The sequence below is a fragment of the Microbacterium sp. WHRI 7836 genome, assembly GCF_040223885.2.
Classification (GTDB): domain Bacteria; phylum Actinomycetota; class Actinomycetes; order Actinomycetales; family Microbacteriaceae; genus Microbacterium; species Microbacterium oxydans.
The window spans coordinates 1-55,222 of the sequence record NZ_CP168171.1 but is presented as its reverse complement, the minus strand read 5'-3'; the positions used below and the strand labels follow the sequence as shown (position 1 = coordinate 55,222).

The following is a 55,222-nucleotide window of genomic DNA, read 5'->3' as shown; positions in this document are numbered from 1 at the left end:
GTGTTCCGCTGAAACCCCGGGTGGGCGCATCGCGCAAAACTCGCCGATGCGCCCACCGGGTCGAGTCCGCTCAGCCCTTCGCGCCCTTGCGGGGCTTGATGAACTCGGCCGGCGCGTTCTTCTCGCGCTTCGCGGCTCGCTTCTCCTTGAGTGTGAGCTGCGGTGCCTTCTTGGTCTTTCCGGACATGGTGTCTCGCTTCCCCTTCAGTGGCTGGCGTAACCTCCGACCATAGTGAGAATCCAGGGGAAGTCAAATTTCCTTTTGACCGGGAAATTTCCATCACTGACCGCCAGTGCGGCCCAGTCCTTCGAGAACCGCATAGGTTCCGAGCACCGGCGCCGCACCCGGCTCTGCGCCGTCGTCGAGGAGAAGGAGGACGTAGCCCGACTCCTGCGCCGCCCGCCCCCATCCCCGTGGCAGGTCGCTGATGCGATCGGCGAGGAGGGTCGGCCCAACACCGAAACCGTGAAGGTCACGCACCATCAGACTCCGGTCGCCTTGGAAAGCGACGCCGACACGATCGAACGCCCCGAGCGGCCCATCGAGAGGTGGCTCGAGGAGGCTCCATCCGCGCTCACGCAGATGCTCCGTCATACGCTCCGGATCCCCGTCGCCCATCCGGAAGCGCATCGCAGCGATCGCGACCCCGACTCCATCCAGAACGAGGAAGGTGCATTCCGATCTCGGAATGGAAGCATGCTGCCGCCGTGCACGTCGCACCGCGGCGATGCCGACGACGACAACAAAGGCCCCGAACGCTCCCGGAAAACCGCCCGACAGGAAGCCGAGCGCGACGCCGAGCGCGGCGAGTGCGTGCGCCGCGCTCGGACGCCAGCGGTCAGCCTTCTCGGGAGTCGGCATTCCCGCTGTCCACGGCCTCGTGCTCGGATCGTTCATCAACGGTCTTCTCCGGCTCCCCGTAGTGCCCGTGCCCCGCGTCGACCGCGTCTATATCTGCCTGCGTGAGCGGCACCAGACGGTCTTCGAAGAACCAACGGGATACGGCCGAGCGCACGTTCTCAGTCCACGGGATGCGACCCTTCGCGTTCGGACGCACCACGAGCGGCTCGTAGGTGTCGACGTCGATGAGCTTCCAGCGGTCGTACTTGTCGACAGGCTGGTGGACCTCGATGAACTCGCCGCCGGGGAGGCGGACGATGCGGCCCGACTCGTAACCGTGCAGGACGATCTCGCGGTCCTTCTTCTGCAGCGCGATGCAGATGCGCTTGGTGATGAAGTAGCCGAGGATCGGTCCGAGGAAGAGCAGCGCCTGCAGCGTGTGGATGACGCCTTCCATCGTGAGCATGAAGTGCGTCGCGATGAGGTCGGACGATGCAGCGGCCCACAGCACGGCGTAGAAGATGACGCCGGCGACGCCGATCGCGGTGCGGGTGGCCGCGTTGCGGGGGCGCTGTGCGATGTGGTGCTCGCGCTTGTCGCCGGTGACCCACGCCTCGATGAACGGGTAGATCGCGACCGTGACGATGAACAAGCCCATGATGACGACCGGGACGATGATGCCGAACGACCAGGTGCGATCGAACATCACGACATCCCAGTTGGGGGGTGCGAGCCGAAGCGCACCGTCGGCGAACCCGATGTACCAGTCCGGCTGCGTGCCGGCCGAGATCGGCGAGGGGTCGTAGGGACCGTAGATCCAGAACGGCAAGATCTGGAAGAACGTGCCGAGCACCACGATCACCCCGAACACGATGAAGAAGAAGCCACTCATCTTCGCCGCGTAGACCGGCATCATCGGGTAGCCCACGACGTTGTCGTTCGTGCGGCCGGGGCCGGCGAACTGCGTGTGCTTGTTGATGATCATGAGCATCAGGTGCACCACGATCAAGGCGATCACCAGCATCGGAAGGATGAGGATGTGCAGCGTGTAGAGACGGCCGATGATGTCGGTCCCCGGGAACTCGCCGCCGAACAGCATGAAGGAGGTCCAGGTGCCGATCAGGGGGAGGCCCTTGATCATGCCGTCGATGATGCGCAGTCCGTTGCCGGAGAGAAGATCGTCAGGGAGCGAGTAGCCCGTGAAGCCCTCCGCCATCGCGAGGATGAACAACACGAATCCGATCACCCAGTTGAGCTCGCGCGGCTTGCGGAATGCGCCCGTGAAGAACACTCGGAGCATGTGAAGACCGATGCCTGCCACGAAGACGAGCGCTGCCCAGTGGTGGATCTGCCGCACCAGGAGTCCTCCGCGGATGTCGAACGAGATGCGCAGCGCCGAGTCGAAGGCCGCCGTCATCTCCATCCCGCGCATCGGTGCGTAGGCGCCGGTGTAGTGGGTCGGCACCATCGACGCCTGGAAGAAGAACGTGAGGAACGTGCCGGAGATGAACACCACGACGAACGCCCACAGGGCGATCTCGCCGAGCATGAACGACCAGTGGTCGGGGAAGACCTTTCGGCTCAGCTCCTTCAGGAGTCCGGAGACGCTGGTGCGCTCGTCGAGGTAGTTCGATGCGGCACCGACGAAGCGTCCGCCCAGAGGCGGCTCCTTCTTCTGCGCGGTCTGATCCAGAGTCGGAGACTCACGTGACATGATTCGGTCCTCTTCGGTGGTAGCGGGCCAGGGAGCTCTGAGGCTGCGCATGCAGGAACGCGCGCGACCGATCGGTAGCGCGAGACGTCCGCCGACGGGCGCGACGAAGAGGCGTCCACGGGGGACGGCGAGCGGGATTCAGGGTGGTTCCACACGCACCTGGCAACACGGGACGACCTTCTGGTCAGTCTTGTCGCTGTGCGGGTACTGCGCCCTCGTCCGCCGGTTCAGGAACGAACCTGCCGCCAAGCTATCAGACAACGGACGGCTCCACGGGATCGGCCATCGTCGTACCGTGTTTGCTACCCTGGAGAGGACACGACGGCGGGGGACGACCTCCGACGGTGAGACAGACCGGGGACGACCCCGACAGGAGTCTCCCGTGAACCACCCATCCGCCTGGCCGGTTTGGATCGCATCCCGCGAACCCCGTACCGCCCGCGCCACACTCGTGCTGTGCAGCGCTTCGTTCGCGATGGTCAGCGCTGCGGCCCTCAGCGTCGGCCCGCAGGGGATCTGGCTCGAACTACTCCTCTCGACGGGATTCCTCGCGTGGGCGACCGCGCAATGGGTATGCGTAGAGCGCCGTCGACGTCGCGAATCGGCGTTCCGCCGCGACGTGGAGCGCTACATCCGCATGCTCTCCGAGTCCTCCGCTCCGGAGTGACAGATCGCCGTCGTTCGCGAGGCCACCGCCGCGACCGACCGCGTACCATCAGATGCAGTGCGCTGACTCAGCGCCGCGGCCGGGACGACCCGGTCGTGTTCATCATTCGGGGACGGCCCCACCCGAAGGAGTCCGGCGATGTCACGCACGGAACTGAAGACGTTGATCGGCCCGACGGATATCGTCCGCGTCGTCCTGGGATGGGGAGCCTTCGCCGCCCTCCTTCTCCTCCACCCGGTACTGGAGCCTCCCGTGCCCACCCCGGTGCTCGTCATCGCGCTCGCGGTCATCATCGCGGTGATCCTCGTCTGCGCGTTCGGCGTCGTGAAGCAGGCGGAAGCCCTCGCGCATCGCCTCGGAGACCCCTACGGCTCGCTGGTCCTCACGCTCTCGATCGTCATGATCGAGGTGATCCTGATCTCGGCCGTCATGCTCGGACCAGGCGAGCATGCGACCATCGCCCGCGACTCGGTCATGGCCGTCGCGATGATCATCCTCAACCTCGTGATCGGGCTCGCCCTCCTCGTCGGCGGACTCCGCCACCGCGGCATGGCCCACAACCGCACCGGCACCTCCGCGTACCTGTCCATGCTGGTCGTGCTCGTCGCGCTCGCCTTCGGCCTCCCCGCTCTGATCGGCACGGACGGGTCCTACACGGTGGCGCAGGAGATCCCGATCATCGTGCTCACCCTCGCGCTCTACGCGTTCTTCCTCTATCGGCAGATGGGCGCGCAGGCGGGCGATTTCACCGAAGTCGACCCGCGCCTGCTGCAGAGTCCGCAGCGCCAGGAGAACACGGAGGAGCACAGCGGGATCCGTGAGGTTCTCGCCGAGCATCGCACGGAGGTCCTCGTGCGGCTCGCCCTGCTGGTGGTCACCGTCATCCCGATCGTGCTCCTGTCCCACGACATGGCGGCACTGCTCGACGACGGGCTGGGCCGCCTCGGCGCTCCGGTCGCCCTCGCCGGCGTGCTCATCGCGGGCATCGTGTTCCTTCCCGAGTCGATCACCGCGGTCCGCGCCGCTCTGGGCGGAGAAGCTCAGCGCGTCACCAACCTCTGCCACGGTGCGCTCGTCTCGACGGTCGGACTCACGATCCCCGCCGTGCTGATCATCGGCATGTTCACCGGCCAGACGGTCGTGCTCGCGGAGTCTCCGGCGAACCTCTTGATGCTCGGCGTCACACTGCTGCTGTCGGTGACGACCTTCGCCGCGAAGCGCGTGACGGCGATGCACGGCGCCGCACACCTGGTGACCTTCGGGGTCTACCTCGTGGTCCTCTTCCGCTGACCTCCGAAGCGGAGTGCCCCGGAGTCACGTTCCGGGAGCCGCGCCGTCCAGGCGCAGAGGGGTCAGCGGCGCGGCACTGCAGACGGCGACGCGCCCTGGCCCCGGCTCGCACAACGGCTCGTTGAGGTACTCGAACTCACCGTGTGTGACGGTACGCACGCAAGTACCGCACACTCCGACACGGCATTCACTCGGCCAGTCGAGACCCGCACTCTCGGCGGCGTTCAACAGGCTTCCCGCCGCGGGCTCCCACACGAAGGAGCCCGCAGCCGAATCGACGCGCAACGGGACGTCGGCGCGAGGCACGCGCGGCGGCCCCCACTCCGAACTCGCCGGAGAGGAGAAGAGGTCGACGTGGACGCGCTCAGGAGCGAACCCCGACTGCACGAGCAGGGCGCGCATGGCGGCAGCGAAAGTCGGCGGACCGCATACCGAGGCATCCGCTTGCTCGAGATCCAGGTCGGCCACGATGGACGCCAGGGCCGTGGCATCGATCAGCCCCTCGATGGCCGTGAAACCCTCGCAGCTCTCCGGCGCCGGCGTGTCGGTGACATGGAGCTGTGCCGTAGCGTCCGTGAGCTCGGCGACCGCCCTGCATGCCTCCGCCCACAACGGCAGGGACGTCGAACTACGCGCGCTGTGCACGACTCGTATGCGTCCTGCTCCGCGTCGCGCGACGCGCGAGCGCAGCAGAGCCACGCTGGGAGTGATACCGATTCCTCCGCTGACCAGCAGGAGATCTCTCGATGCATCGTCGCCCCCGACGCCGTGGGGCCCCGAGACGAGTATCGTCTCGCCGACCTCACGGACATCGTGCAGCATCGTCGAAACGCGCCCGTCCCGCTTCACGCTGATGCGGAACCGCCCCGGTGCGGTTCCGGAGATCGTGTACGACCGCCAGTTGGGAGTCGGAGCGTCCGGAAGGTGCACCCGCACGTGGGTTCCCGGAGGAGCGGTCGTGAGCAGGTCGAGGGGGTCCGAAAGCCAGAGGCTGACGACGTCGTCGGACTCGTGCTCTCTGGCCAGCACCCGGGCAGCGCGCGGCCACCCGGACTTGCCCTCCAGACGTGCGACGGCGCCGGGCTCCTCGCGGACCGCGTCACCCACACGCACGGTGCCTCCGCCGATGACCCGAGCGTAGACGCCGCAGAATGCGTAGCCGTAGCGGCTGGCCAGCAGCGCGGGCACATTGAGGTCGGACACCCCTTCGACCGGGCGGATGGTGGTGGCGCGACAGCGGTCGGTCGGCTGGAACACCTCGAGCTCGGCCTCCCCGACGCGGATGCGCGCTCCCACGAGCTCGAACTCCTCGAACGGGGCCAGCCCGGTGAGGTAGAGGTTGGCCCGGAAGCGGCGACGATCGACGGGAACACCGGTCTCCCTCTCCAGCTCCTCGAGGGTCGCGAGGTTGATGATCGACAGATGCGCGTCCTCCCAATCCCAGAGTCCATCGGAGGCGGCCTCGACCAGGCGGGGCTCGCCATGATCCGCTCCGAGGGTTCGACGCAGGAGGTCGTCGATGGCGGCCGAATCGAACGCCCCGACCTCGCCGGCGAGCGACGACCCTCGCTTTCCTCGCGCCATACCCTCCGCTGTCTCGACGACCAGGGCGGGGGAGTCGGAGCCGTCCTCGACGAGGCCGAGTGAGATGCGGGCGAGGTGCTCGTGGCGGGCGAGGTGGAAGAAGTGCTCGCGAGAGAGCCATCCCATGGAGCTCGGAGTCGAGTCGCGGCGGGCTATCGCGAATGCCCGGTCCCCGCGCAGACCACGACCGGGATCGAGACGAACGGGGTCGCGTGCCGGCACGCCGGAGAGTCCCTTCACCGGATAGCGCACGATGCTGTCGATGGAACCTCGGCTCCTGGTCATGAACGTCCCTTTCCCCTGCTCTGACGATCGATCATCATCATCGGCTCTCGGATCGTCCCCACCCCTCGGTATTCCGGCATTGGATCTCGCGGTCGTCTCCGCTCGCGAGTGCACGGATCCGTGCCGACGTCTTCCGGCCGTGATATTTTTGGCATAGGCCAAAAATATCATCACGCCGGAATCGGCACAGGAGGGAGCACTATGTCCACGAAGATCGCCATCAACGGCTTCGGTCGCATCGGACGGAACTACTTTCGAGCCCTGCTCGCGAAGCAATCGGATCTCGAGGTGGTCGCCGTCAACGACCTCACCGACACGCGCACGCTCGCGCACCTGCTCAAGTACGACGCGGCGAACGGCACCCTGGCCGGACCCGTGCAGCATGATGAGGCGCACCTCTTCGTCAACGGACAGGCGATCCGCGTGTTCTCGGAGCGCGATCCGCTCCGCCTGCCCTGGGCCGAGCTCGGTGTCGACATCGTGATCGAGTCCACCGGGCTCTTCACGAAGGCGGAACTCGCCGCGAAGCACGTGGAGGCAGGAGCCCGGAAGGTGATCATCTCGGCCCCGGCCACCGGTGACGACGGAACCTTCGTCCTGGGCGTGAACGAACACACCTACGATCCCGAACGGCACCACATCATCTCGAACGCCTCCTGCACGACGAACTGCCTCGCCCCTGTGGCCAAGGTGTTCCACGAAGCGTTCGGGATCGAGGCCGGACTGATGACGACCGTGCACGCGTACACCGCCGACCAGAACCTTCAGGACGGCCCGCACTCCGACCTGCGGCGCGCGCGCGCAGCCGGTGTCAACATCGTGCCGACCAGCACCGGGGCAGCCAAGGCGATCGGCCGTGTCATCCCCGAGTTGGAGGGCAAGCTCGACGGCTTCGCGCTGCGGGTGCCGGTGCTCACGGGATCCATCACCGACCTCACGGTCACCGCCTCGCGGCCCGTGACTGTGGATGAGGTGAAGGCCGCGTACCGCGCCGCCGCCGAAGGCCCGCTCAAAGGGATCCTCCGTTACACCGAGGACGAGATCGTCTCCGCCGACATCGTCGCCGACCCGCACTCGTCGATCCTCGACGCCGGACTCATCCGGGTCATCGGCGATCAGGTGAAGGTCTCGGCCTGGTACGACAACGAGTGGGGGTACTCGAACCGCCTGGCAGACCTCACCGAGTATGTCGCCGAGCGGCTGCCGGCACGCGAGGAGGACGCGCGTGCCTGAGTCGACCATCGACACGGCGGCGTTCACCCTCGACGTGTCGGAATGGGTGAACAGCGCTCCGGTCAGCCCGGAATCGCTCCACGGACGGGTGGTGGTGGTCGAGGCCTTCCAGATGCTGTGTCCCGGATGCGTGAGCCACGGACTTCCCCTCGCTCAGCGCCTCCACGGCATGTTCGACCGCAGCGAGCTCGTGGTCCTGGGGCTTCACACCGTGTTCGAGCATCACGAGGTCATGGGAAGGGAGGCGCTCGAGGTGTTCCTGTCGGAGTACCGTATCGAGTTCCCCGTGGCGATCGACCGCCCGATCGACGGTCAGGCCATCCCCGCCACCATGCAGCACTACGGCCTCAGAGGAACGCCGTCGATGATGATCGTCGACAGGGAGGGGCGCGTGCGGCAGATCGCGTTCGGCGCCGTGGACGAGCTGGCGCTCGGGACGTATCTGGGGCGACTCCTCGCCGAGCAGACTCCATACTCCGCCCCGTCGATCTCCGGCGGGGCGGAGCGGACCGGGGAGTCCTGCGACGTCGACGGTTCGTGCACCTGACGCCCGGGGCTAGCTCACGGCACCTCGCCGACGACGGATCAGGACCGCTCCCGCGAGGAGCAGCAGCACCCCGATACCGGCCAGCAGCGACGCGGAGGCTCCGTCCACCCCTGTCGTCGGGAGCCCGCCGCCACCGTCCGGTAGCGGGCCGGGGGGCACGACCGGGTCGGGGGGCAGGATCGGGTACACATTGGTGATGGACGCCGTCTGGGTCGTCGGCGGCTCTGCGTCCGCCACCGAGGGTGTCGTGATCGTCACGGTCTGACCGTCTCCGAGTCGGGACTGCTCGCCGTGGGCTCCGACGTCTCCGACCTCCGAGACCACACAGGTCGAGCCCAGTGGCAGAGCGTCGAGCCGCCCCTTCAGCTGGCTCTGCTCCGAGACGGTGATGATCCCGTCGGCGGGGAGCGCCAAGGGAACTCCCGCGACCGAGCATTCGAGTCGGAAGTCGAAGGTGGTGGGCGCCCGCCCTGTGTCGCCGACCACGACCTTCTGCACCGCGAGATCGCCGTCCTGCAGCAGGACCCCGGCCTGCACAGGGGCCACCGAGTACTCCCGGCCCCCGGCGTCGGTCCCCACGGCGCCCATCTGGTTCCATGCGATGCCGCCCGCGTCGGGGACGGCGATCGGGGCGAGGTCGGGGTAGGTGGTGGACTCGGGCACGTTCTGCGTCTCGTAGTGCAAAGACAGCACGTCGCCGGGGCCGAACGAACCGGTGGCGGTACCCGTGAAGTCGATCATGACGCGGATGCCGGTGACGTCCTCCCACGCTCCGCCGTAGGAGTCGGCCGGAGTCCAGGTTGCCGTGGTGTCGCAGAGCAGGTCGTCGAACCACGCAGAGGTGGGTCCGGTGCCCACACACGGGGAAGCGGAGGTGGTGACGTCGAGAGTGAACACCGCACCGCTGGGCAGCACGTTCGCGGTGAGCGAGTCGGGCAGGAGCACCGGCGCGTAGGTGCTGTTGCGCGCCGTGCCGGTCGCGAGCAGACGATCACCGATCCTCGGCAGGGGATCCACGATCGACACGGTCGGGAACCCGACGGTGCCCCCGTTCACGACGGACAGCCGCCAGTCGTCGGTCGCACCCACGGCCGTGTACGCGGCGCAGGGGGTGCGCGTGTACCCATCGGGGTCGAGCGGGCAGGCAGCGTCCGGATTGTTCAGGTTGACCTGCCCATCGACCAGATCGCCGTCGATCTCACCCTTGACGTACTTGTATGCGGCGAGCGCGCCACCGGGCGATGGCTGCACGTAGTTCGTCGTCCCGCACTGGTCGGCGGCGAGATCCGGAACCGTGCCCTCGCCGTTGCCGGAGGCATTGGTGCAGGAGTCGAGGTCCTCAGCGGTGGTGACGACGAAGCTGTTGGTCGTGAACTGATCGAGAGCGAGCCCCGGAGCCAGCACCAGGTTCACCGTGATCGTGAAGACCTCGCCGGGAGACATGCGGTCACCGCCCTCGGGCCAGGTGAACGTCACGTTCTTGCCCGTGTCGTCGATCAGAGCCGACACGTCGGTGGAGAGCGTTCCTCCCGCAGAGGTCTGATAGGTGGGCGGTGAGAAGTCCCAGTCGAGGTACTCCGGCAGCTGATCGGTGAGCTGGTCGATCGTGACGAAGCCCGTTCCCGTGTTGGTGAACTGCAGCGTCCAGGGCAGGCTCGCGCCGATGGACACCACATGACTCGTTCCCGGCTGCGACTTCACGACGTCGAGCTGGTGGGTCCCCGGGTCGATGGCGAGCTCGGCGTCGCCTTGGTCTTCTGCCGCAGGGTAGAGGCCGTCGAGTCTCGCGCTCTCCGCGGTCGCCGCGTTCGGGACGGTGGCGGGCAGCACCAGGGGCGAACCGTCTCGCTGCGTGGTGAGCACCACGACGTCGAAGGAGAGCTGAGCAGTCCAGTCGTCCGGTGGCGCGTTGCGGGAGAACACGTCGCCCGCGGCGTTGCGGAACACAGCCCTCACCCCGACCACCGTCGCCGGATCGATTCCGGCGGGGAAAGCGGCCGTCGCAGCGAAGACTCCCTCCGCCCAGGTCGTCCCGACGAGGACGTCGATGCGCACCTGATCGGCGCCGGCGGGGAGGACCACGCTCAGTGCCGGATCGGGGGCGAGGCGCACGGTGTTCCAGAAGTCGGCGTCCGCATCGGTGATCGTGACCTGCTGCGTGGCGGCCGTCGAGACGCCGTCCGTCGCATCGAGCGTCACGGTGACCGGGTTCGCCAACTCGGTCTCGAGGATCGCGTCCGGGGTGATGCTCTTCGCGAGAGTCACATCGAGGAGCGCACCGATCAACTCGACCGTGTCCCTGGCCGTGTCGTTGGGCCTGGACGCAGAGCCGGAGGGGGTGAGCACCGGATCATAGGACTGGGCGATCACGTCATTGGCGACAGCGCCCGGCTCCACGAGCTGGCCGGCATCCGAGCGCTCGTACTGTCGCACGCGCGTCTCGATCTGCACCTCGAGAGCCTCTCCGGCACGGATGCTTCCACCGTCGGTCTCGGGGTCGATGCCGTGGAAGACGACACTGACACCGACCACGGTCGCGAGGTCGGCTTCGGCGAGCGCTGACGCTGCCGTGACGGACATCGTGCGCGTGCTCAGGGTGCCGTCGGCGCGATCCCACAGCGTGACGGTGGAGGTCGCCGGGTCGACCTGATCGGCAGGGTAGCTGAACGCGAGCGACAGCACGTCGAGCCGTTCGTAGGGGTTTGTCCCCGCGTCGTAGTCGGCTCCGTCGAAGGGGTCATCCGCCCAGGCATCGGCTGCGCTCACACACTGGTCCGCCGCTCCGGGCGTGCACGGGATCGGATCGGTCACGCGCACGTACGATGCGCGGGCTGTGCTGTCGTTCCTGGCGGCGATGTCGAACATCACGGTCGGATAGTTCGCGGGGTCCACATCAGCCGACTCCGGGATCGTCACGGTCGCCGGCGTGACGGTCTTGTCGACGGACACGAGCGGCGGCTGATCGATCAGCGTGATGTTGTCGCGCTCCGTGTCGCTGCCGTTCCCTGCCGCCGAGGTCCAATCCCCGCGCAGCGTGTTCCACACGACTCCGGGGTCGGCGTCGTTGAAGGTCTGGTCGGCGCTCACCCAGCGGTCGGCGGTGGCACTGTCGTCACGAACGACGTTGCGCAGCTCCCACGTGAGGAATGTCGGTCGGTACTGTCCGACGGCGGAGGTGGCGAGCCCGGAGCCGGGTTCCGGCCTGGTCGGGTCGGAGCTGGCGGTGCGGGCGGCGTCATCCGGACGGTAGACGAGCCGCACACCGGTGGTTCCGGCGGTCTGCTCCGGGGTGAGGGTGTAGCCGATGAACCCGTCCGCTCCCATCCACGAACCGCCGGGCGCAGAGATGGGTGTCCACGCGCCGTCGACGAACAGCCAGACCTCGGTGATGTCGTCCCAGGCCAGCAGCGGATCGTCGGCGAGGGTGACGGGGTCGATGCTCAGCAGATCGAACGCCTGGAAGACAGTCGTCGCCGCGCCGGCGGGATCGGTGTCCGGGGCGGTCGCGGGATCCGTCAGGTTGAGGACGTCGATCCCCGGGGTCCCCGTCCGCCACTCGTTGCGGGTGGACACGATGGCGCCGGACTGCGCATCGACGAAGTCGACGTCGGTGGTCTTGTCTCCGGTCTCGACCCAGCGCTTCTCGGCGTCGACTCCCGCGCCCTCGCCGGTCGCCGGCGTCTGAACGCCGATCGTGTCCTGATCGGTGACCACGGCGCTGTCGATGCCGTCGGGGAGGCCGTCGACATCGCCGTGGCTCTGCGCCGTGGCCTCGTTCTCGTACACGGTGGGTCGCTGCGCCGACTGCTCGTCTTCGGGATCGTCACGCGGGTCGGTGGGGCCCGATCCGTCGCGCAGGTCCGTCCGCGCCTCGAAGACGAGGTTCGGCTCGACGCTGAAGCCCTGGGCGAAGCCGTCCGGATTGTCGAACGTGAAGCGGACGCCGGTGACGTCTGCGGGCGTGTCCGGAGGTGTGAGGGCGGCTGCGAACTCCGCGCGGCTCATCTGGAACGTCTGCGCCGTCGCTCCGGTGCTCACCGTGGCGAGCGTGACCCAAGTGCCGTCCGGGCGCTGGTACTCGGCGGTCGCCGTGGTGTTCGGCGGCACCTGTGTCGGGGCGATGCCCACGAGGTCGAACGCGTTCCAGAAGTCGTCGACCTGGTCTTCACGCCAGGTGTCTTCGACGACGATCTGCGTCGGATCGACCTGCGCCACACCTGTCGCCGTCGTGGCGGTCAGACTTGCGACGACGCTGTTCCCCGGCTCGACCGCACCCCTCGGGCTGATCCGCTTGTCGAGCGCGACATCGATCTGCGGGAAGTAGACCGCGATGTCGGCGGAGGCGGAGTCATCTGCCGTTCCCACGTCGTTCGTAGCCGTGACGTCGATCGTGTTCGTGCGCTGATGGGTCGGCGCCTCGGTACTCACCAACGAGAGGGAAGGGTCGATCGCGACGTCGATCGTGGCGGCCGCGTTCGCGGGGATCTCCCCCGTGAACTCGATGACGAACCCGGTGACGGTCCCCGACGGCGGAGCCGGAGACGCGGAGTCGGCGAACGGCACAGGCGCCTGGGCGACTCCGTCGATGTACCAGGTGATGGTTCCCGCTGTCGCTCCCGCGGGATAGTCGACGCCGGACGGGAATCCGCCGAACACCATGTCCGCGTCGAAGAAGCCCAGATCCGAGATGGTGAGGCTGTCCACGGGACCGTTCGAGGTGTTGGTCGCCGTGAGCTCGGCGGTCGCCTCGCCCCCTGCCGCGAGCTCGGCGGGGGTGATCGTCTTGCCCGCGAGCACCCCGATCGTCAGCGGTCCGATCTCGTAGGGCGCGGTGGCGTCGTCGCTCGCCGTCGCTCCGCCCGGGGCGTTGACGGTCGAGGTGATGCTGTTGGTGACGGAGTCGCCGGTCGCGAGCGTGCTGCCGTCGTTGCGATCCGTGGCGCGTTGACCGACGGAGAACGCTGTGGACGCGGTCGCATCGGAGCCGATCGTGCCGCCCGAGTACGTCAGCCGGATGCCCCCGACGTCTGCCGGGGCGACACCGGTGGGAAGAGCCGGGGTGGCCCCTGGCGTGCCCGCCTGCCAGCTCCATGTGCCGGATCCCTCGTCGTAGACATAGGCGTCGACCTGCACGGCTGTCGCTGCCGGAGGCAGGGTCGTCGCCCCGAATCCCTGGAAGTCGACGACGCGGAACGGGTTGTCGGACGCCAGCGTCGTCGCGCCGTCGGCTGCCGTCGTCGGCTCCTGGATGACGAGCGTCTCCGCACCGATGTTCGACTGGTTCTGCGCGCCGAGCGTGATCTCCGACGTCTCGCCCGGATCGAATTGCTGGGACGCGGGCGTCCAGCTCTTGCTCGCCTCGACCCCGATGACGGTGTCGACCGTGACGACCGCATCCGCGGAGTCCGTGATCGTCGCCGGCAGGTCGCCTGGACCGTTGTCCCAGTCGGCCGATGCCGTGTTCGTGACGGTGTCGCCGTTGTGCTGCCAGTCCGCGGGCAGATCGAGGGGTGCCCGGAGCACCACGCTGAGTTTGAGGGTTCCGCCCGCTTCCAGCCCGATGCCGCCATCGACCGGCTGCTGGAAGACCACGCGGACGGTGCAGTCGTCGCTGACCTCGACGGGGACGCCGTTCTCCTCGACGCACCCCGTGGTGGTCGCGGTGAGCGGCAGGTCAGACGGCGTATAGGAGGATCCGACGAACTGGAACCCCGCGAACTCCTCCGGGAGCGTGTCGGTGAGCACGACGTTGAGACAGTCGACGTCGTCGCAGACCAGGTCGACCGTGTAGGTGAACTCATCTCCAGGGCCGAGGGTGTCCTGCGTATCCAGCCCGTCGACGCGCTTGTCGATGCGGAGCGAGGACTCGGCCGCCTGGGCTGCGAGGGGAACGACGAGGCCCGCGCCGACCAGGGCGAAGACCGCGACGAGGGAGAGGAGGAATTTCCGCAGTCGACCCTCAATGGGCTGTGACGTCGTCGACATGGTGCTCGTTTCGTGGGGAAGCCACAAGGGCAACGAAGGAGTGCAGGCCGCCGACAGGTCGATGGATCAGTGATGAGGCCGGGTCGGAGACCACGTGTTCATGTTCTGGCGAGTATAGGAGCGCGAGTCCGCGTCGTTCTAGGGGGATTCTTCTGGTCCTCACCCTGCCGGGGTGAGGACGAGAGGCCACGGAAGCCAATAGTTGCCGCACGCAACTGAGCTGTTACCATTGAGACATGGCTGTCCACGACGAGCTCGATGACATCCGTGACGCGCTGGTCCGAGTGGTCGCGGAGTGGACGCAGAGCGAACTGCAGGTGCGGATCGCCGAGAGCGTCGACGACTCCCTCGACGCTCTCGAGGTGCGGGCCCTGTATCTGGTCGGCATGAGCGGAGGCTCCCTCGGATTCGGCCGCCTGGCCGATCGGGCCGCACTGTCACGTCCCACCACCTCGAAGCTGGTCTCGCGCATGTCGGCTCGAGGATTCTTCGACCGGATCCGATCAGGACGCACGGTCGATGTACGGCTGACGGATGCCGGCCAGGTGGCGTATGCGCGCCTCGTCGACGCCGGGCAGCAGATGGTCGGCGGAGCTCTCGCAGGGTGGTCCGTGCAGGAGATCACCCAGTTCCAGGCTCACCTCAGCCGATTCGTCGCCGCCCTCCCCGGGGCGACGCTCGCGACCACATCCCGGTCGTCCGATCTCGTCCCATCACCCCTGGAGGAAAAATGACCCGCACGTATGTCATCACCGGCGCCGCATCCGGTATCGGCGCCGCCACCGCCGAGTTGCTGCGCACGCAGGGACACTCCGTCATCGGCGTCGATCTGGCCGGAGTGGAGGTCACGGGCGACCTGTCGACGCCCGCAGGCCGCCTCGCCGCCGCGGACGCGGTGATCGCGGCTGCCGACGGAGGCATCGACGCGGTCATCGCATGCGCCGGGATTTCGGCGCCCATCGCCAAGACCATGGCCATCAACTACTTCGGCGTGACCGAGTTCCTGACCGCACTGCTGCCGAGCCTGAGCCTGGCGGACCAGCCTCGTGCCGCGGTGGTCTCCTCGATGGCCTCGTTGCAGCCCGTCTCGGCTGATCTCGTCGATGCAGCACTGAGCGGCGACGAGAACCGCGCGCTCGAGATCGGGGACCAGCTCGCCGCCACGGCGGAGGGCGGGTTCCTGAACTACTCCTCGAGCAAGCGCGCACTGTCGCGGTGGGTCCGCCGCGCGTCCGTCTCGGAGGAATGGGCCGGCGCCGGCATCCCCCTGAACGCCGTCGCACCGGGAACCGTCATCACGGCGATGACCGCCGGATTGCTCGCGAGCCCTGAGGGACTGGCGCAGGTCGACGCCGCCGTGCCGATGCCGCTGAACTACCACCAGCCCGCATCCTCGATCGCCGAGCTGCTCGTGTGGCTGACGAGCCCGGCCAACACCCACATGGCGGGCCAGACCATCTACTGCGACGGCGGCGCCGATGCCGTGCTGCGCGGCGACGACATCTGGTCCTGGAACGACGCACCGCGCGACTGATCCCTGCCAGACGAGAAGGCCCGATCCGGTTCACGGATCGGGCCTTCTCGTCGTATCCATCACGCGGCGTCCCCCGCGGTTATTTTGAATGACTAAAAATAACGTGATACTGTCGGAGGGAACCGGACGGCCAGATCGTCTTTCCCTTCATCGACATCCGACAGCTCTTCGGGAAGGCACCTGGCCGCAGGACGAGCATGCCGTCCATCGGGGGCGCATCGCCCCAGGGTGGCTTCGGCGCGCCCGCGCACAGGACCGAGCGCGCCCGCATCCGACGGCGCCCGGCGAGACGAGAGGAAGCACTGATGAAGGAGACCCGAGACCGCTGGAAGCCGAACCCGGTGTTCAGCTCGATGCCGCATTCGATGGGCCGAGGCTCCCGCGAAGACATCGTCTGGGAGGCTCTCGACCGGGTCAACGGCAAGCCCGCCCCCACGATGGGAACGATGCAGGCCGCGATGGGGAACGAGGCCCAGATCCGCATCGTCCATGACACGATCCGCGCCTATCTCGACGCGCACGGTCTCGACGACACCAGCGAGCTCGGTGTCCGCGCCGGAGACGTCGCATGAGGGGGAGGGCTGGCAAGGCCGACCTGACGATGCGGATCCGCCCGACCGAGCTGTGCCGCACTCCACCCGAAACACTGAACGGGGACCAGTTCATCGCCCGACTCGGGTCCGTCGGTCTCGGCAGCACCTCCTATGTGGTCGGACATCGCGACCCGCACGCCCCGGATTGGATCGTGCTCGACTACGCCACCGGCGCACACGAAAGGGTGTGGAGACACACGGGCGGCGATGCGGCAGGCGTGCTCACCTACGTACTGGTCGACGACGACTCCTCGAAGGGGTACGTCTCGGCTGCCTGACGATCGCTGTCCGAGGGTCATCCGCCGAACACGACCACCGCTCCGGGCCGAGCACGCGCGGCCCGGAGCGCCACGGCGGCCAGGGCTCCGGTGGCGAGGATGCGCGTCAAGATCAGCACATTGGAGACCGTGATCATCGCGTTCTGGTCGGATACGCCGCCCGACATGACGGCGACCTCCATCAGCGAGCCCAGCACCACCGCGGCGAGCGCGATCGCCGGGATGAGCCTCCAGGGTGTCACCAGCGTGCTGCGCAGGACTCCGGCGACGATCGTCCCCGACAGCGCCAGCTCCACGAGGGCGTTCACGTAGATCGGCACGGCGGAGCTGAAGTCGAACGACGCCGTCAGCAGTAACGGGCCGACGGGCAGCCAGCCCGCGAGAAGAAAGAGGGAGACGACCGCAGCCCTCGGCAACCGCGGGGTGTCGTCACGGCGCGCAGCTCCGATCCCGGCGGCGACGAGCGCGAGGCTGAAGGCGAGGGTGGCCGCTGTCGACATCCCGACGAGAGCTTCGACATCGAGGGACCCGGGAAGACTGCGGAAAGCTGCCAGCAGAGCTGAGACGACGAACAGCCCGCCGGATGCCAGCCACCAGGGCGACCACCGCGATGACACGCCCTCGACCGTCACCCCCGAGGTCTCAGATCCACTCATCGCTCACCACTTCATCGTCGGGGACAGGTCCTGCACCCACCCTGTCAGATGCCGCGGGGAGCCCGCGAGTCGAGCGATCGGCCCAACCGCGTGGCAACCTGGATGAGGCACCGTCCGACCCCGAGCCGAGAGCGTCACGACCTTCGATGGATATCCGCATCACGCATGTCGACCCGCAGAACACCGCGCTGCTGAACCAGTGGAACGGCATCCTCAGCGGCGGATACGCGGCCGGACGCCGGAAGGTGTGGTCTCGCAGCGATGAGGCGACGCGTCGGCAGTTCCAGAACCCGCATCCGACCCGCAGGTCAGTGCTGTTGCTCGCGGAGATCGGCGGAGTGCCGGTGGGTGCCGCAGAGGCCCACGTGCACCCCGGAGATCCGGCCGACGTCGAGATCGCCGTTCTCGATCGCTTCCGTCGCCGCGGGATCGCCCGCGCCCTGCTCCGCGCTGTCCGCGACGCCGTGCGCGGCACCGCCACACTCGTGCGCACCGAGACGTACTCCGAAGCGGGGGTCTCGTTCGCGCAGTCGGAGGGGCTGCGGGTCGGTATGCGCGAGAGCCGGCAGGTGGTCGACCTGCCTCTGCCAGCGGGAACGCTCGAAAGCCTGCCCGCTGCGCACCCGGATATCGAGGTCGTCTCGTGGGTCGGCGCGTGTCCGGACGAGCTGCTCGCCGACTGGGCGCGGCTTCGCACAGACATGTCGGACGACGCGCCGATGGGCGACCTCACCCGAACTGCAGCAGCTGCCGACGTCGCAGCGGTTCGCCGGAACGAGCAGCGCATGTCGCAGCAGGGCTATGCGCTCGTGCGGAGCGTCGCACGAATCGAGGGGAACGCCGTCGGCTACACGGAGATCCTGCTCTCCCGGCCCGACCCGACGATCGTGCTGCAGGACGACACCTTCGTCGAGGAGCGGGTGCGAGGTCGCGGCATCGGGCGGGCCCTGAAGGTCGCCAATCTACGACTGCTCATGACCCTCCCGGAGAGCTCGGCGTCACGATTCCTGCAGACCTACACGGCGCCGACGAATGCGCCGATGCTCGCCCTCAACCGATCGGTCGGCTTCACCGAGGTCGACGTCCTCACGGTTCTCGAAGGTCCGCTGGGCTGACGACTCGCTCCCGCATGCCGGGTCGATTCTCCGCGTGGTTCCGGTGCCCTCGGTCAGGCGACGGTGTCGGCCTCGGCATCGGCATCGGCATCGGCATCGGTGTCGTCGGGGAGGGACCCCATGCTCGTGGAGGACGTCGTAGAGGGGGCGAGTGAAGCGCAGGCCGCGAGTTCGAGCGCCGAGGTGCTGAGTCCGACGGCGGCGAGCGCGAGAGCGAAGCGAGGACTGGGGGTGCGTGAGGTCACGGGATGCCTTCCCTGAGGACGGGAACTTCCATCTTCGCGCCGACGACGGCGTACGGCATCCGCCGAAGGTAGGGACGATGTCGTCCTGCAGACGGATGTTTCACGACCCACCCCTCGGAACCACCTCGGACCCCCGCCCGGATAAGGGCAGGGGTCCGAGCGCTACGCAACCTACCGGCGCACCAGTTCCGCGCTCACCGGCTTCGGGATGAACATCGAGAACACCAGGGCGCCGACGAGGACGACGGCCCCGGTGATCAGCGCCGCGACATACCCGCCCGCCGGCACCTCGCTCGAGGCGAAGGAGGTCTGCGCCGCATAGATGACGACGAAGCTCAGCCCGGCGCCGAGATTGATGGCGCCGGTGTTCAGGCCGGGGAGTGAACCGGGGCGATCCTTCGGCGAGAGCACGACACCCAGACCGTTGAGCATGATGTTGCCGATTCCCGCGTAGGTGATCCCGACCGCGATCGAGAGGAGGAGCAGCACGAATCGCGATGAGGTCTCCACGTTGGCGACCATGAGTCCGAGCACGAGCACGGTTCCGCCCAGCCCGATGCGCAGCATCGTGCGGTATCCGACCGTGGCTGCGAGCCGACCGCTGAGCGGACCCATGAGGAGCCCGGCGAGGGCGTAGGGCATCAGGATCCACAGCGACACCTCCTCCGCACTCATCGAGAGGTTCATCGCGGTGTCCTGCGCGAGTGCGGGGACCACGCCGTTCATGATCGCGAAGATCCCCGACAGGGTCAGGAGCGAGGTCGCGCTCAGTGCCCAGGTAGCCCTCTGCTTCAGCTGGGGGATCGACACGAGCGGATCCGCGATCCGTCCCTCGAGCTTCCAGAAGGCGGCGAAGGATGCAACCGCGACGATGCCGAGGACGACGACGAGCAGCAGGTCCGCGCCGGCGAGCTTGCCGAGCTCGTTGAGCGCGACGAGCATCGATCCCACCGAGACGACGAGCAGCAGCGACCCCCACCAGTCCATGCGGGGACGGTCATCGGCCATGGTCTCCGGGGCGAGCAGGCGCACGGTCAGGGCGGCGACGATCGCCACACCCGCCATGGTCCAGAAGATCGACGCGAAGCCGTGGTTCGTCGCCAGATATCCGCCGAGCAGAGCGTCACCTCCGGCGATCCCTCCGTTGACGGCGGTGACGACACCGAGGAGGGTGCCGTACGCCTTCGGATCCTTCACCGCGGCTCGCAGCATGATCAGGCAGAGCGGAACGACCGGTCCCGACACGCCCTGGATCAGCCGGCCGACGAACAGCATCGGGACGTTCGTGGCCAGCGCCGCCACGACGCAGCCCACGGCCATCACCACGAGCATGCCGACGAGAACCCGTCGACGTCCGATCAGATCACCCAGGCGGGGGAGGAACAGGGTGAACAGCGCGGCAGCTGTGAAGAACACCGTCTGGGTCGCGGCGATCTCGGTGGAGGTGGCGTCGAGTTCGCGCTCCATCGTCACCAGCGCGGGGCTCAGCATGCTGGCGTTGAGCTGGAACGCGAGGCAGGCGGCGAGGAGGGCGATCATCAGCGCCACCACGTTCGTCCGGGTGCGAACAGCTTCTGTGTGGTTGGTCATTGCTCACTTCTTCGTGTCTGGTGGGGGGCTTGTCGGTGGTTGATCAGGGGCTGATCGCGTGCGTAATCCTTTACGCACGCCATATCTTTGACTGATGGTGTCGACGGCGGCACCGATGGGGGGTCGGGTCGTGGTGAAGAAGGCGTCGGTCACGCTGCACGAGGTGGCGGCAGCCGCCGGGGTGTCCATCGCGACCGTCTCGCGGGCCCTCAACGGGAAGGACCGCGTCTCCGGCCGCACCGCCGAGCACGTGGCCGAGGTCGCCGAGCGTCTCGGCTATCGCGTCAATCTCATCGGTCGCGGACTGCGGGCGGGCAGCGGTGCCACGATCGGCGTCGTGGTCCCGGTGATCAGCAACCCTTTCTACGGCGAGCTCATCCACCGCCTCGAAGACCATCTGCAGCGCCGCGGCTTCGATCTCGTCATCGCCGACTCGCACGGTGAGGTCGAACGCGAACGCGACCGTCTCCGCATGCTGGTCGAACGTCGCGTCGAGGGGATCTTCGTCGTGCCGTCCGATGCCGAGCTCTCGTACGACGCCGTCGCGGACACCGCCCGCAGAGTGCCGCTGGTGCAGCTCGACCGCCGCGTGATCGACCTGTCCGCCGACTTCGTTGGAGTGGACAACGACGCCGGCATCGATCTCGCCGTCGACCACGTCACCTCCCGCGGAGCGCGTCGGGTCGTGCTCGTCTCGGGCAACGACGTCACCTCGGTGGGCCGTGAGCGACGGGCCGCGTTCGAGGCCACGGTCCGCACCCGGTCGCTGTCCCGCGAGGACAACATCTTCGGCGAGTACCTGCTCGCCTTCGGAGAGCGGGCCGCGGAAGAGCTGCTCGCCCGCGGGCCTCTTCCCGACGCGATCATCGCCGGAGACGACCTCGTCGCAGCCGGCGCCATCGCGGCGTTGAAGCGCGCGGGCAGGAGCGTTCCCTCCGATGTGCAGGTGACGGGCTTCGACGGGACGATGCTCGCCGACGTCTGCGAACCGCGGCTGACGACCGTCGTGCAGCCGTTCGACGGGCTCGCCCAGGAGGCGACCGAGGCCCTGGTGCGACGGATGGAAGACCCCGAGGCCCCGTACGTGCTCCGTCGCCTCGCGCCGAGTCTGCGCGTGGCCGAGTCGACGACGCCCGCCGCTACGCACTGAACCTCATGCCAGCGCGCCGACGGCGTCGGTGACCAGGTTCCAGAACTTCGGCACGTCGAGGGTGATCGCGACGTCGGTGTTCGGCTCCTTGCCGAGCATGTCGTGGAGATCGACGCAGGTCGCACCGGCTGTGAACTCGCCCGTGGTCTCGATGTCCACATGGCAGCGCTGCACGGAGGCGACGGCGCGGTCGATCGCGATGGCCACGGTGATGGGGTCGTGCAGAGGGCCCTCGGGCATGCCCTCCGCCTTCTCGTAGGTGCTGCAGAAGAACCGGAGCAGCTCGACCCCGAAGGCTGCGGTGTCGTTGCCGACCGCACCGATGCGCTGGATGACCTCTTCGGTGATGAGGGCCTGGTGGGAGATGTTGAGCCCGACCATCGTCAGCGGCAGTCCGGAGGCGAACACGACGGCTGCGGCTTCGGGGTCGGCCCAGGCATTGAACTCCGGGTACGCGCCCACGTTGCCGCGCCCGGTCGAGCCGCCCATCCAGATGATCTCCTTGATCTGCGACGTGACCTCGGGGCGCTGCTGCAGCAGGAGCGCGATGTTCGTCAGCGGACCGGTCGGGATCAGCGTGATCGGCTCCGACGAAGCGGCGAGCGTGTCGGCGAGGAAGTCGACGGCGTGGCGGGGGTCGAGCGGCACCGTGGGTTCGGGGAGCACCGGACCGCCCAGCGCGTTCTCGCCGTGGATCCACGCCCCGGGGGTCAGTTCACGCGTGAGGGGCTTGTCGGCACCGGCGGCGACCGGCACGTTCGTGACCCCGGCGACCGTGAGGGCGATCCGTGCGTTGCGGGTCGTGTGCTCGAGGTAGCCGTTGCCGCCGACGGTCGTCACACCGCGCAGGTCGATGGCGTCGTTTCCGGCCGCGAGCCAGATCGCGAAGACGTCGTCGTGGCCCGGATCGCAGTCGAGAAGGACGGGAGTGGTCATGGTGCTCCTTTGCAGATGTTCGTGCGTAAACGTTTACACTTTCTTGCAGGAACGTCAAGTCGGGTGCACACCGGCGTCGTTGCCTGCCCCGTCCCGCGATCCGAAAGCCGCCGCCATGATCACTCCTGTCTCTCCCTCACTCGTCGTCGTCGGCAGCGCGAACGTCGACGTCACCGCGTTCGTCGATCGCCTCCCCACCGCAGGTGAGACCGTCGCCGGCGGAAGGCTGTCCCGAGACCTGGGAGGGAAGGGCGCGAATCAGGCCGTCGCCGCCGCCAAGCTCGGCGGGAGAGTCCGCATGATCGGCGCCGTCGGGGATGACGCCGACGGGGCCTGGACCCGAGACGAGATGGATCGGGCCGGGGTGGACACCACCGACCTCCGCACCGTCGATGCCCCGACCGGAACGGCACTGATCGTCGTGGATTCCGACGCCGAGAACCAGATCGCGGTGTGCCCGGGAGCGAATGATCGGGTGAGTCTCGACGGCGTGACCTTCCGAGAGGAGGAGGCGGTGCTCATGCAACTGGAGATCGCGCTCAGCATCGTCGAAGAGGTCGCCGCAACGGCGCCCGGCTTCATCGCCGTCAACGCCGCTCCCGCCCAGCCGCTACCCGAAGCGCTGCTGAGTCGCGTCGATCTGTTCATCGTGAACGAGACCGAGCGCGAGCTCATGCCCGAGCTCGCCGAGGCCGAACTCGTCGCGGTCACCTACGGCGCGGCCGGCGCCGCCCTGTATCGCCGTGGCGAGGAGATCACCCGGGCTGACGGCATCCCCGCCGAGGCCGTGAACACGGTCGGCGCGGGGGATGCGTTCTGCGCGGCACTCGTGCTCGCGCTGCGCGCAGGGCACGCGCCTGCCGACGCTCTCGAAGCCGCGTGCGCCGTGGGGTCTGCGGCCGTGTCGCACCTCTCATCGCAGCCGCCGTTCGAGCACCTGAGTCGGTACCTGCCGGTGCGGTGACGGGAGAAGGCTCCGACGCGCTACTCCCAGACCGTGATGGTCACGTCGACGGAGTTCGCGTCGTAGCGAAGCACCTGGATCGCTGCGTACCGATCAGATTGGAGCCGGACGCACGTCGTGGGTGCCTCCAGCTGGTGGGGGTCGAGGGACGACCCGCGCGACCACCCGGTCGCCGCGGCACACGTCGCGTAGTCCGCGTTACCCGAACCCAAGACCACGGTGGAGGCGCCGTACCCCAGGACCAACCTGTCACCGCTGTAAGAAAGAGTGTCCGAGTAGACGAAGTCCGCGGCACCGAAGTTCGGGAGCGCCGAGTTCAAGTCGAGCGTGTCCCCCCGCTTGGCGAGCGTCAGAGTGGCCGTCGCACGGATGTCGTGAACGTCTTCCGGCGCGACCGTGTACGGCAACGCCGCGCGGAGCTCCCTGTTCTCATCGCGCAGTTCTGCGATCGCTTCCTGCCGGACCTCGAGTTTCGCGTTCGCGGAATCCAGTTCCTGCTCGAGTTCATCGATCTTCTGATCGCGGGCCGTGATGGTCCCATCCCGATCCACGACAGTGTTCAGCAGCGGGATCACCACCGCCGCGAAGCCGATGATCGAGGCGGCGAGCGTGATGAGCGCGGCTCGCCATCCCATCAAAGAAGTGCGGTACTCGCTGCGTTTCATGACCAGACACTAGCGGTCGATTCGCGCCGCACCACCACCGTCATCGACGACCCGAAGCATGCGGAAAGAAGAAGGCCCGGCTTCCTCGAAAGGAACCGGGCCATCTTGAACTGTGCGCGAGGGGGGACTTGAACCCCCACGTCCTTACGGACACTGGCACCTGAAGCCAGCGCGTCTACCATTCCGCCACTCGCGCGAGTGGTCTCGTTCCGAAGAACTCAACTTCCCAAAGATATCATGCGTTTTCGGGCTCGTTGCACACTCGACGGGGGTCTTCGGCGGCGTTCCCCCAGGACACCTGGCTACGATGTCCCTACCAGCCGGCATGCCAGAGGAGCCCAGTGGGACTACTTGACAGCTTTGAGAAAGGTCTCGAGCGCGCAGTGAACAGCGCGTTCGCCAAGACCTTCCGCAGCGGCATCCAGCCCGTGGAGATCGCTTCGGCGCTGCGGCGTGAAGCCGACACGAAGGCCGCTGTCGTGAGCCGCGACCGCATCATCGCGCCCAACAGCTACATCGTTCGCCTCAGCGACGACGATGCGGAGCGGATGCGCGGGCTCGGTGGCGCTCTCACCGATGAGCTGCATGCCCTCCTCACCAAGCACGCCACGTCGCAGGGGTACAGCTTCGCCGGCCCGCTCTCGATCACCCTCGAGGCCGACGAGAAGGTCGCCACCGGCACGGTGCGCGTCAGCTCCGGAACGGTCGAGGGCCGCGTCAGCTGGCAGGCCGTGGTCGACGTCGACGGCCGCCGCCACTCGATCTCGCGCGCTCGCACGGTGATCGGACGCGGTTCGGATGCCGACATCACGATCGCCGACGCCGGTTCGAGCCGCAAGCACGTCGAGATCCTGTGGGACGGCGAGCGCGCCATGATGCGCGACCTGGGATCCACCAACGGCACGAAGGTGAATGGCCAGAAGCTGCGCGAAGCCGCGCTCCCCACCGACACCACGATCACGATCGGACGCACCGACCTGGTGTTCCGCATCGTCCCCGTGGCCACCCCCTCGCGGCCGACGTCCCGAGGCGACGACGCCACCCGAGCGTTCGGAGCCCTCGGGTGAGTGAACTGATCCTCCTTCTGCTCCGCATCGGGTTCCTTCTCCTGATGTGGTTCTTCGTGTTCGGGGTGGTGTACTCGCTCCGAGCAGACCTGTTCGGAGTGCGCGTGCGCAAGCTGCCCGCCGAGGCGACCGCCGGAGCCCCCGCACAGGCGGCTGCGCCCGCGGCACCCGTCGCGAAGCCGGCTTCCGCCCGCCCCTCCACGGGCCCGGCGACGGTCGCGACAGCCAAGCGGCTCGTGATCACCTCCGGCCCGAAGGCAGGCCTGGAGCTGCCGCTCAGCGCCGACTCCCTCACGATCGGCCGCTCCAGCGAATCCGCTCTCGTGATCCGCGACGACTACACGTCCAGCCACCATGCGCGCCTGATGCTGCGCGGCGACGCCTGGGCGATCCAGGACCTCGACTCCACCAACGGCACCTTCGTCGCAGGCCAGCGCGTCTCCGGCTCGCCGGTCGCCCTCTCGCTCGGCACCCCCATCAAGGTGGGCGCCACGACCTTCGAGCTGCGAGCCTGACGCCGGCATGGTCTTCGAGGGCTCGAGCGTCGCGATCTCCCACACCGGGAAGGTCCGCTCCAACAACCAGGATTCCGGCTACTCCGGAGCGAACCTCTTCGTCGTCGCCGACGGCATGGGCGGTCACGCCGGCGGTGACGTCGCATCCAGCATCGCGATCCAGCGCCTCGAGCCGCTCGATCAGGCGTATGCGACGACGGAAGACGCACAGGCCTCGCTGCAGGCGGCGGCGACCACGGCCGCGGGCGACCTCATCCGTGCCGCGAAGGACCGTCCAGAGCTGGCGGGTCTCGGCACCACCCTCAGCGCGATCATCATGGTCGACGAGTACGCGGTCATCGGCCACATCGGCGACTCGCGCATCTACCTCTATCGCGACGATGCCCTGACGCAGATCACCGCCGACCACACGTTCGTGCAGCGTCTGGTCGACTCGGGCCGCATCACCCCGGAGGAGGCGCGCTACCACCCGCGCCGATCCGTGCTGATGCGTGTGCTCAGCGACATGGACTCCGACCCCGAGCTCGACATGTTCGTCATGCACACGCAGCCCGGCGACCGCTGGCTGCTCTGCTCCGACGGACTCTCCGGCGTGGTCGACGAGCCGCACATCCTCAAGGCCATGCAGCTCGGTCTCGCCCCCGGACGTACGGCCGACATCCTGCTCAAGCAGGCACTCGACGGCGGCGCGCCCGACAACGTCACGATGGTCCTGGTCGACGTCGGCGGACAGCACCCGATCCATTCGGGAACCCCCACGATCGTCGGCTCAGCGTCGAACCCCGACGGCGTGTACGTTCCTCCCGTGCGGGCTCCCCGCGGCAACTGGCTGCACCCGGTGCGACAGGCCGCGAACGAGCCCAGCCACTTCGAGCCGGCGCCCGAGTACCTCGAGGAGCTCATCGAAGAGGACCGTCGTCGCGCCAAGCGCCGGCGCCTCGGGTGGATCGCCGGCGCTCTCGTGGTGATCGTGATGCTCGGCGTCGCGGCCTTCGCTGCCTACAGCTGGACCCAGACCCGGTACTTCATCGGCGCCGATGAGGACAGCGTCGTGATCTTCCAGGGCGTGCAGCAGAACATCGGTCCGATCACGCTGTCCACCCCGATCCAGGACACCGACATCCTCCTCGCGAACCTACCTCCGTATCAGCGGGCATCGGTCGAGCGCACGATCACCGCGCGCTCGCTGTCCGACGCGATGGCGATCGTGGACCGGCTCAAGGCGGGTGCCGACGCGAACACGATCGAGCAGACGCCGCTGCCCACGCCCATGCCGACCCCTGTCGAGACTCCGGCCGGGGGTGACGGATGACCACCGACGTCACAGCCGACACCAGCGTCATCAAGGCCCTCAAGCGCATCCGCATGCCCCAGAGCCAGCGCAACCGCGAGTTCTGGCTGCTGCTCTTCGCGTGTGCGATCAGCGGTGCCGCGCTCACGCTCGTCCAGCTGGGCGCGCTCGGGGTGATCGACCCGATGATCCTGGCGATCGGCGGTGGCCTCGCCGCCCTCGCGTTCGCGCTGCACATCGTGTTGCGCTTCGTGGCATCCGACGCCGACCCGTTCGTCGTACCGATCGCGACCCTGCTCACCGGACTCGGCATCGCGATGATCTACCGCATCGACATCGCCTTCAAGAACACCGGCTGGAACGCCTACTCGACCAAGCAGCTCGCGTGGACCGCCATCTCGCTGGCCGGTGCGATCGTGGTCGTGATCCTGCTGCGCAACTACCGGATCCTCTTCCGATACACCTACATCTTCGGACTCGCCGGAATCCTGCTCCTGCTGCTGCCCTTCGTCCCCGGGCTGCGCATCCCCGACGCGAACGCTGCGGTGTGGGTGTCGCTCGGCGGCGCCTTCGCCTTCCAGCCGGGCGAGCTCGCCAAGATCTGCCTGGCCATCTTCTTCGCGGGATACCTCGTGCGCACCCGTGAGAGCCTGACGTCGGTCGGCAAGCGGGTCCTTGGCATCACCTGGCCACGCATGCGCGAGCTCGGACCCGTGCTGGTCGTCTGGCTGATCTCGCTCGGGATCATCGTCTTCCAGCGCGACCTCGGAACCGGAACCCTGATCTTCGGGATGTTCGTCGCGATGCTCTACGTCGCGACGGGGAAGACCAGCTGGGTGCTCATCGGCCTGACCCTCGTGGTCGCCGGCGTCGCGCTCGCGACGCAGATCCTCAGCTACGTGCAGGGTCGCTTCATCAACTGGCTCTTCCTCTTCGACGCCAACCAGGTCGACCCGGACGGCGCCGGGTACCAGCCCATGCAAGGGCTCTTCGGCCTCGCCCGCGGCGGTCTGATGGGCACGGGTTGGGGCCAGGGACGCCCCGAGGTCACTCCGCTGGCCCACAGCGACTACATCATCACGAGCCTCGGCGAAGAACTCGGGCTGATCGGACTGTTCGCGATCCTCTGCCTCTACATGGTGTTCGTCAGCCGCGGCATGCGCATCGGCCTCGCCGGTCAGGACGACTTCGGCAAGCTGCTCGCGACGGGTCTCTCGTTCACGATCGCCCTGCAGGTGTTCATCATGGTCGGGGGTGTCACGCGCCTCATCCCGCTGACCGGCCTGACCACGCCGTTCCTCGCGGCGGGTGGATCCTCCCTCGTGGCCAACTGGCTCATCGTGGCTCTGCTGCTGCGCATCTCCGACGGTGTGCGGCGCCAACCCCGGGTGGTGATCGGCTGACATGACGAAGGAACTCCGCCGCCTCAGCATCATCATGCTGTTCATGTTCATCGCGCTGTTCGCCGCGACCAGTTGGATCCAGGTCGTCGAAGCGGATGCGCTGGCCCAGAACAGCAACAACAAGCGCACCCGGCTCGACAGCTATGAGATCCAGCGCGGATCGATCATCGTCGACGGCGTCGCGATCGCGAGCTCGGTGCCGAGTGATGACCGCTACCAGTTCCAGCGCACCTACGCGGATGCTCCCATCTGGGAGCCGGTAACGGGATACTTCAACCCGGCTCTGGGCTCGAGCACGGGCATCGAGAAGGCCATGAACGCCGAGCTATCCGGCACGGGGTCGAATGCCTTCCTCGGCGAGGTCGAGCGCATCCTCTCAGGCCAACCGCAGCGCGGGTACAGCGTCGAGCTCTCACTGAACACCGCGGCGCAGCGAGCGGCCTACGAGGCCCTCGGCGGCCTCAAGGGTGCTGTCGTGGCGATGGATCCGAAGACCGGACGGATCCTGGCCATGGTCTCCACGCCCGGCTTCGACACGAACCTGATGGCCACGCACGATGCCGATGCCGCGAACGCCACCTACGACCAGCTCGTCGCCGACGCCAACAAGCCGCTGTCCAACCGCGCCATCGCCGGCGACCTGAATCCTCCCGGTTCCACGTTCAAGGTCGTGGTCGCCGCTGCGGCCTATGCGAGCGGCAAGTGGACCCCGGAGTCGACGCTGCCCAACCCGGCCGTCTACACCCTTCCCGGGTCGTCCAACCGCGTCTCCAACGCGTGGGGCGGCACCTGCGGCCCCGGAGAGACCGTCACGATCGCCGAGGCGATCCGCCTCAGCTGCAACATCCCCATGGCCGAGCTCGCGGTCGAACTCGGCGACGACGCGATCCGCGAGATGGCCGACAAGCTCGGGTTCAATCGATCGTTCGACACGCCCCTGACGTCGACACCCTCCAGCTACCCGCGGGCCCTCGACGACGCACAGACCGCTCTGACCGGTTTCGGCCAGGGAAAGGTCACCGCCACTCCGCTGCAGATGGCCATGGTCTCCGCCGGACTCGCGAACGACGGTGTCGTGATGAATCCGCGGATGGTCGACGCCGTGATCGGCAACGACCTCTCGGTCATCAAGGCGTTCCAGGACAGCGAGTTCGGACGTGCGATGGAGGCCGATGTGGCGAACGACGTGACCGCCGCGATGGTCGCGAGCGTCGCAACGGGAGCGGCCCAGGGTGCAAGAATAGACGGGATCGACGTGGCCGGTAAGACGGGCACCGCAGAGAACGGAAACAGGCCGCATACGTTGTGGTTCACCGGCTTCGCGCCGGCGAACGATCCAGCGGTCGCAGTAGCGGTCGTCGTCGAAGACGGCGGCGGACAGGGACAATCAGGCAGCGGCGACACCATCGCCGCTCCGATTGCGAAGAAGGTCATAGAGGCGGTGCTGGGCAGATGAGGCCGACGCAGGGTGTGTCGTTCGGTGGTCGTTACGAGCTGCAGTCGCGTATCGCGATCGGTGGCATGGGCGAGGTGTGGGAAGCGACGGATCACGTCATCGGACGTACCGTCGCGATCAAGATCCTCAAGGACGAGTACATGGGGGACCCCGGGTTCCTCGAGCGCTTCCGAGCCGAGGCTCGGCACGCCGCACTCGTCAACCATGAGGGCATCGCCAGTGTCTTCGACTATGGCGAGGAGAACGGCAGCGCCTACCTCGTCATGGAGCTGGTGCCCGGCGAGGCTCTCTCGACCGTGCTCGAGCGCGATGGAGCACTCAGCGCCGACAAGACCCTCGACATCGTCGCCCAGACCGCGTCCGCTCTGCAGGCCGCTCACGCGGCGGGTCTCGTGCACCGCGACATCAAGCCGGGAAACCTGCTGATCACGCCCGACGGCCGCGTCAAGATCACCGATTTCGGCATCGCCCGTATCGCCGACCAGGTACCGCTCACCGCGACCGGCCAGGTCATGGGCACGGTGCAGTACCTGTCGCCCGAGCAGGCGTCCGGTCACCCGGCCTCCCCCGCCACCGACACCTACTCGCTCGGCATCGTCGCCTACGAATGCCTGGCGGGCAAGCGTCCGTTCACGGGTGAGTCGCAGGTGGCCATCGCCATGGCGCAGATCAACGAGCAGCCCCCGCCGCTGCCCCCGACCGTGCCGATCCCCGTCCAGAACCTCGTCATGGCCATGATCGCCAAGAAGCCCAGCGATCGCCCCTCGTCTTCTGCGACGGTGGCGCGCGCGGCTCAGGCTCTTCGCCGAGGCGACCTCAACTCCGCGGCCATCGCCGTGCCCGCGATCGCGACCGGCGGCATCGCAGGCGGAGACGACGCGACACGGATCCTGACGGCATCGGGAGACGACGGCACCACGCGCATCCTTCCCACCACGGCTCAGCTTCCCACCGAGGCTGCAGCCGAGGAGGAGAAGGAGAAGAAGAAGCGCAGCCCCTGGACCTGGCCGCTGATCGCTCTGATCGCTCTGCTGGTGATCGTGCTCGGCGGCACGTTGTGGGCGATGCTGGCGAACCAGGGCGGCGATGCCGATCCCACGGGTTCGCCGAGCAACACGCCGCCCCAGACCCAGACGCAGACGACACCGCCGCCGACCACTCCGACGCCGGAAGTGACCCGTGTGGACGTGACAGCCCTGAACCTGAACGGCATGGACTGCGGCGCCGCCACCTCCACTCTCAAGGAGGCGGGCTTCAACAGCGAGATCACCTGCGTCGACGGCGATCCTGCGCCGACCGATGCGGACGTCGGCAAGGTCTACCGCGTCGCACCGACCGGCAACGTCGAGACGACGCAGGCCATGACTCTCACGGTCTACGCGGCTCGTGCGGGCATCCCGACGCCGACCGACGCGCCGACGATCACCGGAAACCCAGTCGCGGGTTCGACGGTGACCATCTCCTGGGGAACCGGATTCACGTGCCCGAGCGGAACGACGCTTTCCGGCTACGTCGTGTCGGTGCAGAACGGCAGCTTCGTCTCCGGTGGGCCGAACTTCCAGCCGACGCAGCGCAACACGCAGGTGAAGATCGCCGACGCCGAGGGGCAGCAGCTCATCGTCACATACCAGGGCATGTGCTCCGGTGGCGATCAGCGCACTTCCGCGGCATCGCCCCCGCTCTCGGTGACGATCACGGCGGCCCCCGGCGACGGGGACACCGACACCGACGGGTAACCTGTAGTTCAGTTCAGCAAGCGTAGTTTTCCAGGGGGGTCATCCGTGTCCACAGAGCCACGAATCGTCGCGGGCCGGTACCGCGTCGACGAGCTCATCGGGCATGGCGGTATGGCGAAGGTCTACCGCGGGTACGATCTGACGCTCGGTCGAGACGTCGCGATCAAGATCCTCGACGCCGATCTGGCACGGGACACCACGTTCCGCAATCGATTCCGGCTCGAGGCCCAGGCCGCGTCACGGATGTCTCACCCTTCGATCGTCCGCGTGTTCGATGCCGGCGACCCCTCGACGAGCGACATCGGTTCCGACGAGCCGCCCTATATCGTGATGGAGCTCGTCAAGGGCACCCTCCTCAAGGACATCATCGCGGCGGGACCGGTGCCGGCGGCCGACGCCGTGCGCTATGTCGACGGCATCCTCGAGGCGCTCGACTACTCGCACCGCGCAGGCGTGGTGCACCGCGACATCAAGCCGGGCAACGTGATGGTGACCGACAAGGGTCAGGTCAAGGTGATGGACTTCGGCATCGCCCGTGCCGTCTCCGACTCGTCCTCCACGGTGGCCGAGACGACCCAGATCATCGGCACCGCCGCCTACTTCTCGCCGGAACAGGCCAAGGGCGAACCCGTCGATGCGCGAGCCGACCTCTACTCCACGGGTGTCGTCCTGTACGAGCTGCTCACCGGACGCCAGCCGTTCCGTGGCGAGTCGCCGGTGGCTGTCGCCTACCAGCATGTGAGTGAGACACCGGTCCCTCCGACAGAGGTCAACGAGGACGCTCCTCCAACGCTCGACCCGATCGTGCTGCGCGCACTCGCGAAGGATCCCTACCAGCGGTATCCGGACGCCGCTCACTTCCGCGCCGCCCTGGATTCCGCCATGACCGGCAATGCCCCGACGCGCAAGGAACTGGGAGCACTGACCAGCGAGCTGTACGGCGCGAGCCCGCGGCAGGCGCAGGAGACCGCGCGGTCGCTGCGGCAGTTGAGTGCGGACACCACCATGACCCGAACCCAGTCCGGACCACCGGTCGCCTGGATCTGGGCCGGAGTGGCACTGCTCGCGGTGCTGCTGGCATCGGTGCTGTTCTGGGTCGTCACGATCAGCATGCGCCCTCCCGAGGTGTCGAGCACGTCGCGAACGATCCCGAACCTCGTCAACGTGTCATCCGAGCGCGCACAGGACGACCTCGCGAACCTCGACCTCTCGTCGAAGATCGTGATCGAGACGAGCTCCGAGGTCTCCGAGGGAAACGTGATCCGCACCGACCCCGAGGCGGGGGTGTCGGTCGAGGAGGGCTCCACGGTCACGCTGTACGTCTCCAAGGGCGAGGAGACGGTCGTGATGCCCAAGATCGAGGGCATGGCACTCGACGACGCCACGAACGCGCTGAAGGCGGCCGGGCTCGAACTCGGAACGGTCATCCAACGCAACGACAAGGCGTTGGCCGCGAACACGGTCATCTCCGCCAGTGAGAAGGCCGACGCCGAGCTCGATCCGGGTACCGTCGTCAACCTGGTCGTGGCCAGCGGCACGGTGACGCTCACCGACCTCGCCGGCTGGACCGTCGACGCCGCCACGGCCAACCTCACCGATCTCGGCCTGGTGGCCGTGCCGACGGAGACGGCCGAGTGCCCGGCCACGGAGCCGCCGACCGTGCACTCCATGTCGGTCGCACCCGGTGACGTCCCGGTCGGCTCGTCCGTCCAGATCTTCTTCTGCACCGGTTGACGCGCAGGTCCCGGTGAGCCGGACCGTACCTTCAGCGTGACAGGGGGTGCAGCGTCTCGGCGCGCGCGACCGCTCCGTCGTCGCCGCACAGTTCCAGCCAGTTCGCCAGGAGTCGGTAGCCTCCCTCTGTGAGCACGCTCTCCGGGTGGAACTGCACGCCCCACACCGGCAGGTCGCGGTGGGCCAGCGCCATGACCGTCCCCTCCTCTGTCCAGGCCGTCACCATGACCTCGGGTGGCAGGTCGGAGGCCGCGAGCGCGAGCGAGTGATACCGCCCTGCATCGAACGGCGAGGGGATTCCTGCGAACAGGGGAGAAGCGTCGTGCGTGACCGACGAGACCATCCCGTGCATGAGTTCGGGCGTCGCGGTGACGGGAGTCCCGAAGGCCTCTCCGATCGCCTGGTGTCCGAGACACACACCGAGCGTCGGCACCCGCAGCCGCGTGGCGACGCGCACGGCATCGATCGACGCTCCAGCATCGGCAGGTGCACCTGGGCCCGGAGAGAGCATCACCGCGTCGTACGCCGGCACCAGCTTCTCGAGTCGGGCGGCATCCGTCGCATCCGCTTCGATCATGTCGGCGTCTGCGCCGAGCTCCTGCAGGTATCCGACCAGGGTGTGCACGAAGCTGTCGTGGTTGTCGACCACGAGCACTCGCGTCATTCGACGTCGACCTCGCCGGGGGCGATGATCGGGCTCACCCAGGGGAACACGTACCAGAACAGTCCGTAGAGCACGGCGGCGATGACGATCACGAGGATGAGGACCCGCAGCCACCACGGGCCGGGCAGCAGGCGCCAGAGGGCGGCGTACATCAGGCTTCTCCCTTTCGGATGTCCATGATCACACCGAGGGTGCGGCCGGCGGAGGCGGCGGATCGGTCAGAGCGGTCGGCGGACCCTCGGCGCGTGGCTGGAAGCTCTCGAACACCCCGTAGGCGACGATGCGCTCGGCCAAGGAGTACAGCGGAGAGCAGGCCGTGAGCGTGATGTACTGCTCCCCGGTCTGCTGCTCGGGCATCTGCGGCACGTCGGCGAGCACATCGGTCTGGCTGGGCTTCACGTACTCGAGCGTGCGGAACCGGTAGGTGTACCAGCCGTCAGGTGTCTCCACGACGATCGCGTCGTTCAACTGCAGCTTGTCGAGCTGGTTGAACGGCTTTCCCCACGTGGTCCGATGCCCGGCCAGCGAGAAGTTGCCGACCTCGCCCGGCATCTTCGAGTTGGTGTAGACCCCGATCCCCTGCTGGTCGAGCGTGCGGGCACGGCTCGTCCCGCCGAAGATCCCGAAGTTGTAGTCCGCGCCGAAACGCGGGATGTGCATCTGTCCGAACCACTGCGCATCGGCCGGGGCCGCGGGCACGGGGGGCACGTATGCCGTGGTTCCGTCGTCTTCCTCGACGACGGGCGGGAGCGCCGGGGGCTCGGCCTGTGCCAGCGCCTGAGACACGGCTGCACCCTCGTCGTTCTTCTGGGCGCTGATGATGATGTCGCCGATCCACATCTGCCACGCGACGAAGAGCAGGACGATCACGCCGGCGGTGAGGAGCAGCTCTCCGAGCACGCTCGCGAACGTCGCGCGCGAGCGCGGCCGCTGTCGCCGCGGACGCCGCCCCCCAGGCACGACGGATGCAGTCATGCGGTGATCATATCCGGGAACGCTGAGCGCGCGCCGTGGCCTCTCCGTCTGCGGCGGCATCCTGGCCTCGGCGGAGGACAGGTCTCATGGGTACAATGACGGAATGGCACGTGACCGCAAGACTGAAGAACCCGCCGTCGAGCGCGCCGAAGGCGACGCCGCTCCCAACGCCGTGTGGTTCAAGCCGGTGATGATCGGCTTCATGCTCCTGGGGCTCGTGTGGATCCTTGTCTTCTACATCTCCGGCATGCAGTACCCGATCCCGGGGCTGTCGAACTGGAACCTGGCGATCGGCCTCGGCATCGCGCTGATCGGCTTCCTGATGACCACTCGCTGGCGCTGACGCCTCCACTTCTTCCAGAAAGGCCCCCTCGCATCGCGAGGGGGCCTTTCTCATACCCATCCCGGATTCCACTCCGCTCCGGTGTACAGCGGCAACGCCACCGAAGGTCGTAGGCGGGTTCCCGGAGTGAGCATCGGGAGGGACCCGCGAAGCGGGAGGGAGCCCGTTCTGCGAACGAAGGGAATCCGCCTACGACCGTCCCCCGGAGATGCCCGCCCACAAGTCCACCCAGAGCGAAAGTTATCCACAGGTCCATCCACAGCCTGGGGAGAATTACACCGGTGTTATTCACAGGGGTTAACAACCCTGTTAACAACTCGGGATCAGGACAAAAGGATGAGCGGCGGCACGAAGGCGACGACGACGATCAACAGGACGACCAGCGCGGACAGCAGAACGATCTGCAGGGTTCGCTGGTCTCGGCGCTTCGTCTTGACATAGATGAAGGCCACCAGCGCGCCGATGACGACTCCGCCGAGGTGCGCCTGCCAGGAGATCCGTCCACCCCCGAAGACCAGCCCGTAGACGAAGTTGATGCCGAGGATGACGAGAAGCCCGGTGACATTGGCGCCGAGGTGCCGGCCGACGATGAGCAGAGCGGCCATCATGCCGAAGATCGCTCCCGAGGCCCCGACCGTGGAGGTCAGCGGGGCGAGCACCGCCACCATGACCGAGCCGCCAAGACCGCTGATGAGGTAGAGGGCGAGGAACCGGACGCGGCCGAGCATGGGCTCGAGGCTCTGTCCGAGCATCCACAACGCGAGCATGTTGAGGGCGAGGTGGATGAAGCTGCCGTGGGCGAAGACGGCGGTGAGCAGTCGCCAGGGCTCGAATGGCAGCGGCGAGAGGTTCGGGTACAGATACGGGGCCGCGAAGAGCATCTGCCCGGTGATCTGCTCGCCGATGCCGGGGATCAGCTGAACCAGTCCGATGAACGACGTGACGGCGAGGAGAGCGTAGGTGACGACCGGCTTGCCGCTGCGGGCCATCGCCATGGTCGCGCCGCTGCCGCCCCAGCGCCGAGCCGCCTTCTTCTGAGCGGGGGTGCGGTTCTTCTTGTCCGCGTTCATGCACTCGGGACAGATGACGCCGACAGCCGCCTGCGTCTGGCACTCGGGGCAGATGGTGCGCATGCACCGCTGGCAGAGCACGAAGCTCTGCCGATCCGGATGGCGGTAACAGAAGTTGTCGCGATTGCTCGTGAACTCTGGCGTGGTCATCCGGATCGGCCGCAGCTGTCGTCAGGCCGCGACGATGTCGATCGACTGCAGCACGACAGGCTCGACCGGACGGTCGCCCGGGCCGGTCTGCACGGCGCCGATCGCGTCGACGACTGCGCGGGAAGCGTCATCGGCGACCTCGCCGAAGATCGTGTGCTTGCCCTGCAGCCACGGGGTGGGGTCCGTCGTGATGAAGAACTGCGAACCGTTGGTGCCCTCGGGCTTGCCGGTGATGGCGTTGCGACGCAGGCCGGCGTTGGCCATCGCGAGGATGTACGGCTTGTTGAAGTCGAGCTCCATGTTGATCTCATCGTCGAAGTTGTAGCCGGGGCCGCCGACGCCCTGTCCGAGCGGGTCGCCGCCCTGGATCATGAAGTTCGGGATGATGCGGTGGAAGATGACGTCCTTGTAGAGGGGTCCGTCGCCGGGCTTGCCGGTGGCGGGGTCGGTCCACTCCTGGGTGCCGTCGGCGAGGCCGACGAAGTTCTTGACCGTCTTCGGTGCGTGATCGCCGAAGAGGTTGATGACGATGTCACCGTGGTTGGTGTGCAGGGTTGCGACATGAGAAGCGTGAGCCATGCCTTCATTCTCGCAGAGCTTCCGGTGAGTTGGCCGAGGCCTGTACCCCTGATCAGGCGAAGAAGCAAGGGTCGGGCGATTCCCTCCCGGCTTCCAGCCTGTCGTGGCAAGATGGGGAACCCGTACTCCAATGGACAGGAGAGCATCGTGAGCCTCAGCCGCAAGCGGAAGAAGGAACTGCGTCGTCTTCAGAAGGAAGCGAACCAGCTCTGGGAGAACCAGCAGGTGCTCGTCGGTCACGCCGCCGATGTCGCCCGGGAGGCCGGACGTCAGCTCGGCAGCCTCAATCGTGAGCAGGTCGTCCCGGTCATCCAGGACACGTACAACCGTCGCGTCGCCCCGGTCGTCGACCGTGGCGTCAAGATCGGCAAGCACGTCGTCGACGACAAGGTCGTCCCGATCGTGGGCGGAGTCGTCGGTTCCGCCCTCACCGCGTGGGATGTCGCCAACGCGAAGCGTCACGGTGTGGCCGTCCCGGCACCCCGCGGTGCTTTCGGGAAGAAGCAGAAGTCGGGCCCGGGTCTCGGCTCCGTCATCGCTATCGTCCTCGGCGCGGCCGCGGCCGTCGGCGTTCTCTACGCCGCTTGGCAGGCACTGCGCGCCGACGACGAGCTCTGGGTCGCGGACGACCCGCTCGCCGCACCCGACGCGTGACCCCGTCCGATATCGCCTCCGTCGCCCCGGGTGACGGAGGCGATCGGCATGCGCGGGTGCGTGAAGCGGCCGCAGCCCGCGGTCTCGAGATCGAGATCCGTGAGCGCCCGGCGGCAGGCAGCCTGTTCGAGGCAGCCGAGCTCCTCGGCATCCCGCCGTCGGGCATCGTCAAGACACTCGTCGTGAAGCGCTCCGACGACACGTTCCTGTTCGCGCTGATACCGGGCGGACGCTCGATCTCCTGGCCGAAGCTCCGCGCCCTGGTCGGAGTGAACAAGCTTCGGCTTCCGGAAGCGGAGTTGGCTCTCGCGGCGACAGGCTACGAGCGCGGCACCATCGTCCCGATCGGCAGCACCACCGACTGGCCGATCTACGCCGACGAGTCCATCGTCGGTCAGCGCATCGCCATGGGTGCGGGGGCCCACGGATACAGTCTGTTCGTCGACGCAGACGACCTGATCGCCGCCTACGGGGCGACCGTCGCAGACATCTCCGTTCCCGAAGAGCGTTGACCCCGGCCGGGACTCGGTCGGTTCAGAGGATCCCGGCCATCCGCATGGCGATGTCGACCAGCCGCACCCGCTGCAGCTCGGCCACCGCCTTCATCGGAAACCACTCGGCCATGTCGGTCGAACCGCCGGTCTCGAATCGCAGCTTGCCACCGGTGACCTCGGCTCGGTAGACGATGCGCAGCGTGTGCAGCGGTTCTGCTGCCTTCTGCACTCGACGACCCGCGGGAATCACACGGGAATGGATGCCGAGGAGCTCGCCGACCTTGACCGTGTAGCCGGTCTCCTCGCGGAGCTCTCGACGTACGGCGTCTTCCGGAGATTCACCCGGCTCGAGCCCACCCCCGGGCATCGTCCACGCGACGCGACGACCCTCCGTCCAGCGCGCCAACAGCAGCCGTCCGTCGTCATCGGTGACGACCGCGTACGCCGCGACACGCAGGTCCATGGACACACCCTATCCGTCAGCGAAGGGGGTCGATGACCGTGCGTCACGCTCCGGAAACCGACGGTCCGCTCCGATCGATCAGGAATCGAGAAGCGCTCTGTCCTCCGGCCTCCGTAATGTGATCTCCACAACGGACAGCACCAGGAGAGGACCGATCATGGCCGAGAAAGAGAAGAACTTCAGCGCCGAGGAACGCGAGGCCATGCAGGCTGCCGCGAAGGAAGCGCGCACGCGCCGCTCCAGGGCGAAGAAGTCCCCGGAGGAGCTCCGCGCCGCGGGGGAGGCCGACATCAAGGAGGCGATCGAGAAGCTCACACCCGAAGACCAGGCCCTGGCGAAGAAGCTGCATGACCTGGTCTCCGAGGTCGCCCCCGACCTGGTCCCCCGCACCTACTACGGGATGCCGGCGTGGGGTCGCGACGGCAAGGTGCTCTGCTTCTTCCAGCCGGCCAGCAAGTTCAAGGTCCGCTACGGAACGTTCGGGTTCGAACCGATCTCGAACCTCGACGACGGAACCGTGTGGCCGACCGCCTATGCCGTGACCGACCTCACGAAGGCCGACCTCGAGTTCCTGGGCGAACGCATCCGACTGGCGATCAGCTGACGACACCCTGCTGCCCCGAGGCCGCTCGGGCAGTACCGTTGAGCCGTGAGCACTCTGCCCTTCCCCGCATCCGTGTACGCTGCCCGCCTCGCCGACGCCGCAACGCTCGCGGCTGAAGCGGGAATCGATGCCGTCATCGTGGGTCCCGGACCCGACCTGCAGTACCTGCTGGGCGTGGAGGGCGACACCATCGAGCGGCTCACCGCACTCGTTCTCGGTCCCGGAGTCACGCCCACGGTGGTGGTGCCGCGGATGGAACTCGCCAAGCTGCGAACCACGGCCGCCGGTGAGCTCGGCCTCCGCGTCGCGGACTGGGTGGACGGAGAGGATCCCTACGCGCTGGTCGGCGAGGCAGCGGGTGCGGTGGCACGCGTCGGTGTGTCCGACGCCCTCCCCGCCCTGCACGTCATCCCGATCGGTGAGCGCCTGGGTGTGCGCCTCGAGCTCGCCACACCGGTGCTGCGCGAGAGCCGCATGATCAAGGATGCCGAGGAGATCAGAGAGCTGCGCCGTGCCGGAGACGCCATCGACGCGGTGCACCGGCGCGTGCCTGAGTGGCTTCGTGCCGGACGCACCGAACGCGAGGTGGCTGCCGACATCGCCGAGGCGATCGTCGCCGAAGGGCACCGCACGGTGGAGTTCGTGATCGTCGGATCGGGCCCGAATGGTGCGGACCCTCACCACGAGGTCTCGGACCGCGTGATCGAAGAAGGCGACGTGGTCGTGGTCGACATCGGTGGGGCTGTCCCGAGCGGCTACAACTCCGATAGCACCAGGACATACGTGGTCGGAACCCCCGACCCCGCCGCAGCTGAGCGCATCGGAGTGCTGGTGCGCGCGCAGCAGGCTGCGGTCGATGCCGTGCGCCCCGGAGCCTCCGCCTCCGAAGTGGATGCCGCAGCGCGAACCGTTCTCGACGAGGCGGGCCTCGGGGAGGCGTTCCTGCACCGCACCGGCCACGGAATCGGAGTCTCGGTGCACGAAGAGCCGTACATCGCCCCTGGCAACGGTCTGGTGCTCCGCGAGGGCATGGCCTTCAGCATCGAACCTGGTATCTACTTCGCCGGCGAATGGGGTGCCCGCATCGAGGACATCGTCGTCGTGACGGCCGAGGGTGGCCAGCGACTGAACGTCGCACCGCACGGACTGACTTCGGTCGGCTCCGACTGAGACGCACCCGGATATGCAGCGCCGTCGCAAGGTATCGTCCGCCAATGCGTCGCCGGCGACCCGCGCGCGCTACGCCCGACGTCGACAGAATCGCCTCGCGCGCGTGGACAACGACCTCACCGATGAGCAGTGGTACGCCCTGATGGACGCCTGGGGCGGGTGCGCGTACTGCGGGGGAGACGGCGCCGCTCTGCAGCGCGACTGCATCCAACCCGTGTCCCGCGGCGGCCGCTACACGCTCGAGAACGTGGTTCCGGCGTGCGCCTCCTGCAATGCGAGCAAGCACAATGACGAGGTCACGGGCTGGCTGCGCCGCAAGAAGCTCGACGAAAGGACATTCCTCGTGCGGCACGCCACGATCCTCCGGGGGCTTCGACCCGCCGAATGAAGCCGGTGTGCGCACTCGCTACTCTCGACTCATGACGACGATCGCTGCGATCACTGCCGAGGACCGCCCCGAATGGGAGGTGCTCTGGAAGGGGTACCTGTCCTTCTATGAGACCGACCTCGATGACGCGACCACGGCGGCGACCTTCAGGAGACTCGTCGACCGCGGATCGGGGATCCGTGGTGCGATCGCCCGCGATGACAACGGCGTCGCGGTCGGCATCGTCCACTGGCTGACGCACGCCGGCACCTGGACGATCACGGACTACTGCTATCTGGAAGATCTCTTCGTCGCGCCAGACGTGCGCGGCGGTGGTGTCGGCAGGGCGCTGATCACTCACGTGCGCGCATGGGCGGAGCAGCACGGGTCGTCCAAGCTCTACTGGCTCACGGCGGAGTCGAACACCACGGCGCGGGGCCTCTACGATCGTGTCGCGTCGCGGTCGGGCATGATCCACTACGAGATCGATCTCGACTGAAACGGTGACCGAAGGAAAGAAGCCCCCGGCAGGTGCCAGGGGCTTCTTCATCCTGTGGAGCCTAGGAGATTCGAACTCCTGACATCCTGCTTGCAAAGCAGGCGCTCTACCAACTGAGCTAAGGCCCCGTGAGGGATTTCTTGAGTTAAGGAGTGGGGCTACCAGGACTTGAACCTGGGACCTCTTCATTATCAGTGAAGCGCTCTAACCGCCTGAGCTATAGCCCCGTCAACCTCCAAGACTTTACCGGAGAAAGACGGAAAATCCGAATCGAGGGGGAGCGCCCGGGAGTGTCTCCCCCTCGATCGTCTTCAGCGACCCGGTCGGATGGTCGCGGTGCCGGCCGAGAGGGAGACGTCGATCGTCCTCCGCGAGCTCGACGCCTCATCCACTTCGGCGTTCAGCGTGCCCGCGCTGATCTCCTGGGAGATCGCGTACTCGACGTCGGGAACGGTCAGATCGAGGGTGCCGGCACTGACGTCGATGGATGTCAGCGCGGGAGGCGTTCCCGTCAGCTCCACGGTGAGATCACCCGCGGAGACACCGAGGTCGGCCTGGGCGATGCCGTCGAGCAGGATGTCGGCACGACCGGCGCTCATCTGCACGTCGAGCTCTTTCGCGGCTCCTTGGATGTCGAGAGCACCCGCGTTCACACTGACATCGAGGATCCCGAAGTCTCCGGCCACATCGAGGCTGCCCGCATTGAGGTTCAGGTCGGCATCGAGTCCCGCGTCGCGAAGGCTCTCCGGGAGCGTGAGCACAGCGACCTCCTCCTCACCGAACCAGCCGCCGATCCACCATCCGAAGACCCCCTGCGGGCTCCGCACGACCAGCTCGTCGCCGTCACGTTCGAATCTCCACGGGGTACCGCGTCCGTTCGTGATGGCGAGTGTGGCCTCGTCGACGTCGCCGAACTCGACCCGCATGCTGCTGGCGTCGGCGGAGAGGTCGATGCTCTCCAGCCCGGCGACACCCACGCTCTGCACGGAGTCGGCACGGTTCGAAGTGGCGATGGTGCCGACGGCTGCCGCGGCTGCTGTTCCGCCGGCGCCGAGAAGTGCGAGCCCACCGACCACCGCCGTCACGACCATGACCGCGGTCGCACCGGACGAGCGGCCGGCGGGAGGAGGGGTCGGAGCCGCGTGCGGAGCGTCAGACTGCGGAACGGAGGCGGGTGGCGGGGTGAGCGGGGTGTGTCCGCCCTGGTCCCCGTTGTTGTCGGTGGTCATCGTGCCACTCCTGTCTGGCCGGTCGGCGGCGTCGTGCCACCGGTGTTCTCGATGTGGGCGAGGGCGGCGAGCACACGGCGGTTGCCCGACTCGTCCTGTTCGAAGCCCAGTTTCTGGAAGATGGAGGTGATGTGCTTCTCGACGCTGGCTTCGGAGAGGAACAGCAGTCCGGCGATCGCCTGATTCGACTTGCCCTCGGCGATCAGTGCGAGCACGGTGCGCTCGCGCTCGGTGAGCCGCAGCATCCGATCATCACGGTTACGCCGTGTCAGCAGCTGGGCGACGACCTCGGGGTCGAGCACGGTGGCTCCCTCGGATATCCGCTGCACGGAGGCGAGGAACTCCGAGACGTCGGCGACCCGATCCTTCAACAGGTAGCCGAGAGGGCCACCCTGCGCCGCGATCAGGTCGGAGGCGTAACGCTCCTCGACGTACTGGGAGAGCACGAGGATCGCGAGCGACGGGTGGGTCGACCGCAGACCGAGAGCGGCCCGGATCCCCTCGTCTGTGAAGGTCGGAGGGAGACGCACATCCAGGATGCATAGATCGGGTGCCTCCGTGACGACGGCCTGGTCGAGACCCTCGATGTCGGGAAGAGCGGCGACCACCTGGTGACCGGCGTCTTCGAGCAGACGGACCAGGCCCTCGCGCAGCAGGACCGAGTCCTCGCAGATCAGGATGCGCACGGGACGCTCACCTCCAGGCTGGTGGGACCGCCCTGAGGACTGTCGAGGCGGAAGGTTCCGCCGGCGGCGAGGATGCGGTTCGCGATGCCGTCGAGACCACCGCCCGGCTGCACCTGCGCTCCTCCGATGCCGTTGTCCTCGACCCGCGCCCACAGCGTGTTGCCGTCACGCAGCCGCACGACCACACGGGCCTCGCTGGCTCGGGAGTGCTTCGCCGCGTTGGTCAGGGACTCGGCGATCGAGAAGTACACGGCGGCCTCGGCCTCGCGACTGCACCGACCGTCCATCCGCACGTCGAGGTGCACGGGGATGTGGGAGCGTCCCGCGAGTGCCGACAGTGCGGCGTCGAGCCCCCGGTCGTCCAGCACGGAGGCATGTATGCCGCGTGCGAGCTGACGCAGCTCGGTGATGGCCGCCTTCGTCGAGGTGTGAGCCTCGTTGATGAGTTCCTTCGCCGCACCGGGATCGCTGTCGATCTTCTGCTGAGCGAGCCCGAGCGTCATCCCCACGGAGACGAGACGGGGCTGGACTCCGTCGTGCAGATCGCGCTCGATGCGGGTGCGCTCGACATCGGCGGCGCGCACGGCCCCCTCGCGCTGGGCCGTCGAGGTGCGGACACGCTCGGTGAGCTCCGTCTCCCTGCTGCGGATGACGATCGCGAGCGACAGGGTGCGATGCAGCAGTGCGAGGCCGATGATCCCGACGACGCAGGCTGCGATGCCCAGGATCCCGATGAGCGGGGCCCACTCGGCAGGAATGCCCCCGCCGCCGAACGGTCCCATCACGGAGTCGACTCCGGTGAGCGGTGCGAACGAGACGACGATCGACCAGATCAGGCCCCAGAACAGCCGAAGCACGACCCACCCGAGCACGGCGGAGATGGCGAAGTTGGCGACAGCGCGCCACATGCGTCCATCGATCGCCTGCCGGCCCAATGCGCGCAGCCATCCGACGAAGCCAGGGCGGTCGCGTGGCTGCAGCCGCAGGGGGCCGACCGGAGTCCGGTACAGCGACCCGACCCGAGCGATCTCGAACCAGCCGAGACCGTAGAGGGCATAGACCAAACCGACGAGCAGGACCAGACCGATACCGGCGACGAAGAGGAGTCCGAGTCCGGTACCGAGGAGGCCTCCGAGCGTGCCGAAGATGGCGCCGCCCATGACGCCGACGCCTGCCAGATGCAGGATCGTGAGGAAGATGCGCAACGGCGGCTTCACCGCTGTTGCGGAAGCCGGGGTCGCAGTCTGAGTGGTCATGGTTCCAAGGTACGGCGGTGGGGGAGGCCACGACAGCGAGCCAACCGGACACCCCGATTCGGGTTTTCCGTAAGAGTTCCCGTGGTCGTCGCGGTTCGACCACGACGGTTCTGCTTCACTGGGGGCATGAGTACGCATGAGGGGGAACCGCACGGCACCGGTCTCGGTCAGCGGCTGAACTGGCTGCGCGCAGGAGTGCTCGGCGCGAACGACGGCATCGTCTCGGTCGCCTCACTCGTCGTCGGGGTGGCCGGCGCCACGACCGACAACGCCGCACTTCTCACAGCGGGAATCGCCGGCCTCGTCGGAGGCGCGATCTCGATGGCCCTCGGCGAGTACGTGTCGGTGAGCAGTCAGCGTGACAGTGAGAGGGCACTGATCGCGAAGGAGCGCGAAGAGCTCCGTACGATGCCGGCCGTGGAGCTCGACGAACTCACCCAGCTCTATCGCGACCGCGGGCTCTCGCCGGAGACAGCGCGCCAGGTGGCCGAGGAGCTCACCGCGCACGACGCCCTCTCCGCCCATCTGGAAGTGGAACTGGGCATCGATCAGGATGACCTCGTGAACCCGTGGCACGCGGCGCTCTCCTCCGCGGTGGCGTTCACTCTCGGAGCACTGCTGCCGTTGCTGGCCATCCTCCTTCCCCCTCCGGAATGGCGCGTGCCCGTGACGTTCGTCGCAGTGCTTCTCGCGCTCGCGGTGACGGGAACCCTGTCGGCGAAGATCGGCGGCTCCGCTCCGATGCGCGCATCCATACGGCTGGTCGTCGGCGGCGGACTCGCACTGGCGGCGACCTGGCTCATCGGCACCCTCCTCGGTACGACCGGCGTGGTCTAGCGAAACCGCGCCGAGCAACGACGAAGGGCGGGTGCCGCAGCACCCGCCCTTCGTGGATCCGTACCGAGGATCAGTTCGACATGAAGCCGACCAGCAGTCCGCCGGTCACCTTCACCGCGAGGTTGTAGATTCCGGCGACCACGGCGCCGAGCACCGTGAAGACGATCAGGTTCAGGATCGCCACCACGGCGGCGAAGGCCATCACCTGCGGCAGTCCCACGACCTCGGACAGCACGAACGTGTTGTCGGTGATGCCGAGCAGGAAGCTCTCCGCCGTCGTCATGATCCCCGTCGCCTGGAACACGAGGAAGATGAGGAAGAACGAGACCATCGTGACGACCGCGAGGGCCACGGCTCCGAGGAACGAGAGCTTCACGGCCGACCAGAAGTCCACGTAGACCAGTCGGAGGCGTACCTGCTTTCCGCTGGTCTTGCGGGTCGACTTCTTCGCCAGCTTGTCGGCCACTGTGCTCATGCGTCTGTATCCTCAGGGGTCTGGGTCGTCTCGGGGGCCTGGGTCTCTGCGTCCTCCGCATCGGCCTCTTCTTCGGCGAGGCCGCGCTCACCGTTACGGGCGATGGCGAGGATGCGGTCGGCCTCCGTCGTACGGGCGAACACCACTCCCATGGTGTCTCGACCCTTGGCGGGGACCTCGGCCACGGCAGAGCGTACCACCTTGCCGCTGGACAGAACCACCAAGACCTCGTCGTCCTCGGAGACGATCAGACCACCCGCGAGAGTGCCCCGATCATCGTTGAGTTTGGCGACCTTGATGCCCGTTCCGCCGCGACCCTGAACCCGGTACTCCTCCACCGCGGTGCGCTTCGCATAGCCGCCGTCGGTGACCACGAAGACGAACTTCCCCGGCGCGGCGACGGATGCCGAGAGCAGGCAGTCCTCATCGATCTTGAACTTCATTCCGCGGACACCGGCCGTCGCCCGGCCCATCGGGCGCAGGGCTTCATCTGTCGCCTCGAAGCGCACCGACATGCCTCGACGGCTGATGAGGAGGATGTCGTCCTCGGCGTTCACGAGCAGCGCGCTGACGAGCTCGTCCTCCTCGTTCAGACGGATCGCGATGACACCGCCCTGACGGTTGGTGTCGTAGTTGTCGAGACGGGTCTTCTTGACCAGTCCGTCACGCGTCGCGAGCACCAGATAGTCCGCCACCTGGTAGTCGCGGATGTCGAGCACCTGGGCGATGTTCTCGTCGGGCTGCAGGGCGAGCAGGTTCGCCACGTGCATGCCCTTGGCGTCGCGACCGGCCTCCGGCACCTCGTACGTCTTCGCGCGATAGACGCGACCCTTGTCGGTGAAGAACAGCAGCCAGTGGTGCGTGGTCGTCACGAAGAAGTGCTCGACGATGTCGTTCGCCCGCAGCTGGGCACCCTTGACGCCCTTGCCGCCGCGGTGCTGCGAACGGTAGTTGTCGCTGCGCGTGCGCTTGATGTAGCCCTCGCGCGTGACGGTGACCACCATCTCCTCTTCGGCGATGAGGTCCTCCATCGAGACGTCGCCGTCGAAGCCGTGCAGGATGTGGGTGCGGCGCTCGTCGCCGAAACGCTCGACGATGCCGGTCAGCTCTTCCCGGATGATGGTCCGCTGACGGCCCTCGTCGGCCAGGATCGCCTTGTAGTCGGTGATCTGCGCCTCGAGCTCGTTCGCCTGATCGATGATCTTCTGACGCTCGAGGGCTGCGAGCCGGCGCAGCTGCATCTGCAGGATCGCATCGGCCTGGATCTCGTCGATGTCGAGAAGCTTCTGCAGGCCCTCGTTGGCGTCGGCTGTTGTCTGCGAACGACGGATCAGCGCGATGACCTCGTCGAGCGCATCGAGCGCCTTCAGGTACCCGCGCAGGATGTGCATGCGCTTCTCGGCCTCGCGAAGGCGGAACTCGGTCCGTCGCACGATCACGTCGATCTGATGGGAGATCCAGTTCGAGATGAACCCGTCGATCGCGAGCGTCCGGGGGACGCCGTCGACGATCGCGAGCATGTTCGCGCCGAAGTTCTCCTGCAGCTGCGTGTGCTTGTACAGGTTGTTCAGCACGACCTTGGCGACCGCGTCGCGCTTGAGCACCACGACCAGGCGCTGACCCGTGCGGTCCGACGACTCGTCACGGATGTCGGCGATGCCGGTGATCTTGCCGTCACGGGCGAGGTCGCCGATCTTCACCGCCACGTTGTCCGGGTTGACCTGGTACGGCAGCTCGGTGATGACGAGGCAGGTACGACCCTGGATCTCCTCCACATTGACGACCGCGCGCATGGTGATCGAGCCGCGGCCGGTGCGGTAAGCCTCGTGGATGCCCTTGGTGCCGAGGATCTGCGCGCCGGTGGGGAAGTCCGGGCCCGGGATGCGTTGGATCAGGCCTTCGAGCAGTTCCTCGCGGGAGATGCCGGGGTTGTCGAGTGCCCAGAGCGCCGCGTCGGACACCTCGCGCAGGTTGTGCGGCGGGATGTTGGTGGCCATTCCGACCGCGATGCCGACCGAGCCGTTGACGAGCAGGTTCGGGAAGCGGGCGGGCAGGACCGTCGGCTCCTGCGTCTGGCCGTCGTAGTTGTCGGTGAAGTCGACGGTGTCTTCTTCGATGTCGCGCACCATCTCGAGCGCGAGCGGAGCCATCTTGGTCTCGGTGTATCGCGGAGCCGCGGCACCCATGTTGCCGGGGGAGCCGAAGTTGCCCTGCCCGAGGGCCAGCGGATACCGCAGAGACCACGGCTGCACCAGTCGCACGAGGGCGTCGTAGATCGCCGAGTCACCGTGCGGGTGGTACTGACCCATTACCTCGCCGACCACACGGGCGCACTTCGAGAACGACTTGTCAGGACGGAATCCACCGTCGTACATGCCGTAGATGACACGGCGGTGCACCGGCTTGAGGCCGTCACGCACATCGGGGAGCGCACGCCCCACGATGACGGCCATGGCGTAGTCGAGGTAGCTGCGCTGCATCTCCGACTGCAGGTCTACCTGATCGATCTTGCCGTGGTCGTGTTCCGGCTCGGTGCGTTCTTCGTCAGTCATCAATCAATCTCTCTGTCACACATCTGGTCTGAGCCCGCGGGCATCAGATGTCGAGGAAGCGGACGTCCTTGGCGTTGCGCTGGATGAAGCTGCGTCGGGACTCGACGTCTTCGCCCATCAGCACACTGAAGATCTCGTCAGCCGCGGCCGCGTCTTCGATGGTGATCTGCTGCAGGGTGCGAGTGGTGTGATCCATCGTCGTCTCCCACAGCTCCTTCGGGTTCATCTCACCGAGACCCTTGTAGCGCTGGATGCCGGCATCCTTCGGGATGCGCTTGCCGTTCTCGATGCCGTGCTTCAGCAGGGCGTCGCGCTCGGCGTCGCTGAACACGTACTCGTGAGCCGAGTTCGACCACTTGAGCCGGTAGAGCGGCGGCATGGCGAGGTACACGAAACCGGCCTCGATGAGCCCGCGCATGTAGCGGAAGAGGAGCGTCAGCAGCAGGGTGGTGATGTGCTGACCGTCCACGTCGGCATCCGCCATCAGCACGATCTTGTGATAGCGCGCCTTCTCGATGTCGAACTCTTCGCCGATGCCGGTGCCGAAGGCCTGGATCATCGCCTGGACTTCCTTGTTGCCGAGCGCCTTGTCGAGACGCGCGCGCTCCACGTTGAGGATCTTTCCTCGGAGGGCCAGGATCGCCTGGGTGTGAGGGTCTCGACCCTGCACGGCGGAACCACCGGCCGAGTCACCCTCGACGAGGAAGATCTCGCTGATCGACGGATCCTTGCTCGTGCAGTCCTTGAGCTTGTCCGGCATGGCCGCCGACTCGAAGACGCTCTTGCGACGCGCCGTCTCACGGGCCTTCCGCGCGGCGAGACGAGCCGTGGCCGCATCGATCGCCTTGCGGATGATGTTCTTCGCCTGGTTCGGGTTGCGCTCCAACCAGTCGCCGAGCTGGTCGCCGACCACCTTCTGCACGAACGCCTTCGCCTCGGTGTTGCCGAGCTTCGTCTTGGTCTGTCCCTCGAACTGGGGCTCGCCGAGCTTGATCGAGATGACTGCGGTCAGTCCCTCGCGCACGTCGTCGCCGGAGAGGTTGTCGTCCTTCTCCTTGAGGAGGTTGTTCGCTCGCGCGTATTTGTTGACCAGGGTCGTCAGTGCCGCACGGAAGCCTTCCTCGTGCGTTCCACCCTCGTGGGTGTTGATGGTGTTGGCATAGGTGAACACGTTCTCGGTGTACGAGGTCGTCCACTGCATCGCGACCTCGAGCGAGATCTTGCGCTCGGTGTCCTCCGACTCGAAGGCGATGATCTCGTCGTTGACCACTTCGGCGTGGCGCACCTTGTTGAGGTACTCGACGTAGTCCACCAGACCGCGCTCGTAGAAGAACACATCGCCGGGCTGCTTGGTGACGGTCGCGCCGTCCTCCTCGACCTCGTAGGCCGACGACTCGCGCTCGTCGCGCAGCTCGATGCGCAGCCCCTTGTTGAGGAACGCCATCTGCTGGAACCGCGTGCGGAGGGTGTCGTAGTCGAACTCGGTCGTCTCCTGGAAGATCTCCGCGTCTGGCCAGAACGTGATGCTCGTCCCGGTCTCGTCGGTCGCCTCGCCCTTCTCGAGCTTCTGCTGGGGGACACCGCCGTCGGCGAAGCTGTGCCGCCAGACGAAGCCCTTCTGCTTGACCTCCACGTCGAACCGCGTCGAAAGGGCGTTCACGACGGAGGAGCCGACGCCGTGCAGTCCACCGGAGACGGCGTACGCGCCGCCGCCGAACTTTCCGCCGGCGTGCAGGATCGTGAGGACGACCTCGACCGTCGACTTGTTCGGGTCCGACGAGTGCGGGTCGACCGGGATTCCTCGGCCGTTGTCGACGACGCGCACGCCGCCGTCAGCGAGCATCGTCACCAGGATCGTGTCGGCGTAGCCGGCCAGCGCCTCATCGACCGAGTTGTCGACGATCTCGTAGACCAGGTGGTGCAGGCCTCGGGGACCGGTCGACCCGATGTACATGCCGGGGCGCTTGCGCACAGCCTCGAGGCCCTCGAGGATCTGGATCGAATCCGCGCCGTACTCTCCGGGCTGCTTCGCCTTGGGTGCGGGCTGTGGAGTCTGGGTCCCTGAGCCAGTCGAAGGGGCGGGGGTTCCCCCGGTGTTCGATTCCGTCTCGTCAGCAGGGGATTCAGGCGTCATCAGAGGGCATTCTCCACATCGATATCACGAACTCCCATTCTAGCGGAGTTTCGTCGAGAAATGCCGCTCAACGGCCGTGTGTGGGCCTCTGAGCGTTTCGACCCCCTCGGATGGTGCCCTACCCGTAGGTATCGCGTGGGCCCCGTCCTGGAACGGCTCTGGGACCCCATTTCCACGAGGGGACGTCCGGTCCGATGAACCGGAGGTTCTCCACGCCCGCATCCGGATACCGTCGACCGATCTCCGTGAGGATCGTCGCCCGCATGAACTGCAGGTTCTTCGCCCACGCCGTCGAATCGCACTTGACGGTGAGCAGACCGCGCTCCAGAGACACCGGCTCCGAGTGCTTCGCGGTGTCGGCCCCAGCGAGGTCGGCCCACTGCCGAACGAGGTCTTCCCGGGCGAGGGTGATCTGCCATCCCGAGTCCCGACTCAGCTTGTCGAGCACGGCGCCGAGCGGGCCGGGATCACGCCCCGGCGTGAACGGAGCGTTGTCGTCGTCCGTGGTGATGCGCCGTTTGCGCTTCCAGCTCTTCGAGCTCGGCTGCAGGCCGCGCAGTCGCAGGTACGTGCCGATCGTCTCCGGGACGTCAGCCGGCGGAGTGGAGACCGGGGGAGTCGATGCCGCGTCAGTCATCCTTCCCCCTCTCGTCGCTGATCGTTCCAGCGCTGATCCGCACCACGTGCGCGTGCAGCGCCTCGGGGATATCCTCCTCCACCGCTGCCGTCACCACCACCTGTTCGTATCCTGCCGTCAGGGCGGCGAGGCGCTGTCGACGATCGGCATCGAGTTCCGCGAAGACGTCGTCGAGGATGAGGACGGGATCTCCGGCCGGGGACTCGCTGCGCAAAAGCTCGGCCGAGGCCAGCCTCAGCGCGAGGGCCACAGACCACGACTCGCCATGCGATGCATAGCCCTTCACAGGGAGGTCGCGAACACGCAGCACGAGGTCATCGCGATGCGGACCGGTGAGGGTGAGTCCGCGGTCGAGTTCGTTCGACCGCTTCGCCGCGAGCGAGGCGCGGAACAACTCGGCGATGTGCCCGGGATCTCCGAGCCGGTCGACCGATGATCCGGCGTTTCCTCCGTCCGCGGCATCTTCGCCCTCTTCGGGATCTCCTCCGCCGACCGAGAGGGCCCATTCCAGCTGCGGGCGGTGGTCGGCCCCGGCGATCGCCTCGTACGCATCGGCGACCGGCTGCTGCAGATCCACGGCCAGCCGCTGTCGAGCGGTGATGATCTCCGAACCGAGGGAGACGAGCTTGTCGTCCCACACATCGAGAGTGCTCAGCGCCTCGCCGCGGATTCCCCTGGCCCTGGCCGACTTCAGGAGCGCGTTCCGTTGCTTGAGCACACGGTCGTAGTCGGCGAGGACGGCGGCGAGTCTCGGAGTGCGCTGGATGAGGAGCTGATCGGTGAACCGACGACGAGCCGAGGGATCGCCTCTCACGATCTGCAGGTCCTCCGGAGCGAACAGCACGACGTGTGCATACCGGGGGAGCTCGTTCGGCTTCGACGGCGACCCGTTGATGCGCGCCTTGTTCGATCCCTGCCGGTTGACCTGCACCTCGGCGAGGACACGGCGCTCCCCGTGAGAGAGGCGAGCCCTGATGACGGCGAACTCCTGTCCGTCGCGGACCATCGGTGCGTCCGAGGAGACACGATGGGACCCCAGAGTCGCCAGGAACACGACCGCTTCGGCGAGGTTCGTCTTGCCCTGGCCGTTCCTGCCCACGAGGACGTTCGGACCGCGGTGGAGAGCGAGTTCGGCGGTCGCGTAATTGCGGAAATCGACCAGACTCAGGTGCTCCACAATCACGGAGTCAGCCTACCTTCGGTGTCCGACACCTGATTCAGTGTCGGTGAATCTCGGGGATGGGGAGGCGTTAAGCTCCCTGCTCTCGCCGAGCGGGGTCAGCGCAGGAGGAGGTTGGGCTGCAGCAGGTACTTGAACGAGTCGAGGCCGGCCTGATCGACCGAGGTCTGACTCGTGATGAGGACCGGGCTGAGCTTGTTGGCGTTGTCGCTCGATGTGAAGGTGACGCGCACGAACTCGCTCTTCACGGCGCCGAGAGCCTCGATCAGGTACTGCGGATTCAGTCCGAGCGTGACCTCGTCACCGCCGGAGAGGATCGCGTCGACCGACTCGGAAGCGCGCGCATGGTCTCCGCCGGAGGCGTCCATGGTGACGCTGTCGTTCGAGAACGTGAAACGCAGCGGAGCGGCGCGATCGAGGACGAGCGATACGCGGCGGACCGCTTCGACCAGGTCGGCGGTGTTCACGACCGCGTAGTGGTCCGTCTGCTCGGGGAACAGACGACGCACCGGCGGGAAGTTGCCCTTGATCAGGAGCGAGGTGACGGTCTTGTTTCCTGCGGTGAACGCGATGATCTCGCGGTCGCCGGCTCCGGAGAACGCGACCTGGATCGTTCCGGCGTGTCCGAAGGTCTTCCCGACCTCCAGCAGCGTGCGCGCGGGAACCAGCGCGGTGGCCTCGACCGCTTCACCGTCCCACGGCACGTCTCGGAGCGAGACGCGGTAGCGGTCGGTGGCGACAAGACTCAGGGTCTGGCCGGAGACCTCGAGCTGCACACCCGTGAGCACCGGCGTGACGTCATCGCGTGAAGCCGCGAATCCGACCTGCGCGATGGCGGTGCCGAAGTCGTCGGCGGGAACGACTCCCGACGAGCCGGTGACCTCGGGGATGGACGGGTATTCCTCGACCGGCATGGCGGCGAGGGTGAACCGCGCGGAGCCACAGGTCACCGCGATGCCGCCGTCTTCCTCGACCGCGATCTCGATCGGAGCGTTCGGGAGGCGGCTGGCGATGTCCGAGAGAAGTCGACCGTGGACCAGGATCGTGCCCGGCGTCTCCACCGTGGCCTCGATGGTGGTTCGAGCGGAGGCCTCGTAGTCGAATGCCGAGAGCGTGAGGCCGGAACCGTCCGCCTCGATCAGCACTCCCGCGAGGATCGGCTGTGGGTTGCGCTGCGGCAGGAGCTTGACGACGAACGAGACAGCCTCGCTGAAGACATCGCGGTTGACCTGAAACCTCACGGGTGCTCCCTTGTCGTCGAACTGTGACGCGTTGTCGTCGGCCCTGCCGGTGCAGGGCTTCCCATGCTAGCCCCACAGTCCGGCGTATCCCTACGCCGAGGTTCCTGTCATTCGACGGTCGGCTCTCCACACCGTCTGGTGATCGGATCGCGCCCTGAATGACTTAACTCCTTAACGGTGTTAACAGCTGTGGATACTGTGGATAAGTCGGTGGATAGCAAGAGCGAGTAGGGAACTACACAGTTGTCAGTTGTGGAAACCCTGAGGAATCCGCGGGTTGGCGGGGGTGAGGTGCTCGAAGCCCCTCCCGGAGTTATCCACAGGTTTGGGTGATCGACCCACATTCGTCCCGATCGAATCCACGGTCATCCACAAGTTATCCACATGTGCATAGAGGTATCAATCGAGAGATCAGAACCCCAGTCCGGGTGACAAAAAGGGGAGGTCCGCACCCGATCAGGTGCGGACCTCCCCTTTTTCCGAGACGCGGCGTGTCAGCGCCGTCCCAGCTGGGTCGTGATCTCGGTGACCTGGTTGTAGATGGAGCGACGCTCCTTCATGAGCTCGCTGATCTTCTTGTACGCGTACATGACGGTCGTATGGTCGCGGTTGCCGAACAGCTGCCCGATCTTGGGGAGGGAGAGGTTCGTCCGTTCCCGGCACAGGTACATGGCGATCTGTCGAGCGGTGGCGATCTGCTGCGAGCGGCTGGACCCGTACAGGTCGTCGACGGTGAGCTTGAAGTACTGCGCGGTCGCCGTGATGATGTCGGTCGGCGAGATGATGTTGTCCTCTGCCGTGTCGATGATGTCGCGCAGCACGGTCTGGGCGAGCGCGATGTCGAGAGGCGATCGATTGAGGCTCGCGAACGCGGAGACTCGGATCAGTGCCCCCTCCAGCTCGCGGATGTTGGATGACACCACCGTGGCGATGTACTCGAGCACCTCGTCGGGGATGTGCAGAGACTCGCTCTGGGCCTTCTTGCGGAGAATGGCGATGCGGGTCTCCAGGTCGGGCGCCTGGACGTCGGTGATGAGACCCCACTCGAAGCGGCTGCGCATCCTGTCCTCGAAGCCGGTGAGGAGCTTGGGAGCCACGTCGCTGGTGATGACCACCTGCTTGTTGTGGTCGTGCAGGGTGTTGAACGTGTGGAAGAAGGCTTCCTGGGTCTCGGCCCGCCCCTGCAGGAACTGGATGTCGTCGATGAGGAGGATGTCGACTTCCCGGTATCGCGCCTGGAAGGCAGCACCCCGGTTGTTGGCGATGGAGTTGATGAAGTCGTTCGTGAACTCCTCGCTGGAGACGTATCTGACCTTCACCCCCGCGTAGAGGGACTGCGCGTAATCGCCGATGGCGTGGAGGAGGTGGGTCTTGCCCAGTCCGGAGTCGCCGTAGATGAAGAGGGGGTTGTACGCCTTGGCCGGTGCTTCGGCGACCGCGACGGCGGCTGCGTGGGCGAAGCGGTTGGATTGTCCGATCACGAAGTTGTCGAAGGTGTACTTCGGGTTGAGGCGCGACTCATGGCGCATCGGGGTGGGCGCAGGCTCCATGGGGGATTCGCTGCGCGTCTGCTCCTGACGACCGAAGTCGCCGACGGCGATCGGCGCGGTCTGCTGCTCGGCGAGCTCGTGGTTGACCACGACGCGGTAGGAGGTGACCTCCTCGCCGATGTGCGAGAGGGCCTCCATGATCGGGAGACGCAGACGCTTGTTGATCTGCGCGGCCGTGAGATCGTTCGGAACCTCGAGATAGAGCGTGGCCGACATCACTCCGGCCGGAACGGCCAGGCTGAGGAAGCCCTGCAGTTGGGGTGTCACCCGGTCGTCGTCGACCAGAAGCTCCTGCACCGTGGTCCAGATGGGGACATCGGGCTGGGCAGGTGAGGACAT

The 55,222-nt window shown here is 67.1% G+C and carries 52 protein-coding genes, 3 tRNA genes and 1 riboswitch (1 of these 56 cut by a window edge); of the genes, 27 read left to right on the top strand and 28 right to left on the bottom strand.

Translation table 11 applies throughout. From position 1 onward, the window contains the following. Window positions 1-12: the 3' portion of a Clp protease N-terminal domain-containing protein gene (locus ABRP18_RS00275; protein ID WP_349885221.1), read on the top strand. 984 nt of this gene lie to the left of the window's left edge; only the last 12 of its 996 coding nucleotides appear in the window; its start codon lies beyond the left edge, outside the window; it ends in the stop codon at window positions 10-12. A 268-nt stretch (window positions 13-280) separates the two neighbouring features. On the opposite strand, the gene ABRP18_RS00270 is transcribed toward ABRP18_RS00275, so the two are convergent. Further along, complete coding sequence (locus ABRP18_RS00270; RefSeq protein WP_113680428.1) at window positions 281-862, bottom strand: hypothetical protein; 582 nt, start codon at window positions 860-862, stop codon at window positions 281-283. Next, a complete protein-coding gene (locus ABRP18_RS00265; RefSeq protein ID WP_349885220.1) occupies window positions 840-2,555 on the bottom strand; it encodes a cytochrome bc complex cytochrome b subunit in 1,716 nt (571 codons plus the stop codon). Before ABRP18_RS00265 ends, ABRP18_RS00270 begins: the two co-directional genes overlap by 23 nt. 179 nt (window positions 2,556-2,734) lie before the next feature. Next, a riboswitch (guanidine-III (ykkC-III) riboswitch) is annotated at window positions 2,735-2,799 on the bottom strand. A 231-nt stretch (window positions 2,800-3,030) separates the two neighbouring features. Between ABRP18_RS00265 and ABRP18_RS00260 the strand changes: the two genes are divergently transcribed. Further along, window positions 3,031-3,222, top strand: a complete 192-nt coding sequence (locus ABRP18_RS00260; protein WP_374168956.1) for a hypothetical protein — start codon at window positions 3,031-3,033, stop codon at window positions 3,220-3,222. 138 nt (window positions 3,223-3,360) lie between these two features. Further along, window positions 3,361-4,512: a calcium:proton antiporter gene (locus ABRP18_RS00255; protein ID WP_113680425.1), complete on the top strand. Its 1,152-nt coding sequence runs from the start codon at window positions 3,361-3,363 to the stop codon at window positions 4,510-4,512. Window positions 4,513-4,536: 24 nt separating this feature from the next. On the opposite strand, the gene ABRP18_RS00250 is transcribed toward ABRP18_RS00255, so the two are convergent. Further along, window positions 4,537-6,381, bottom strand: a complete 1,845-nt coding sequence (locus ABRP18_RS00250) for an MOSC domain-containing protein (protein ID WP_193762117.1) — start codon at window positions 6,379-6,381, stop codon at window positions 4,537-4,539. Between the two features lie 201 nt (window positions 6,382-6,582). On the opposite strand from ABRP18_RS00250, the gene gap reads away from it, so the two are divergent. Together gap and ABRP18_RS00240 are read left to right on the top strand one after the other, a co-directional pair. After that, on the top strand, window positions 6,583-7,614 hold the full coding sequence (gap, locus tag ABRP18_RS00245; RefSeq protein ID WP_349885219.1) for a type I glyceraldehyde-3-phosphate dehydrogenase: 1,032 nt from the start codon (window positions 6,583-6,585) through the stop codon (window positions 7,612-7,614). After that, complete coding sequence (locus tag ABRP18_RS00240) at window positions 7,607-8,161, top strand: peroxiredoxin (protein WP_058630916.1); 555 nt, start codon at window positions 7,607-7,609, stop codon at window positions 8,159-8,161. The genes gap and ABRP18_RS00240 overlap by 8 nt, the downstream gene beginning before the upstream one ends. A 9-nt stretch (window positions 8,162-8,170) precedes the next feature. Here the strand turns inward: ABRP18_RS00240 and ABRP18_RS00235 are convergent, their stop codons facing one another. Beyond that, window positions 8,171-14,146: an LPXTG cell wall anchor domain-containing protein gene (locus ABRP18_RS00235; RefSeq protein WP_349885218.1), complete on the bottom strand. Its 5,976-nt coding sequence runs from the start codon at window positions 14,144-14,146 to the stop codon at window positions 8,171-8,173. Window positions 14,147-14,382: 236 nt separating this feature from the next. Between ABRP18_RS00235 and ABRP18_RS00230 the strand changes: the two genes are divergently transcribed. The 4 genes from ABRP18_RS00230 (at window position 14,383) to ABRP18_RS00215 (ending at window position 16,551) form a co-directional block, all read left to right on the top strand. Next, window positions 14,383-14,880, top strand: coding sequence for a MarR family winged helix-turn-helix transcriptional regulator (locus ABRP18_RS00230; RefSeq protein ID WP_058630918.1), 498 nt, complete (start codon window positions 14,383-14,385; stop codon window positions 14,878-14,880). Beyond that, entirely contained in the window at window positions 14,877-15,680 is an 804-nt protein-coding gene (locus tag ABRP18_RS00225) for an SDR family oxidoreductase (protein ID WP_113680422.1), read from the top strand. Before ABRP18_RS00230 ends, ABRP18_RS00225 begins: the two co-directional genes overlap by 4 nt. A 305-nt stretch (window positions 15,681-15,985) precedes the next feature. After that, window positions 15,986-16,252, top strand: a complete 267-nt coding sequence (locus ABRP18_RS00220; protein WP_058630920.1) for a hypothetical protein — start codon at window positions 15,986-15,988, stop codon at window positions 16,250-16,252. Continuing rightward, on the top strand, window positions 16,249-16,551 hold the full coding sequence (locus ABRP18_RS00215; RefSeq protein ID WP_349885217.1) for a hypothetical protein: 303 nt from the start codon (window positions 16,249-16,251) through the stop codon (window positions 16,549-16,551). Before ABRP18_RS00220 ends, ABRP18_RS00215 begins: the two co-directional genes overlap by 4 nt. A gap of 17 nt (window positions 16,552-16,568) precedes the next feature. Here ABRP18_RS00215 and ABRP18_RS00210 read toward each other — a convergent pair whose 3' ends face one another. Continuing rightward, complete coding sequence (locus tag ABRP18_RS00210) at window positions 16,569-17,207, bottom strand: hypothetical protein (RefSeq protein ID WP_349885216.1); 639 nt, start codon at window positions 17,205-17,207, stop codon at window positions 16,569-16,571. A 146-nt stretch (window positions 17,208-17,353) separates the two neighbouring features. Between ABRP18_RS00210 and ABRP18_RS00205 the strand changes: the two genes are divergently transcribed. Further along, the gene (locus ABRP18_RS00205) at window positions 17,354-18,322 is read left to right on the top strand and encodes a GNAT family N-acetyltransferase (protein ID WP_349885215.1); all 969 of its coding nucleotides are present in this window, start codon (window positions 17,354-17,356) and stop codon (window positions 18,320-18,322) included. 53 nt (window positions 18,323-18,375) lie between these two features. On the opposite strand, the gene ABRP18_RS00200 is transcribed toward ABRP18_RS00205, so the two are convergent. Both ABRP18_RS00200 and ABRP18_RS00195 read right to left on the bottom strand, forming a co-directional pair. Further along, window positions 18,376-18,567, bottom strand: a complete 192-nt coding sequence (locus ABRP18_RS00200) for a hypothetical protein (protein ID WP_349885214.1) — start codon at window positions 18,565-18,567, stop codon at window positions 18,376-18,378. Window positions 18,568-18,738: 171 nt separating this feature from the next. Beyond that, entirely contained in the window at window positions 18,739-20,157 is a 1,419-nt protein-coding gene (locus tag ABRP18_RS00195; RefSeq protein ID WP_058630925.1) for an MFS transporter, read from the bottom strand. 94 nt (window positions 20,158-20,251) lie between these two features. Between ABRP18_RS00195 and ABRP18_RS00190 the strand changes: the two genes are divergently transcribed. After that, entirely contained in the window at window positions 20,252-21,307 is a 1,056-nt protein-coding gene (locus ABRP18_RS00190) for a LacI family DNA-binding transcriptional regulator (RefSeq protein ID WP_127011452.1), read from the top strand. Window positions 21,308-21,310: 3 nt separating this feature from the next. On the opposite strand, the gene ABRP18_RS00185 is transcribed toward ABRP18_RS00190, so the two are convergent. Then, window positions 21,311-22,243, bottom strand: a complete 933-nt coding sequence (locus ABRP18_RS00185; RefSeq protein WP_061016291.1) for a nucleoside hydrolase — start codon at window positions 22,241-22,243, stop codon at window positions 21,311-21,313. 115 nt (window positions 22,244-22,358) lie between these two features. Between ABRP18_RS00185 and ABRP18_RS00180 the strand changes: the two genes are divergently transcribed. Continuing rightward, window positions 22,359-23,207, top strand: coding sequence for a ribokinase (locus tag ABRP18_RS00180; RefSeq protein ID WP_058630928.1), 849 nt, complete (start codon window positions 22,359-22,361; stop codon window positions 23,205-23,207). A gap of 20 nt (window positions 23,208-23,227) precedes the next feature. Here ABRP18_RS00180 and ABRP18_RS00175 read toward each other — a convergent pair whose 3' ends face one another. Together ABRP18_RS00175 and ABRP18_RS00170 are read right to left on the bottom strand one after the other, a co-directional pair. Then, window positions 23,228-23,872 carry a hypothetical protein gene (locus tag ABRP18_RS00175; RefSeq protein ID WP_147251192.1) on the bottom strand — a complete coding sequence of 215 codons (645 nt, stop codon included), beginning with the start codon at window positions 23,870-23,872 and terminating at the stop codon, window positions 23,228-23,230. 113 nt (window positions 23,873-23,985) lie between these two features. Then, window positions 23,986-24,068: transfer RNA gene (locus ABRP18_RS00170), tRNA-Leu, on the bottom strand. Window positions 24,069-24,213: 145 nt separating this feature from the next. Here ABRP18_RS00170 and ABRP18_RS00165 point away from each other — a divergent pair. From ABRP18_RS00165 to pknB, 7 genes are read left to right on the top strand one after another with little or no spacing between them, the layout of a single operon-like run. Beyond that, window positions 24,214-24,939 (top strand): DUF3662 and FHA domain-containing protein, encoded by a 726-nt coding sequence (locus ABRP18_RS00165; RefSeq protein ID WP_113680415.1) that lies wholly within the window; start codon window positions 24,214-24,216, stop codon window positions 24,937-24,939. Beyond that, window positions 24,936-25,454 carry an FHA domain-containing protein gene (locus tag ABRP18_RS00160; RefSeq protein ID WP_046747993.1) on the top strand — a complete coding sequence of 173 codons (519 nt, stop codon included), beginning with the start codon at window positions 24,936-24,938 and terminating at the stop codon, window positions 25,452-25,454. Before ABRP18_RS00165 ends, ABRP18_RS00160 begins: the two co-directional genes overlap by 4 nt. Window positions 25,455-25,461: 7 nt before the next feature. Further along, window positions 25,462-26,766 (top strand): PP2C family serine/threonine-protein phosphatase, encoded by a 1,305-nt coding sequence (locus ABRP18_RS00155; protein WP_046747992.1) that lies wholly within the window; start codon window positions 25,462-25,464, stop codon window positions 26,764-26,766. Further along, window positions 26,763-28,148 carry an FtsW/RodA/SpoVE family cell cycle protein gene (locus ABRP18_RS00150; RefSeq protein ID WP_046747991.1) on the top strand — a complete coding sequence of 462 codons (1,386 nt, stop codon included), beginning with the start codon at window positions 26,763-26,765 and terminating at the stop codon, window positions 28,146-28,148. Before ABRP18_RS00155 ends, ABRP18_RS00150 begins: the two co-directional genes overlap by 4 nt. A 1-nt stretch (window position 28,149) precedes the next feature. After that, complete coding sequence (locus ABRP18_RS00145) at window positions 28,150-29,604, top strand: penicillin-binding protein 2 (RefSeq protein ID WP_046747990.1); 1,455 nt, start codon at window positions 28,150-28,152, stop codon at window positions 29,602-29,604. After that, complete coding sequence (locus tag ABRP18_RS00140) at window positions 29,601-31,340, top strand: serine/threonine-protein kinase (protein ID WP_218867881.1); 1,740 nt, start codon at window positions 29,601-29,603, stop codon at window positions 31,338-31,340. Before ABRP18_RS00145 ends, ABRP18_RS00140 begins: the two co-directional genes overlap by 4 nt. Before the next feature lie 45 nt (window positions 31,341-31,385). Further along, window positions 31,386-33,074 (top strand): Stk1 family PASTA domain-containing Ser/Thr kinase, encoded by a 1,689-nt coding sequence (gene pknB, locus ABRP18_RS00135; RefSeq protein ID WP_058630932.1) that lies wholly within the window; start codon window positions 31,386-31,388, stop codon window positions 33,072-33,074. A 31-nt stretch (window positions 33,075-33,105) separates the two neighbouring features. On the opposite strand, the gene ABRP18_RS00130 is transcribed toward pknB, so the two are convergent. From ABRP18_RS00130 to ABRP18_RS00120, 3 genes are read right to left on the bottom strand one after another with little or no spacing between them, the layout of a single operon-like run. Next, window positions 33,106-33,738: an aminodeoxychorismate/anthranilate synthase component II gene (locus tag ABRP18_RS00130; RefSeq protein WP_349885213.1), complete on the bottom strand. Its 633-nt coding sequence runs from the start codon at window positions 33,736-33,738 to the stop codon at window positions 33,106-33,108. Next, on the bottom strand, window positions 33,735-33,890 hold the full coding sequence (locus tag ABRP18_RS00125; RefSeq protein WP_046747986.1) for a membrane protein: 156 nt from the start codon (window positions 33,888-33,890) through the stop codon (window positions 33,735-33,737). The genes ABRP18_RS00130 and ABRP18_RS00125 overlap by 4 nt, the downstream gene beginning before the upstream one ends. A 28-nt stretch (window positions 33,891-33,918) precedes the next feature. Continuing rightward, on the bottom strand, window positions 33,919-34,713 hold the full coding sequence (locus ABRP18_RS00120; protein WP_058630934.1) for a class E sortase: 795 nt from the start codon (window positions 34,711-34,713) through the stop codon (window positions 33,919-33,921). A 103-nt stretch (window positions 34,714-34,816) separates the two neighbouring features. Between ABRP18_RS00120 and ABRP18_RS00115 the strand changes: the two genes are divergently transcribed. After that, window positions 34,817-35,056, top strand: a complete 240-nt coding sequence (locus tag ABRP18_RS00115; protein WP_045263578.1) for a cell division protein CrgA — start codon at window positions 34,817-34,819, stop codon at window positions 35,054-35,056. Window positions 35,057-35,379: 323 nt separating this feature from the next. On the opposite strand, the gene ABRP18_RS00110 is transcribed toward ABRP18_RS00115, so the two are convergent. Together ABRP18_RS00110 and ABRP18_RS00105 are read right to left on the bottom strand one after the other, a co-directional pair. Next, entirely contained in the window at window positions 35,380-36,276 is an 897-nt protein-coding gene (locus ABRP18_RS00110) for a rhomboid family intramembrane serine protease (RefSeq protein ID WP_193762109.1), read from the bottom strand. 21 nt (window positions 36,277-36,297) lie between these two features. Further along, entirely contained in the window at window positions 36,298-36,855 is a 558-nt protein-coding gene (locus tag ABRP18_RS00105) for a peptidylprolyl isomerase (RefSeq protein ID WP_046747983.1), read from the bottom strand. A 147-nt stretch (window positions 36,856-37,002) separates the two neighbouring features. Here ABRP18_RS00105 and ABRP18_RS00100 point away from each other — a divergent pair, with 147 nt between their 5' ends. Then, window positions 37,003-37,509: a hypothetical protein gene (locus tag ABRP18_RS00100; RefSeq protein WP_046747982.1), complete on the top strand. Its 507-nt coding sequence runs from the start codon at window positions 37,003-37,005 to the stop codon at window positions 37,507-37,509. Between the two features lie 56 nt (window positions 37,510-37,565). Then, the gene (locus tag ABRP18_RS00095) at window positions 37,566-38,021 is read left to right on the top strand and encodes an aminoacyl-tRNA deacylase (RefSeq protein ID WP_171011004.1); all 456 of its coding nucleotides are present in this window, start codon (window positions 37,566-37,568) and stop codon (window positions 38,019-38,021) included. Window positions 38,022-38,043: 22 nt separating this feature from the next. Here the strand turns inward: ABRP18_RS00095 and ABRP18_RS00090 are convergent, their stop codons facing one another. Beyond that, the gene (locus tag ABRP18_RS00090) at window positions 38,044-38,466 is read right to left on the bottom strand and encodes an NUDIX hydrolase (RefSeq protein ID WP_113680676.1); all 423 of its coding nucleotides are present in this window, start codon (window positions 38,464-38,466) and stop codon (window positions 38,044-38,046) included. Window positions 38,467-38,623: 157 nt separating this feature from the next. Between ABRP18_RS00090 and ABRP18_RS00085 the strand changes: the two genes are divergently transcribed. The 4 genes from ABRP18_RS00085 to ABRP18_RS00070 all read left to right on the top strand — a co-directional run bounded on the left by ABRP18_RS00085 (window position 38,624) and on the right by ABRP18_RS00070 (window position 41,106). Further along, complete coding sequence (locus ABRP18_RS00085) at window positions 38,624-39,070, top strand: DUF1801 domain-containing protein (protein ID WP_058630937.1); 447 nt, start codon at window positions 38,624-38,626, stop codon at window positions 39,068-39,070. Between the two features lie 45 nt (window positions 39,071-39,115). After that, on the top strand, window positions 39,116-40,240 hold the full coding sequence (locus ABRP18_RS00080) for a Xaa-Pro peptidase family protein (RefSeq protein ID WP_349885212.1): 1,125 nt from the start codon (window positions 39,116-39,118) through the stop codon (window positions 40,238-40,240). 103 nt (window positions 40,241-40,343) lie between these two features. Continuing rightward, window positions 40,344-40,628 carry an HNH endonuclease gene (locus ABRP18_RS00075; RefSeq protein WP_307723489.1) on the top strand — a complete coding sequence of 95 codons (285 nt, stop codon included), beginning with the start codon at window positions 40,344-40,346 and terminating at the stop codon, window positions 40,626-40,628. A gap of 31 nt (window positions 40,629-40,659) precedes the next feature. Further along, complete coding sequence (locus ABRP18_RS00070; protein ID WP_061016339.1) at window positions 40,660-41,106, top strand: GNAT family N-acetyltransferase; 447 nt, start codon at window positions 40,660-40,662, stop codon at window positions 41,104-41,106. Between the two features lie 55 nt (window positions 41,107-41,161). Here ABRP18_RS00070 and ABRP18_RS00065 read toward each other — a convergent pair. The 5 genes from ABRP18_RS00065 to ABRP18_RS00045 form a co-directional block, all read right to left on the bottom strand. Next, window positions 41,162-41,234 (bottom strand) — tRNA-Ala (locus ABRP18_RS00065). Between the two features lie 25 nt (window positions 41,235-41,259). Beyond that, a tRNA-Ile gene (locus ABRP18_RS00060) sits at window positions 41,260-41,333 on the bottom strand. Window positions 41,334-41,417: 84 nt separating this feature from the next. Further along, on the bottom strand, window positions 41,418-42,335 hold the full coding sequence (locus ABRP18_RS00055; RefSeq protein ID WP_113680668.1) for a hypothetical protein: 918 nt from the start codon (window positions 42,333-42,335) through the stop codon (window positions 41,418-41,420). Next, a complete protein-coding gene (locus tag ABRP18_RS00050) occupies window positions 42,332-43,021 on the bottom strand; it encodes a response regulator transcription factor (RefSeq protein WP_058630950.1) in 690 nt (229 codons plus the stop codon). The genes ABRP18_RS00055 and ABRP18_RS00050 overlap by 4 nt, the downstream gene beginning before the upstream one ends. Continuing rightward, a complete protein-coding gene (locus ABRP18_RS00045) occupies window positions 43,009-44,277 on the bottom strand; it encodes a histidine kinase (protein WP_349885211.1) in 1,269 nt (422 codons plus the stop codon). Before ABRP18_RS00045 ends, ABRP18_RS00050 begins: the two co-directional genes overlap by 13 nt. 126 nt (window positions 44,278-44,403) lie before the next feature. Here ABRP18_RS00045 and ABRP18_RS00040 point away from each other — a divergent pair, with 126 nt between their 5' ends. Next, the gene (locus tag ABRP18_RS00040; RefSeq protein WP_046747973.1) at window positions 44,404-45,114 is read left to right on the top strand and encodes a VIT family protein; all 711 of its coding nucleotides are present in this window, start codon (window positions 44,404-44,406) and stop codon (window positions 45,112-45,114) included. A gap of 70 nt (window positions 45,115-45,184) precedes the next feature. Here the strand turns inward: ABRP18_RS00040 and ABRP18_RS00035 are convergent, their stop codons facing one another. From ABRP18_RS00035 to dnaA, 7 genes are all read right to left on the bottom strand, one after another. Then, window positions 45,185-45,589: a DUF3566 domain-containing protein gene (locus tag ABRP18_RS00035; protein WP_017829919.1), complete on the bottom strand. Its 405-nt coding sequence runs from the start codon at window positions 45,587-45,589 to the stop codon at window positions 45,185-45,187. Continuing rightward, complete coding sequence (gene gyrA / locus ABRP18_RS00030) at window positions 45,586-48,141, bottom strand: DNA gyrase subunit A (protein ID WP_046747972.1); 2,556 nt, start codon at window positions 48,139-48,141, stop codon at window positions 45,586-45,588. The genes ABRP18_RS00035 and gyrA overlap by 4 nt, the downstream gene beginning before the upstream one ends. Before the next feature lie 43 nt (window positions 48,142-48,184). Beyond that, a complete protein-coding gene (gene gyrB / locus ABRP18_RS00025) occupies window positions 48,185-50,275 on the bottom strand; it encodes a DNA topoisomerase (ATP-hydrolyzing) subunit B (protein WP_082108635.1) in 2,091 nt (696 codons plus the stop codon). A gap of 118 nt (window positions 50,276-50,393) precedes the next feature. Beyond that, window positions 50,394-50,912, bottom strand: coding sequence for a DUF721 domain-containing protein (locus ABRP18_RS00020; protein ID WP_113680666.1), 519 nt, complete (start codon window positions 50,910-50,912; stop codon window positions 50,394-50,396). Then, window positions 50,905-52,095, bottom strand: coding sequence for a DNA replication/repair protein RecF (recF, locus tag ABRP18_RS00015; protein WP_349885210.1), 1,191 nt, complete (start codon window positions 52,093-52,095; stop codon window positions 50,905-50,907). The genes ABRP18_RS00020 and recF overlap by 8 nt, the downstream gene beginning before the upstream one ends. Before the next feature lie 95 nt (window positions 52,096-52,190). Beyond that, window positions 52,191-53,333 carry a DNA polymerase III subunit beta gene (dnaN, locus tag ABRP18_RS00010; RefSeq protein ID WP_046747969.1) on the bottom strand — a complete coding sequence of 381 codons (1,143 nt, stop codon included), beginning with the start codon at window positions 53,331-53,333 and terminating at the stop codon, window positions 52,191-52,193. A 494-nt stretch (window positions 53,334-53,827) separates the two neighbouring features. Beyond that, window positions 53,828-55,222 (bottom strand): chromosomal replication initiator protein DnaA, encoded by a 1,395-nt coding sequence (dnaA, locus tag ABRP18_RS00005; protein WP_046747968.1) that lies wholly within the window; start codon window positions 55,220-55,222, stop codon window positions 53,828-53,830.

What these genes read in the sequence shown, in the direction of transcription:
- ABRP18_RS00210 (WP_349885216.1), bottom strand. Translation starts at nt 17,207, where the DNA reads ATGAGTGGATCTGAGACCTCGGGGGTGACGGTCGAGGGCGTGTCATCG.
- ABRP18_RS00150 (WP_046747991.1), top strand. Translation starts at nt 26,763, where the DNA reads ATGACCACCGACGTCACAGCCGACACCAGCGTCATCAAGGCCCTCAAG.
- ABRP18_RS00205 (WP_349885215.1), top strand. Translation starts at nt 17,354, where the DNA reads ATGGATATCCGCATCACGCATGTCGACCCGCAGAACACCGCGCTGCTG.
- ABRP18_RS00115 (WP_045263578.1), top strand. Translation starts at nt 34,817, where the DNA reads ATGGCACGTGACCGCAAGACTGAAGAACCCGCCGTCGAGCGCGCCGAA.
- ABRP18_RS00235 (WP_349885218.1), bottom strand. Translation starts at nt 14,146, where the DNA reads ATGTCGACGACGTCACAGCCCATTGAGGGTCGACTGCGGAAATTCCTC.
- ABRP18_RS00215 (WP_349885217.1), top strand. Translation starts at nt 16,249, where the DNA reads ATGAGGGGGAGGGCTGGCAAGGCCGACCTGACGATGCGGATCCGCCCG.
- ABRP18_RS00180 (WP_058630928.1), top strand. Translation starts at nt 22,359, where the DNA reads ATGATCACTCCTGTCTCTCCCTCACTCGTCGTCGTCGGCAGCGCGAAC.
- ABRP18_RS00130 (WP_349885213.1), bottom strand. Translation starts at nt 33,738, where the DNA reads ATGACGCGAGTGCTCGTGGTCGACAACCACGACAGCTTCGTGCACACC.
- gap (WP_349885219.1), top strand. Translation starts at nt 6,583, where the DNA reads ATGTCCACGAAGATCGCCATCAACGGCTTCGGTCGCATCGGACGGAAC.
- ABRP18_RS00155 (WP_046747992.1), top strand. Translation starts at nt 25,462, where the DNA reads ATGGTCTTCGAGGGCTCGAGCGTCGCGATCTCCCACACCGGGAAGGTC.
- ABRP18_RS00175 (WP_147251192.1), bottom strand. Translation starts at nt 23,872, where the DNA reads ATGAAACGCAGCGAGTACCGCACTTCTTTGATGGGATGGCGAGCCGCG.
- ABRP18_RS00020 (WP_113680666.1), bottom strand. Translation starts at nt 50,912, where the DNA reads ATGACTGACGCGGCATCGACTCCCCCGGTCTCCACTCCGCCGGCTGAC.
- ABRP18_RS00070 (WP_061016339.1), top strand. Translation starts at nt 40,660, where the DNA reads ATGACGACGATCGCTGCGATCACTGCCGAGGACCGCCCCGAATGGGAG.
- ABRP18_RS00145 (WP_046747990.1), top strand. Translation starts at nt 28,150, where the DNA reads ATGACGAAGGAACTCCGCCGCCTCAGCATCATCATGCTGTTCATGTTC.
- ABRP18_RS00110 (WP_193762109.1), bottom strand. Translation starts at nt 36,276, where the DNA reads ATGACCACGCCAGAGTTCACGAGCAATCGCGACAACTTCTGTTACCGC.
- gyrB (WP_082108635.1), bottom strand. Translation starts at nt 50,275, where the DNA reads ATGACGCCTGAATCCCCTGCTGACGAGACGGAATCGAACACCGGGGGA.
- ABRP18_RS00225 (WP_113680422.1), top strand. Translation starts at nt 14,877, where the DNA reads ATGACCCGCACGTATGTCATCACCGGCGCCGCATCCGGTATCGGCGCC.
- ABRP18_RS00220 (WP_058630920.1), top strand. Translation starts at nt 15,986, where the DNA reads ATGAAGGAGACCCGAGACCGCTGGAAGCCGAACCCGGTGTTCAGCTCG.
- ABRP18_RS00250 (WP_193762117.1), bottom strand. Translation starts at nt 6,381, where the DNA reads ATGACCAGGAGCCGAGGTTCCATCGACAGCATCGTGCGCTATCCGGTG.
- ABRP18_RS00085 (WP_058630937.1), top strand. Translation starts at nt 38,624, where the DNA reads ATGGCCGAGAAAGAGAAGAACTTCAGCGCCGAGGAACGCGAGGCCATG.
- ABRP18_RS00120 (WP_058630934.1), bottom strand. Translation starts at nt 34,713, where the DNA reads ATGACTGCATCCGTCGTGCCTGGGGGGCGGCGTCCGCGGCGACAGCGG.
- ABRP18_RS00260 (WP_374168956.1), top strand. Translation starts at nt 3,031, where the DNA reads ATGGTCAGCGCTGCGGCCCTCAGCGTCGGCCCGCAGGGGATCTGGCTC.
- ABRP18_RS00255 (WP_113680425.1), top strand. Translation starts at nt 3,361, where the DNA reads ATGTCACGCACGGAACTGAAGACGTTGATCGGCCCGACGGATATCGTC.
- ABRP18_RS00185 (WP_061016291.1), bottom strand. Translation starts at nt 22,243, where the DNA reads ATGACCACTCCCGTCCTTCTCGACTGCGATCCGGGCCACGACGACGTC.
- ABRP18_RS00140 (WP_218867881.1), top strand. Translation starts at nt 29,601, where the DNA reads ATGAGGCCGACGCAGGGTGTGTCGTTCGGTGGTCGTTACGAGCTGCAG.
- ABRP18_RS00040 (WP_046747973.1), top strand. Translation starts at nt 44,404, where the DNA reads ATGAGTACGCATGAGGGGGAACCGCACGGCACCGGTCTCGGTCAGCGG.
- ABRP18_RS00105 (WP_046747983.1), bottom strand. Translation starts at nt 36,855, where the DNA reads ATGGCTCACGCTTCTCATGTCGCAACCCTGCACACCAACCACGGTGAC.
- ABRP18_RS00035 (WP_017829919.1), bottom strand. Translation starts at nt 45,589, where the DNA reads ATGAGCACAGTGGCCGACAAGCTGGCGAAGAAGTCGACCCGCAAGACC.
- ABRP18_RS00090 (WP_113680676.1), bottom strand. Translation starts at nt 38,466, where the DNA reads ATGGACCTGCGTGTCGCGGCGTACGCGGTCGTCACCGATGACGACGGA.
- ABRP18_RS00265 (WP_349885220.1), bottom strand. Translation starts at nt 2,555, where the DNA reads ATGTCACGTGAGTCTCCGACTCTGGATCAGACCGCGCAGAAGAAGGAG.
- ABRP18_RS00270 (WP_113680428.1), bottom strand. Translation starts at nt 862, where the DNA reads ATGCCGACTCCCGAGAAGGCTGACCGCTGGCGTCCGAGCGCGGCGCAC.
- dnaA (WP_046747968.1), bottom strand. Translation starts at nt 55,222, where the DNA reads ATGTCCTCACCTGCCCAGCCCGATGTCCCCATCTGGACCACGGTGCAG.
- ABRP18_RS00195 (WP_058630925.1), bottom strand. Translation starts at nt 20,157, where the DNA reads ATGACCAACCACACAGAAGCTGTTCGCACCCGGACGAACGTGGTGGCG.
- ABRP18_RS00045 (WP_349885211.1), bottom strand. Translation starts at nt 44,277, where the DNA reads ATGACCACTCAGACTGCGACCCCGGCTTCCGCAACAGCGGTGAAGCCG.
- gyrA (WP_046747972.1), bottom strand. Translation starts at nt 48,141, where the DNA reads ATGACTGACGAAGAACGCACCGAGCCGGAACACGACCACGGCAAGATC.
- ABRP18_RS00055 (WP_113680668.1), bottom strand. Translation starts at nt 42,335, where the DNA reads ATGACCACCGACAACAACGGGGACCAGGGCGGACACACCCCGCTCACC.
- ABRP18_RS00125 (WP_046747986.1), bottom strand. Translation starts at nt 33,890, where the DNA reads ATGTACGCCGCCCTCTGGCGCCTGCTGCCCGGCCCGTGGTGGCTGCGG.
- ABRP18_RS00190 (WP_127011452.1), top strand. Translation starts at nt 20,252, where the DNA reads ATGGTGTCGACGGCGGCACCGATGGGGGGTCGGGTCGTGGTGAAGAAG.
- ABRP18_RS00230 (WP_058630918.1), top strand. Translation starts at nt 14,383, where the DNA reads ATGGCTGTCCACGACGAGCTCGATGACATCCGTGACGCGCTGGTCCGA.